This is a genomic window from Streptomyces sp. NPDC018019 (assembly GCF_044327805.1).
Lineage (GTDB): Bacteria > Actinomycetota > Actinomycetes > Streptomycetales > Streptomycetaceae > Streptomyces.
This window is the reverse complement of record NZ_JBIRGD010000016.1, coordinates 57,672-115,342: the sequence shown is the minus strand read 5'-3', so window position 1 is coordinate 115,342 and position 57,671 is coordinate 57,672. Positions and strand designations below refer to the sequence as shown.

The following is a 57,671-nucleotide window of genomic DNA, read 5'->3' as shown; positions in this document are numbered from 1 at the left end:
CCCGGAAAGCAGCTAATGCGGTCCGTCGTCGCGGTGCCGTTCGTCCTGCCGACGGTGGTCGTGGGCTCCGCTTTCCTGGCGCTGGTCGGGCGCGGCGGGGTGCTGGACGACCTGTGGGGCGTACGGCTGGACACGTCGGTGTGGGCGATCCTGCTGGCACACGTGTTCTTCAATTACGCCGTGGTCGTACGGACCGTCGCCGGCCTCTGGAGCCAGCTCGACCCGCGGCAGGAGGAAGCGGCCCGGGTGCTGGGGGCCTCCCGCTGGCACGCCTGGCGGCGGGTGACCCTGCCCGCCCTGGCGCCGGCCGTCGCGGCCGCCGCACTGATGGTCTTCCTCTTCACCTTCACCTCCTTCGGGGTGGTGCAGATCCTGGGCGGGCCGAAGTTCTCCACACTCGAAGTGGAGATCTACCGACAGACCGCCGACTTCCTGGACCTCCCTACGGCCGCCGTCCTCACCCTCCTGCAATTCGCCGCCGTACTGGCCCTGCTGGCCTTGCACGCGTGGACCGTACGGCGGCGGGAGTCCACCCTCACGCTGGTGGACCCGGCGCAGACGGCGCGGCGCCCCAGAGGCGCCGGGCAGTGGGCGCTGCTGTGGGGGACGCTCGTCGTGATCACGCTGCTGTTGGTGGTGCCCCTGGCCGTGCTGATCGAGCGGTCCTTCGCCGGGCCGGACGGTTACGGACTCACGTTCTACCGCGCACTGCAGTCCGCCGCGTCCATGGACAGCACCTTCGCCGTCGCTCCGCTGAACGCCCTGTGGAACTCGCTCGCCTACGGGGCCGCCGCCACGCTGATCGCCCTGGTGGTGGGCGGGCTGGCAGCTGCCGCGCTGACGAGGCGGGGCGGCAGGCTGGTACGCGGTTTCGACGCGCTGCTGATGCTGCCTCTCGGAGTTTCGGCCGTGACCGTGGGCTTCGGTTTTCTGATCACTCTTGATGAGCCGCCGCTCGACCTGCGGTCCTCGTGGTGGCTGGTCCCGCTGGCACAGGCGCTGGTCGGGGTGCCCTTCGTCGTACGGACCATGCTCCCCGTGCTGCGTGCGGTGGACGAGCGGCTGCGGGAGGCGGCGGCGGTGCTGGGGGCCTCGCCGTGGCGGGTGTGGCGCGAGGTCGACCTGCCGCTGGTACGGCGGGCGCTGCTGATCGCCGCGGGATTCGCCTTCGCCGTGTCGCTGGGCGAGTTCGGCGCGACGGTCTTCATCGCCCGGCCGGACCACCCGACCCTCCCGGTGGCCGTGGCGCGCCTGCTGGGACGCGCCGGGGAACTCAACTACGGGCAGGCGATGGCCCTGTCGACCATCTTGATGGTGGTGTGCGCGGGCGCGTTGCTGACACTGGAGCGCATCCGTACCGATCAGGCCGGAGAGTTTTGAAGATGGCGGAACACGTTGGCACGGCGGCGGATGACGCTCTGCTGCGGCTGGAGGACGTCACCGTCCGCTTCCGCGGCGGTCGGCCGCCGGCGCTGGACGCGGTGGACCTGAGCGTCGCCGCGCAGGAAATCGTCTGTGTGCTGGGGCCCAGCGGAAGCGGGAAATCCACCCTGCTGCGGGTCGTGGCGGGACTGCAGCCCGCCGACGCGGGGCGCGTGTTCCTGGAAGGGCGCGACCAGGCGGACGTTCCCACACATCGGCGTGGCGTCGGGCTGATGTTCCAGGACCACCAGCTCTTCCCACAGCGGGACGTCGGCGGCAACGTGGCCTTCGGCTTGCGCATGCGCGGGGTGTCCCGCACCGAGCAGGAACGCATGGTGACCGAGCTGCTGGACCTCGTCGGTCTGCCGGGTGCCGAGCGGCGCGCCGTGGCGGCCCTGTCCGGCGGCGAACAGCAGCGGGTCGCGCTGGCCCGCGCCCTCGCGCCCCGCCCCCGGCTGCTGATGCTGGACGAGCCGCTCGGCCAGCTCGACCGCGGCCTGCGTGAGCGCCTCGTCGTGGAACTGAGGCGTGTCTTCGGCGAGTTGGGTACGACCGTGCTGGCCGTGACGCACGACCAGGGCGAGGCGTTCGCGCTGGCCGACCGGGTGGTGGTCATGCAGGAAGGGCGGATCGCGCAGAGCGGCACGCCGCTGGAAGTCTGGCAGCGCCCCGCCACCGAGTTCGTCGCCCGCTTCCTCGGCTTCGACAACGTGGTGGCGGCAACCGTACGGGGCGAGTCGGCCGACACACCATGGGGCAAGGTACCGGTGCCGGACGGAACGCCGGAGGGGGCGTGCCGCCTGCTCGTACGCCCGGCCGGTGTGCGGATCACGACCGCCAGGGAGGGGCTGCCCTGCACGGTCGCGGCGCGCACTTTCCGTGGCAGCCACGTCACGCTTCTTCTCCAGCCGACCGACGGCCCGCAGCTGGAAGCAGCGTGCGCGCTGCGTGACGCGCCGGAGGACGGAGAGCCGGTGGGCATCACCTTCTCTGCCGAGGATGTTGTGGTCCTGGAGCGCTGACGGGTGGTCTCCGGAGGGGGAACGCCTTCCGGAGCGCGGGGGCCGGTCCGCAGATTGCCGACACCCCGAGTGCGGCAACCTCTATCGCCGTGGCTGCCGAACCGTCGCGCGTCTCGTACGTCCGCGTAGTGCGGCTGCCCGCGTGCGCCCACACCACTGCCCAGGGGATGGCGGGCGCGGTCGTCTTCGCGGGAGCGCATCCGCACGAGGCCATGCCGCCCTTCCGCGCGGCGGCCGACACGTTCGCGATGCCTTGCCGGAGCCGTCGCAACGGGCTGGAGATCGAGGGACTCGGGAAGGCTCGCGGGCCATGGGGAAAGGAGGGGCGAGCCTGGGTCCGGGCGGAGGAGTGGGGCGGGGGCCGTTCCTACGAGGAACTGACGCGGCTGCTCGCCGTGGGGGGAGTCGGCCCGGCGTCGGGCCTGCCGTCACCGTGCGTCGGCTGTCCGCCCAGTGCCTTCGTGGCTTCCTCGGGTGCTGTCGCTGCTCCGGCACCGGGGGATCCGGTTGCGGTTCCGTCCTCCGGCTCGCCGAACCAGGCGACCGCGACGGCACCGGCCACTGCCACCAGGAACCCGAGCACGGCGACCCAGGCGAAACCCGGGCGGGAGGAGTCGCCGAGCCACAGCACCCCGAGGATGCCCGGCACCACCGTTTCACCCACCACCAGCGCCGCCGTGGCGCCGTTGACCGAACCGATCTGGAGGGCCACCGTGTGCAGGTACATACCGCCGATGCCGGCGACGAGAATGGCGTAGAGCGCCGGGTCGGCCAGGAGCGTGGGCAGGTCGAACGGGTCGATGCCGTTCAGCACGCGCACGCCGACGCCGAGCGCGCCGAAGCCCAGCCCCGACAGCAGACCCGCGAGGATCGCGGCGCGGCTGCCGAGCAGCCGGACGATCACGGTGCCCCCGCCGATCACCAGGACGGAGGCGGCCAGCAGCCACCAGTGCGTGGTCGTCGAGGCGTCACCGCCGCCCTCCGGGCCGGCGGCCGTGGCCAGCAGCACCAGCGCCGAGCACACCACGGCGATGGAGATCCACTCGGGCCGGTTGAGCCGGATGCCGAGCAGCTTGATGCTGAGCACGGCGGTGATCACGAGGTTGGCGCTGATCACGGTCTGCGAAAGGAACAGCGGCAGCAGCCGGGCGGCCAGCGCGCCGAGCCCGAACCCTATGAAGTCCAGCACCGTACCGACCATGAATTCCCAGGTCACGGCCGCCTTGGCGGTGGACGAGAGGCTGGGGCCGCCGTGCTGGGTGACGCCGTTCGTGGACGCGGCGGCCGCCTCCCTGCGCGCGGACTTGCGCGATCCCACCGCTTGCAGGACCGACCCCGTGCCGTAGCAGGCCGAGGCCGCTACCGCCGTCAGAAGACCGATGAGCACCAAGAACTCCGTTCGCGCGCTGCCTGGATTTACCAGACCATTACCTGGCTAGCCAGACGTGGATTCAGGGGCGGGAGTTGCCTCCGACGCGCAAACAGGTGCGGCGACGGCTGGAGGAGCCCGCCCGTCGGGCTGAAAGGCCGGGGTGGACAGGGGCCTCCCGGCGGGCCCGGTCCAGCGGGTGGGCGGGCCGTGCGGGTGACCGGTGGCCGGCCTGGTGGCTCAGGACGTCGGTTCCGGTGCTGGAGGGGAGGCGGAGGCGTCCGTGAGGCGGGCCAGCGCTTCGGGCGCCTCTTCCACCGAGTCGACCAGTGCGACCTTCGCGGCCATGGGACGCTCCGCGGCAAGGGCTTGCAGCAGGGGCCAGGCAGGCAGCCTCTCGGTCCAGTGCGTGCGGTCGACGAGCACCATGGGAGTCGGTTCGCCCCGCGATCCGTAGTAGTTCGGGGTGGCGTTGTCGAAGATCTCCTGCACGGTCCCCGCCGCGCCGGGCAGGAAGACGACTCCGGCGTTGGAGCGCGCCAGGAGACCGTCCTCGCGGACCGCGTTGACGAAGTACTTGGCGATATGGGCCGCGAAGGCGTTCGGCGGCTCGTGGCCGTAGAACCACGTGGGGATGCCGACCGAGTCCCCACCGCCCGGCCGGCGCTCGCGCACCTCGAAGGCGGCTCGCGCCCAGTCCGTCACTGAAGGGGTGAAGTGCGGCACCTTGGCGAGGAGGGCCAGGCTTTCGTCGAGCACGATGTCGTCGAACGGAGCGAGGTAGGCACCCAGGTTCGCGGCTTCCATCGCCCCGGGCCCGCCGCCCGTGGCGACCGTCAGACCCGCACGGGCGAGCCGCCGCCCGAGCCGGGCCGCACCCTCGTACGCGGCGGATCCGCGCTCCAACGCGTGCCCGCCCATGACGCCGACGACGCGGGCACCGGCGAGGTGCTCGTCCAGCGCGTCGGAGACGGCGTCGTCGTGGATGCTGCGCAGCATCGAGGCGAAGACGTCGCCGTCCGACATGGTCGACTGGTACCAGGCGTAGGCCAGGGCGTCGGGGGTGGCCGCGTAGCCGGCTTCGGTCGCGAGGGATGCGAAGAGTTCGTCGGGCGAATAGAGGCTGCCGCGGTACGGGTCGAAGGGCAGGTCCCGTATCGGCGGGAAGACCAGCGCGCCACCTGCCCGGACGCTCGCGGCGGCCGCCGGTTCCATGCGGCAGCCGAGGAAGACGGCGTCCGAGGTCGGCGTGTTGAGCAGCGCGGAGGTGCGGCCGGTCAGGTCGACGGACTGGACGCGGTATCCGGAAAGACTGCCCGTCTCCAGTACGTGGTCGAATTCGGCGAGCGTCTCGATCTCGCGGTCGCGGCCGTCGCGGTGCGAGGGCTCGATGGGGCGATGGGGCGCGGGGGACTCGGAGTTCGGCTGCACGACCGTCATGGTAGGCGGGCGGTGCCGCAGGGCCGGGGCGAGGGCCGGTTCGGCTTCGTAGAGGCGGCGGTTGGGGCCAGGTCCCGTACCGGTGGGGAGGGCCAGGCGGATGGAGTGACGGCGCAGGGTCAGTGGAGGAGGGGGAGGGCGGCCAGTTCGGCGATGGCCCAGGTCAAGGGGCCCAGGACGAGGAGGAGGGCCAGGACGCGCAGGGCGGAAGCACTGAGGAGAAGGGAGCGTGGAGTACCGAGACGGCGCAGGGCGGCAGTGGTGTGAGCGCGGGCCCAGCGGGCTTCGAGGGCCGCCGTGAGGGCGCTGGCCGTGACACAGGCCAGGACGAGGGCCGCGCCCAGGCCGGTGAGCGGGCCGAAGGGGCGGGTGGGGGCTGCTTCGTACACCTTCACCGCGGCGTACGTGCCGGAGGCGACGGCGCAGAGGACGCCCAGGGGGCGGCCGACGCGCCGGGACTCCTCCTGGAGGACGCGGCCGGCGAGCAGGCGGACGGCGCCCGGACGGCCGGCGGCCAGGAGGCGGCCGGACAGCTGGGCCAGGCCGGGCCCGGCCAGGACGAGGCCGAGCGTGGACAGCGCCCAGCCCGCCAGGACGCCCGGCGGGCTCCCGATGAGGCGTCCGGGCAGCGGGAGCAGCGTGTCGGTGTCGGCGGGGCCGCGGCTGACGTACGTCTCCAGGGCGAGGCCGGCTGCCGTCAGCGCGATTCCCCAGGGGAGAGCGGTCGGCATGGCGGAGGCGGTGCTGTTGGTGTCCATGGCGGTGAGGGGCTCGCCCGTACCGGCGCCGGCGGCTGTTCCGGTGCCGCGTCCGCCGGCGCGGGCGTTCATGCGGGGGCGCAGGACGACCGCGGTGGCCGTGGCCGCCAGCACCGGCACGACGGCGAGGAGCAACAGCGCGCCGACGAGCGGAAAGGCGTGGCCCGCGCCGAGGAGACGGGTGGCGGACCCGGTGGCGGTCGCGCCGCCGAGGTCGCCGCGGAGCGCGAGGAAGGCGAGCAGCGCGAAGAAGCTGCCCAGGACGCAGGACACCGCGGTGGAGGTGGCGGCGATCAGCGTCAGCCGTACGGGGCCCAACCCGGCGGCGGCCATGCCCCGTTGAGGGCGGGAGGCGGGGTCCGTGCGGGCCGCGGACACGGCGAGCTGGACGGTGGCCGCGATCGGAACGGCACACCAGAGGAGACGTACGAACGAGTCCATGGCCGTCGCCGGATGGGCCGCGGCGTGCCCCAGCGCGGCCAGCAGGAGGAAACCGGTGCCGCCGGACGCGGCGGCGACGAGCAGACGGCGCAGCAGAACGAGGGGGTGGGCACCGCGGGCTAGACGGAGAGCGAGCACTCTGCCCTGCTTTCCTTGTCGGGGGCGGGGGCCTTGGTGCCGACGCGTCGGCCGTCGAGGAGTGCCACGGTACGGTCCGCGAGGGTGTCGGCCTCCGGTTCGTGGGTGGCGAGGACGACCGTGATCTCGTGCGAGCGGGCGGCCGTGGTGATGGTGCGCAGGACCTGGGCGGCGTCGGCGCGGTGCAGGGGAGCCGTGGGCTCGTCGGCGAACAGGACCTGCGGTGCGCAGGCCAGGGCGCGGGCGATGGCGATGCGCTGGCGTTGTGACTGGTCGAGGCGGCCGGGGCGTTGGCGGGCGCACATGCCCACGTCCAGGCGGTCCAGCCACTCGCCGGCGGTCTGCTTGGCGGTGCGGTGGCCGACCCCGCGCAGGAGCAGGGGGAGCGCGGCGTTCTCCCAGGCGGTGAGTTCGGGGACGAGGTGCGGTTCGGTGTCCACCCAGCCGAAGCGGTCCAGGCGCAGCCGTTCCCGGCCGGACGGGGAGAGTGTGTGCACAGGTGAACTGTTGAACCAGATCTCGCCGCTGTCCGGCGCAAGTTGGCCGGAAAGGCACCGCAGGAGGGTCGTCTTGCCGCAGCCGCGGGGCCCGGTGACGGCGAGGATCTCGCCCTCGCGGACACCGATGGAGACCCCTGCCAGCGCAGGGGAGCCGGCGTATGTGTGGTGCAGGCCGCGCGCCCAGAGAACGTCGTTGTCAGGTGGGGCCACCATCTGCGCACCTCATGCTCGTCGCGTCCGATCGTTCCCCCAACCGGGTGAACGACCATGGAGGGTATCGGTCACTGGCACGGTAAGGAGTGGCGACCCTCGGTATTCGGCGCTCGGCGCGTACCACGGCCCAGGTTCACTCAAATGGAGGCTTATATGAAGAATGTAGGCGGGGCGGGTGGAGGGGGCGGGGCCGGTGGAGCGGCAGAGGGACGGTCGTTGCTTCCGGGTGTCCCCCTACCCAAATCGGTTGTCCGCCCACCGGGCATCGCCGCACCAGCCGTCGTCCGTACGCCTGTTCTTCACCCCACCGGCCGCCCGGGGCCCCGGCCACCAACCAACCCCGCCCCAGCGCCATCCCCCGGCCCCGCGCCCGCCCACCAGGCGCACGCGTCCATGCGTTCACGGTTCCGCGCACGTCGCGGTCGGGCGTGTGAGCCCGTGGTGCCGCTCGCGTGACCGACAGGCGTACGGGCCTGCTCGGCTCGCGCCGGTGTCGCGAGCCGAGCAGGCCCCGGACGCCACGCCGCACGCCCTCACCCCTTGAGGCGCCTCACAGCTTCTCCCAAGCCTCCGTGAGCGTCCCCCGCAGGATCTGCTCGATCTCGTCGAAGACCGGCTGGTCGGCGATGAGGGGCGGGGCGAGCTGGATGACCGGGTCGCCGCGGTCGTCGGCGCGGCAGTACAGGCCGTTCTCGAAGAGGGCCTTGGAGAGGAAGCCGTACAGGACGCGCTCGGTCTCCTCGTCGTTGAAGGACTCCTTGGTGGTCTTGTCCTTGACGAGTTCGATGCCGTAGAAGAAGCCGTTGCCGCGGACGTCGCCGACGATCGGCAGGTCGTGGAGCTTCTTCAGGGTCGAGAAGAAGGCGCCTTCCTTGTCCAGCACGTGCTGGTTGAGGTTCTCGCGCTCGAAGATGTCGAGGTTGGCGCAGGCGACGGCGGCGGAGACCGGGTGGCCGCCGAAGGTGTAGCCGTGCAGGAAGGTGTTGTCGCCCTTGTAGAACGGCTCGGCCAGCCGGTCGGAGATGACACACGCGCCGATGGGGGAGTAACCCGAGGTCATGCCCTTGGCGCAGGTGATCATGTCGGGTACGTAGTCGAACTTGTCGCAGGCGAACATCGTGCCGAGGCGGCCGAAGGCGCAGATGACCTCGTCGGAGACGAGCAGCACGTCGTGGCGGTCGCAGATCTCGCGGACCCGCTGGAAGTAGCCGGGCGGGGGCGGGAAGCAGCCGCCCGCGTTCTGCACCGGCTCCAGGAAGACGGCGGCGACGGTGTCCGGGCCCTCGAAGAGGATCTGCTGCTCGATCTGGTCGGCGGCCCAGCGGCCGAACGCCTCCGGGTCGTCACCGAAGAGCGGCGCCCGGTAGATGTTCGTGTTCGGCACCTTGTGGGCGCCGGGGACCAGCGGCTCGAACGGGGCCTTCAGACCGGGCAGGCCCGTGATGGACAGGGCGCCCTGTGGGGTGCCGTGGTAGGCCACGGCGCGCGAGATCACCTTGTGCTTGGTGGGCTTGCCGGTGAGCTTGAAGTACTGCTTGGCCAGCTTCCACGCGGTCTCGACGGCCTCGCCGCCGCCGGTGGTGAAGAAGACCTTGTTCAGGTCGCCGGGCGCGTGGTGCGCCAGCCGCTCGGCCAGTTCCACGGCCTTGGGGTGGGCGTACGACCAGATCGGGAAGAAGGCCAGGTCCTGGGCCTGCTTGAGCGCGGTTTCGGCGAGTTCGGTGCGGCCGTGCCCGGCCTGGACCACGAACAGGCCGGCCAGGCCGTCTATGTAGCGCTTGCCCTTGTCGTCGTAGATGTTCGTGCCCTCGCCGCGCACGATCGTCGGTACGGGGGCGTTCTCGTACGACGACATGCGGGTGAAATGCATCCACAGGTGGTCGTAGGCCGTCTTCGAGAGGTCAGCGGTCATGGCTATCTGGTTCCCCAGGTGTAGGTCTGCTTGCGGAGCTTGAGATAGACGAAGCTCTCGGTGGTCCGGACGCCGGGCAGCGTGCGGATGCGTTTGTTGATCATTTCCAGGAGGTGGTCGTCGTCCTCGCAGACGATCTCGATGAGGAGATCGAAGGAGCCCGCGGTCATGACGACGTACTCGACCTCTTCCATGGCCGTCAGGGCGTCGGCCACCGGGTCGAGGTCGCCCTCGACGTTGATCCCGACCATCGCCTGCCGCCGGAAGCCGACCGTGAGGGGGTCGGTGACCGCGACGATCTGCATCACGCCTTGGTCGAGCAGTTTCTGTACGCGTTGCCGCACCGCCGCCTCGGACAGGCCCACGGCCTTGCCGATCGCGGCGTACGGACGGCGGCCGTCCTCCTGGAGCTGCTCGATGATCGCCAGGGAGACGGAGTCGATCGACTGGGTGCCGTTTCTGTCACGAGTGGCCACGGCCCTCACTGTGCACGAGCCTCGTCAGTCCCGCAACCCCGATTCGATGAAATCAGTCGTACCGAGATGGCGACACCACTGATTTCGTTGTTCATCCGTTGTGGGTATGTCGAAAACGTTGCCTTCCTGGCTAGGGTGGGCATCTCAACCACTGGACACCTGACAGGAGGGGTCGCTCGTGACCACCGAACTGCGTCGGCTGCGCAACTACATCGACGGGGAGTTCCGGGACGCCGCCGACGGGCGGACCACGGAGGTGGTCAACCCGGCCACGGGTGAGGCGTACGCCACCGCTCCGCTGTCCGCCGCCGCGGACGTGGACGCGGCGATGGCCGCCGCCGAGGCCGCGTTCCCCGCCTGGCGCGACCTGGTGCCGGCCGAGCGCCAGAAGGTACTGCTCAAGATCGCCGACCGCTTCGAGGAGCGGGCCGAGGAGCTGATCGCCGCCGAGTCGGAGAACTGCGGCAAGCCGATCGCGCTCGTGCGCTCGGAGGAGATCCCGCCGATGGTGGACCAGATCCGCTTCTTCGCGGGGGCCGCCCGGATGCTGGAGGGCCGCGCGGCGGGCGAGTACATGGACGGCTTCACGTCGATCATCCGACGTGAGCCGGTCGGCGTCTGCGCGCAGGTCGCGCCGTGGAACTACCCGATGATGATGGCGGTGTGGAAGTTCGCCCCGGCGCTGGCCGCGGGCAACACCGTCGTCCTCAAGCCCTCCGACACCACCCCCGCCTCGACCGTCCTGATCGCCGAGATCATCGGCGGGGTGCTGGACGAGCTGGGCCACCGCCGCGGCGTCTTCAACGTCATCTGCGGCGACCGCGACACCGGCCGTCTGATGGTCGAGCACAAGACGCCCGCGATGGCCTCGATCACCGGCTCGGTGCGGGCCGGCATGCAGGTCGCCGAGTCCGCCTCCAAGGACCTCAAGCGGGTCCACCTGGAGCTGGGCGGCAAGGCCCCGGTCGTGGTCTTCGAGGACACCGACATCGCCAAGGCCGTCGAGGACATCTCGGTGGCGGGGTACTTCAACGCCGGCCAGGACTGTACGGCCGCGACCCGGGTGCTCGTCCACGAGTCCATCCACGACGAGTTCGTGACCGCGCTCGCCAAGGCCGCCGCCGACACCAAGACCGGTCCGGTCGACGACGAGGACGTGCTCTACGGGCCGCTGAACAACGCCAACCAGCTGGCGCAGGTCAAGCGCTTCATCGACGGCCTGCCCGCGCACGCCAAGATCGAGGCGGGCGGCCACCAGGTCGGCGAGAAGGGCTACTTCTACGCGCCGACCGTCGTCTCCGGCCTCAAGCAGGACGACGAGATCATCCAGCAGGAGGTCTTCGGGCCGGTCATCACCGTCCAGTCCTTCCGGGACGAGGACCAGGCTGTCGAGTGGTCCAACGGCGTGGAGTACGCGCTGGCGTCCTCGGTGTGGACCAAGGACCACGCGCGCGCCATGCGGATGTCCAAGAAGCTGGACTTCGGGTGCGTGTGGATCAACACCCACATCCCGCTGGTCGCCGAGATGCCGCACGGCGGCTTCAAGAAGTCCGGCTACGGCAAGGACCTGTCGGGCTACGGCTTCGAGGACTACACCCGCATCAAGCACGTGATGACGTCGCTGGACGGCTGAGCCCGTTCCGTCGCGGGGCGGGGGCCTGAACCGCCCCGTCCCGCCACGGGGCGGGCCACCGAACGCCCGACCCGCCGCTCGGCACACCGTCGTGGGCGGCGGCCCGGCAGCCGACGTTCTGTCGCTTGCCGCCGCCGCCCACGGCACGTGAGAGTGCTCGCCATGGCTGAACTATCGCGGCGTTCGCTGCTACGGAGCACGGTCGGTACGGGAGCCGCCGGGGCGCTGGCCCTGCTGGCGGCCGGATGCGGGGTACCCGCCGCGTACGTCGGCCCCGCCGACCGCGCCGCCCCCGACCGCTCGGCCCGGGACAAGCGCCTGACCTTCGCCAACTGGCCGCTGTACATCGACGTGGACGAGCGGGACAAGCAGCGGCGGCCGACGCTGGAGGCGTTCGAGAAGCGCACCGGCATCTCCGTGACGTACACCGAGGAGATCAACGACAACGACGAGTTCTTCGGAAAGATCAGCCCCGCGCTGATGAACCACCAGCCCACCGGCCGCGACCTGATCGTCATCAGCGACTGGATGTGCGGCCGGTTCGTACGGCTCGGCTGGGTGCAGGAGATGGACCGGGCGCGGCAGCCGAACGTCGCGCGCCACCTCGACCCGCTGCTGCGCAGCCCGCACTTCGACCCGGGCCGCAAGCACTCCGTGCCGTGGCAGTCGGGCATCACCGGCATCGCCTACAACCGCCGGAAGCTCGGCCGGGAGATCCAGCACACCGCGGACCTGTGGAAGGACGACCTGCGCGGGCGGGTGACGCTGCTGTCCGGGATGGACGAGTCCTTCGCGATGCTCATGCAGGGCGACGGCGTGGACATCACGCGCTGGAAAGCGGACGACTTCCATCGGATGACGGACCGGATCCGTCGCCTGGTGGCCAAGAAGCACATCCGGCGCTTCACCGGAAACGACTACATCAAGGACCTCGCCTCGGGTGACGTGCTCGCGGCACAGGCGTATTCGGGTGATGTCATCCAGCTCAAGGAGGACAACCCGGACATCGAGTTCGTGGTGCCGCAGGAAGGCGCCGAACTGTGGGCGGAGAGCCTGATGATCCCCGACCGCGCGGAGCACAAACGCAACGCGGAACGGCTCATCGACTTCTACTACCGGCCGGAGATCGCCGCCGAGCTGGCCGTATGGGTCAACTACGTCTGCCCGGTGCCGGCCGCGCGCGACGTGCTGGCCTCCTCCAAGGACGAGGAACGCGCCGCGCTGGCCGAGGACCCGCTGGTTTTCCCGGACGATTCGATGCGCGAACGGCTGGCCATCGCCCGGGACATCTCCGCCGAGGAACGCCCGGCGTTCGCCAAGGAGTGGAACGGCATCGTGGGGTTGTGAGGGGGCGGCGGGCGGCACATGACCGCCGGGCGGGCGCCGTCAGTGGCGCGTACCGGGCACCGCGGCCCGCTCCAGGGACGTACGCAGCTGCTCGTACGTCGGGGCGAGTCGTCGCAGGCCCGCTTCCAGGGCCCGGTCGTCCCCGTTGACCAGCGGGTATTGCAGACCACCGAGGATGCGGGACTGCTCGGCCAGGAGGACGGCCGGCCCGGCCAAACCGAGCGGGGCCAGGCACGCTGCCGCGTCGTTGAGGCGGCGGGCGCCGACCCGGACGGCGAAGACACCGAGCAGGTCGCGGGTTTCCGGGGCCAGACCGTCGGCCACCTGGTCCGCCAGCGCTTCGACCGCGGCGGCGCCGTGCAGAGTGCCGGGCGGCACCGGCAGGTCGTCTCGCCCGGCCAGCCACCGTACGGCGCCGGGCAGCGACCGCCGCAGGGCCTCGGCCGGGTCGGCCGGCCACTCCTGGACGAAGGCGGAGCGCATCACGTAGGGGACGTCGGTGTAGGTCACCGACTCCGCGCGCCAGGCGGCGGCGAACTCCGGGGCGGGCAGCGTGGCGTACGGGTGGCCGTGCGGGTCGTGGAGGAGGACGGTGCCGTTCTCGACCGCGAGGACCACCACATAGTGGTCGGCGCCGATCGCGGTGCCGGAGCCGGGCTGGTGGAGCAGCAGGCCCATCTCGACCGGACCGGCCAGGACCGGGCCTTCCGCGCAGGCGGCACCGAGCCGGGCCAGTGCCTCGTCCTGGGTGCCGCCCGCGCTGCGGTCGCAGCGCAGGCCGAGGGCCGCCATGGCGGCGTCCAGACCGGTTTCCGGGTCCCAGCCGTACGGGTCGAACAGGGGCAGGGTGCCGCCGATGAGCTGGACGCCGAAGGGCGAGCCGGTGAGGGTTTCGATCACCGCGGCCGGCGGGGCGGCGCCGGGGCCGAGCACCATGGCCAGGGAATGGCTGTAGCAGTACGGACCCGATCCGGAGTACGTGAGCATGGGTGTCCTCGGTTCTGGAGGGCGGCGGGCGGGACGGCGTCCGCCGGGCGATGTCCACCAGTGCACGGCCTGACACAGTGGCAAGGTCAAGTGGCGACGGTAAGTGACCGCGTTCGACCGGACTTTGCGGCCGTGCCAGACTCACCGCTCATGTCGCAGACCACGCACGACCTGAGTCCCGCCGTCACGTTCGGGCTGCTCGCCGCCTGGGCGTTGCACGATGCGGAGGAGGTGGCCTGCGGGCCGCGCTGGATCCAGAGCCGCCTGCCGGAGCTGCGGAAACGGTTCCCCGGTGCGCCGGAACGGCTCTGGCGGGCGCTGGAGGGCGTCGACCAGCGGGAGTTCACGGTCGCGGTGGGCGCCATGGCGGTGATCGTGGCCGCCGCCTCGGCACACGGATACCGCACCGGTGGCCGCTCGGCCTTCTTCCAGGGCGCGGTGGACGGGTTCGGGCTGCACGGTCTGGTGCACCTCGCGCAGGCCGCCGCCGTACGCGGCTACACCCCCGGCTCGGCCACTTCGCCGTTCATCGTCGTCCCGTACGCGCTGTGGGCGCGCGGCCGGCTGCGGCGCGCCGGGCGGCTCCGGCCCACGGACGCGCGGAGCGTGGCAGGCGGGCTGGCGGTCGCCGGGGCGGCCACCGTGCTGTCGCACGCCGTGGCGCGGCGGCTGGTGCGGCGCTGAGGAGGGCGGGAACCTCCTGGTCAGGAACCTCCCGGCCAGGGACCTTCTGGTCAGAGCGCCGCGCGGACGGCTGCCACACGATTGGTGGTGATGGCGTCCACGCCTGCCCGCTTGAGACGGCGTGCGGTGCGGGGCAGGTCGGTGGTCCAGGCGGCGAACGCGTAGCCGTCGGCGTGGGCGCGTGCGACGAGGTCCTCGGTGACCAGACCGAAGTGGTAGTTGAGCCAGCGGGGGCGGACGCGGGCCAGCAGCTCGGGGCGGGGCGGGGCCGTGCGGCACCAGGAGAGGGCGAGTTCGGCGGCCGGGTCGGCAGCGCGGACGGCGAGCATGGACAGGCCGCCGCCGCAGTAGTACGCACGGTCGGCGGCGCCGGACTCGCGGACCTCGGCGACGGCGGCCGGAGCGGCCGCGGGGTCGGGAAGGTCGATCAGGGCACGCGCGTGCGGGTAGCGGCCCGTGAGCGCGAGGGCTTCGCGCAGCGTGGGCACACCGCCCGCGGTGACCTCGTCCGCCTGGGCGTACGTGAGCGAGGAGAGCCGCCGGCCGTGGCCCCACAGGCGCTCCAGCGTCGGGTCGTGCAGCAGGACCGGAACGCGGTCGGCGGTCAGCCGGACATCGATCTCGACCGCGTCGGCGCCCGCTTCCAGCGCGGCGCGCAGCGAGGCGAGGGTGTTCTCGCGCGCCTCGTACGGGGCGCCGCGGTGGCCGATGACCGCGACCCGCCCGCGCGCGGGCGCCGGCCTCGGACGACCGGCCGACGACGCCCGCGCCGAAGCGGGAGCGGACGCCGGGACCGGAGCGGGCCGCGGGGCGCTCACCGCGGCCACGTCGCCGTGTAGTCGTCGATCTCGGCGGTCAGCGCGGCCTTCGCGGTGGCGTCCATGAAGGACGCCTCGACGGCGTTCTTGGCCAGGGCGGCGACCCCGGCCGCGTCGAGGTCCAGCAGGCGCGCGGCGACGCCGTACTCCAGGCACAGGTCCGTACCGAACATCGGCGGGTCGTCGCTGTTGATCGTCACCAGGACGCCCGCGTCGGCCATCGCCTTCAGCGGGTGCTCGTCGAGGGTGCGCACGGCGCGGGTGGCGATGTTCGAGGTCGGACAGACCTCCAGCGGGATGCGGTGCTCGGCGAGGTGGGCCAGCAGCTTCGGGTCCTGGGCGGAGCTGGTGCCGTGGCCGATCCGCTCGGCACGCAGGTCGGTGAGCGCGTCCCAGACGGTCTGCGGGCCGGTGGTCTCCCCGGCGTGCGGGACCGAGTGCAGGCCGGCGGCGATGGCGCGGTCGAAGTACGGCTTGAACTGCGGGCGCGGCACACCGATCTCCGGGCCGCCGAGCCCGAACGAGACCAGGCCCTCCGGCCGCAGGTCGCAGGCGATGCGCGTGGTCTCCTCGGCCGCGTCCAGCCCGGCCTCGCCCGGGATGTCGAAGCACCAGCGCAGCACCACGCCCAGCTCGGCCTCCGCGGCCCGGCGGGCGTCCTCGATGGCCTCGACGAAGGCGGTGTCCGGGATGCCGCGGCGGGTGGAGCTGTACGGGGTGACGGTCAGCTCGGCGTAGCGGATGTTCTGCCGCGCCATGTCCCGGGCGACCTCGTAGGTCAGCAGCCGGACGTCCTCGGCGTCGCGGATCAGGTCCACGACGGAGAGGTAGACCTGGATGAAGTGGGCGAAGTCGCGGAAGGTGAAGTAGTCGGTGAGCGCCTCGGGGTCGGTGGGGACCGCGGAGTCCGGGTGGCGGGCGGCCAGCTCGGAGACGATGCGCGGGGACGCCGATCCGACGTGGTGGACGTGCAGCTCGGCCTTGGGCAGTCCGGCGATGAAGGCGTCGAGATCGGACAACGGTTCCTCCTGGTCGAGGGGCGAGCTGGGCGTGCCGCGGACGGGAATCATCGTATGCGGGGCCGGTTTTCCCGATCGGCGCAGGTCTTAGCATGGGCCTACAGCGAACGTGGGGGAGTGTGGGGGTGTCGATGTCCGACAGTCAGCAGCCCGGACCGCGCGACCCGTGGGCGCCGCCGGAGGACCGCGAGCCGCCGTCCGCGCCGCAGACGGCCGCGCAGACAGGCGTGCCGACGGCGGACCTGCCGAAGACGGATGCGCCGATGGCGGGCGTGCCGACGGCGGGCGCGCCGGTGCCGGCCGTCGCGGCGGCCGGGCCCGCGACGGACGTCCCGGGCGGCCGGTACGACGTTCCCCCGCCGCCGCCCGCGCCGGGCACGGCAGGGGCGTACGCGCCGCCCGGTTCCGGTGTCCCGCCGATATCCGGCGCCGGGGCGGACGGACAGCGGCCCGGGGTCCCGTACGGCGGCGGCGCGGATGCCCCTCCGTACGGTGACGGCCTCGCTTACGGCACCACGGGCCGTCCCCACGGCGCCGGTGAGGGGCCGTACGGCACCGCCGGGCACGGCTGGGGCGGCGCTCCGTACGCGGGCGGCCACCCGGGACCGCCCGGCTACCAGCCGTACTGGCTGCCCGCCGGGCCGGACAACGGGCTCGGCACGGCCGCACTCGTCCTCGGCATCGTGGGTGCCCTCCTCGGCGTCACGGTGGTCTTCGGCATCCTCCTCGGTGTGCTCGCGATCATCTTCGGTGCCGTCGGCCGGGCCAAGGCGTCCCGGGGCGAGGCGGACAACGGCGGGAGCGCACTGGGCGGGATGATCCTCGGCGCCGTCGCGCTGCTGCTGAGCGTGCTCATGGTCGTGTTTCTCGTGACCACCGCCGAGCCCCGGCACGACCAGGACGTCTGGGACCCGGGCCACTCCGACGGCCCCGGCCCCGGCTCCGACGGTCCGGGCTCCGACGGCGGCCCCGGATACGGGGACCCCGACGGCCCCGGCGACTCGAACGGCTCCGGTGGCTCCGACGACGACACCGGCCCCGACACGTACGAAGCCGCACCCGCACCCGGCCCGCACGCCTACCAGGCCCCGGCCACCCCGGCCACCACCGGCCCGGCCGCCCTTCCCGACCTCACCGCTCTCCCCGGTCCGACCGCCCTTCCGGGCCGGCCGGCCGCGCAGCCGCTCGTCCCGGCCTAAGGCCCTCCTAGTCCTCCGCGCCCTCCGCGGGCACCGCCCCCGCCGCCAGCCGCTGCCGGGCCTCCATCAGGGCGAAGCCGAGCAGGTTCAGTCCGCGCCAGCGCGCCGGGTCCTGTGCGCGCTCGTCGTCGGCGGCCAGGCCGATCCCCCATATGCGGTCCAGCGGGCTGGCCTCGACCAGGACGCGGGAGCCCGTCCCCAGGAGGTACGCGCGCAGGGCGTCGTCCTGGCCGAACTTGTGCACATTGCCCTCGACCACGTAGGCGAAGCGGTGCCGCTCCCACCGGGCGCCGTCGAAGCCGCGCACCGAGCGGCCCGCGTCCTTGGCCTGCTTCGGGTGGGTGGCGGCCACCGCCCGCCGCTCCGCCTCCGGGTCCTCGAACAGCCGGGCCTTGCAGGCCATCATCCAGTGCTCGGCGGTGGCGTACCGCACGCCGTCGACCGTGAACGGCGACGGCCACCACTGGCTGAAGCAGCTCGCTCCCAACTGCCCGTCGCGGCGGGGCGAGTGGCCCCAGAAATACACGTACTTGTACCGCTCGCCCGCGGCCGTCCCCGCGGTCAGCTCCTCGACCGACCGCGGCCCGTCCGCCGCGCCGCTCCGTGACTCGTTCATCCCCGTGCCCCCCGTGCTGTCGTGCATCATGCCGGGATTCTGTCAGCCGGCACTGACAACGTGTCGGGGCGCCGGACCACGGAAATCGCAGAATCCGTCGCGTAACCAAAAGGCAACAACGGAATCCCTTGTTGGGGCCTTGCTCCTCTGTCAAGATCAGCCATCGATTCCGGAAAGAGCTACGCCAGGGTGTGCGCCGAGCGGCCCCGGCGCCCGGCGGAGGAGAGCACCATGATCCAGCGATTCGACGTGCGAGAACGATTCGCCGAGGGCGCGCAGTACCTCGCCGGCGGGCTTCGGGACGGCAGCTCCGGCCGCACCCAGTACGTGGTCGATCCGGCCACCGGAGAGCAGGTGTACGGCTACCGGCTGGCCTCGACGGCGGACGTGGACGCGGCGGTGGACGCCGCGCAACGGGCCTTTCCCGCGTGGTCCGGCGCGACCCCCGGCGAGCGCTCCGACGCCCTGCACCGCTTCGCCGCCGTCCTCGGCGAGCGGGCCGGTGAGCTGGCGTACGCCGAATCCCTCCAGTGCGGCAAGCCGGCCAAGCTCAGCGCGGAGTTCGACGTACCGGGCTCGGTCGACAACGCGGCCTTCTTCGCGGGCGCCGCGCGGCACCTGGAAGGCAGGTCGGCGGGGGAGTACAGCCCCGACCACACCTCCGTGATCCGTCGCGAGCCGATCGGTGTCGTCGGCTCCATCGCGCCCTGGAACTATCCCCTCCAGATGGCCGCCTGGAAGGTGCTGCCGGCCATCGCGGCGGGCAACACGATCGTCCTCAAGCCCGCCGAGATCACCCCGCTGACCTCGGTGATGTTCGCCCAGGCGGCGACCGAGGCGGGCATCCCCGACGGCGTGCTCAACATCGTCTCCGGCGCGGGCCGGGAGGCCGGCGAGCACCTGGTCGCCCACCCGGGGGTCGCCATGACCTCCTTCACCGGTTCGACGGCGGTCGGCAAGCGGGTCGCCGAGATCGCCACCGGCACCGTCAAGCGGCTGCACCTCGAACTCGGCGGCAAGGCCCCCTTCGTGGTCTTCGACGACGCCGACCTGGAGGCCGCGGTGCACGGCGCGGTGGCCGGCGCGCTGATCAACACCGGGCAGGACTGCACCGCCGCCACCCGCGCCTATGTGCAGCGCCCGCTCTACGACGCCTTCGTCGGCGGTGTCGCCGACCTGATGGCGGCCGTACGGCTCGGCGACCCGTTCGACCCGGCCACCGATCTCGGTCCGCTGATCTCGCACACCCAGCGCGACCGGGTCGCCGGGTTCGTCGAGCGGGCCCGGTCCTACGCCACCGTCGTCACCGGCGGCGCGGCCCCGCAGGGCGACCTGGCCAAGGGCGCGTACTACCTGCCGACGCTGATCACGGACGCCGCACAGGACAGCGAGGTGGTCCAGAGCGAGATCTTCGGGCCGGTGCTGGCCGTGCTGCCCTTCGACAGCGACGACGAGGGGATCGCGCTGGCCAACGACACCCCGTACGGCCTCGCGGCCTCCGCGTGGAGCCGGGACGTCTACCGCACCGGCCGCGCCACCCGCGAGATCAAGGCGGGCTGCGTCTGGGTCAACGACCACATTCCGATCCTCAGCGAGATGCCGCACGGCGGCTCCAAGGCCAGCGGCTTCGGCAAGGACATGTCCGCCTACTCCTTCGAGGAGTACACGCAGGTCAAGCACGTCATGTACGACAACACCGGGATTGCCAGGAAGGACTGGCACCGGACCGTCTTCGGGGACCGCACCTGAGAGCGCGCGGCACCCGCCGCACCGGCCGACCGATGGGCTCACCTGAAAGGGCACCGCGCATGGAGGACCCCCAGCACCCCGGGAGCCTGTCCGCGCCCGAGCTGGCCGCCGTACGGCGCAGCCTCACCGACGGCCGGATGGCCATGACACGACGGTCGCTGCTGCGCGCGGGCGTGCCGGTGCTCGGCGGCCTCGGCGCGCTGTCGGCCTGCGGCATCCCGCCCGCGGGCCGTACGGACGCCGGCCGGTCCACGGACCACTCCGCGGAGGAGAAGCGTGTCGTCTTCTCCAACTGGACGGAGTACCTGGACGTCGGCGACGACGGCGAGCGCCGGCCCACACTGGACGCCTTCACCCGGCGTACCGGCATCGCGGTGAAGTACACCGAGGACATCAACGACAACGACGAGTTCTTCGGCAAGATCCAGGCGCAGCTGGCAGCCGGGCAGGACACCGGCCGGGACCTGATCGTGCTCACCGACTGGATGTGCGCGCGGATGATCGGGCTCGGCTGGGTCCAGAAGCTGGACGCCGCGCATCTGCCGCACGCGCGCTCCCGCCTCTCCGCCCAGTTCCGCGATCCGGACTGGGACCCGGGACGCGCCCATTCCTACCCGTGGACGGGCATTCCGGCGGTCATCGCGTACAACACGAAGGCCACCGGCGGGCGCACGGTCGATTCCGTCAGCCAGCTTCTGGACGATCCGCGTCTCAAGGGGAGGGTCGGTTTCCTCTCCGAGATGCGCGACAGCGTCGGGCTGACGCTCCTGGACATGGGCAAGCGCCCGGAGGACTGTACGGCGGACGATTTCGACGCCGCCGTCGCCCGGCTCCAGAAGGGCGTGGACGACAAGCAGATCCGCCGCTTCACCGGCAACGACTACATCAACGACCTCAGCAAGGGCGACCTCGCGGCGTGCGTGGCCTGGGCGGGGGACGTCGTCCAGCTCCAGCAGGACAACCCGGACATCAGGTACGCCGTGCCGCGCGCCGGCTACATGACGTCCACGGACAATCTGCTGGTGCCGAACCGGGCCCGCCACAAGAAGAACGCCGAGCGCCTGATCGACTACTGCTATGAGCCGAAGGTGGCGGCGCGGATCGCCGCGTACATCAACTATGTGTGCCCGGTCGACGGCGTACGCGAGGAACTGGCGAAGATCGACCGGGATCTGGCGGACAACCCGCTGATCCTCCCGGACCGGGAGATGGCCGCCCGGTCGCATTCCTTCCGCGCCCTCGGCGCCGAGGAGAGCAAGGACTTCGCCCGGAAGTTCGCCGACCTCACGGGCGCCTGAGACCGGCCCGGCGACCGGCCCGCCCCCCGCCGGCAGCACCGGCAAGCGCCCGCCCTCCGACCCACGGGACCACCCATGACACAGACCTCCGGTGGCGACGTCCGCCTCTCCGGGATCAGCAAGACCTACGGCTCCTTCACCGCCGTCCACCCGCTCGACCTGACGGTCCCGGCGGGCTCCTTCTTCGCGCTGCTGGGCGCCTCCGGCTGCGGCAAGACCACCACCCTGCGTATGATCGCGGGCCTGGAGGACCCGACCACCGGCACCGTCGAGCTGGACGGCGCGGACGTCACCGCGCTGCCCCCGTACAAGCGCCCGGTCAACACCGTCTTCCAGAACTACGCGCTCTTCCCGCATCTGGACATCTACGAGAACGTCGCGTTCGGCCTGCGCCGCCGTGGCATCAAGTCCGTGAAGAAACAGGTCGAGGAGATGCTCGACCTGGTCGAACTCGGTCCGATGGCGCGCCGCAAGCCACAGCAGCTCTCCGGCGGCCAGCAGCAGCGCGTCGCGGTCGCCCGCGCGCTGATCAACCACCCGCGGGTACTCCTCCTGGACGAGCCGCTGGGCGCCCTCGACCTCAAGCTGCGCCGTCAGATGCAGCTCGAACTCAAGCGCATCCAGACCGAGGTCGGCATCACGTTCGTGCACGTCACCCACGACCAGGAGGAGGCCCTGACGATGGCCGACACGGTCGCGGTGATGAACGGCGGCCGGGTCGAGCAGCTCGGCGCCCCCGCCGACCTGTACGAGAACCCGGCCACCACCTTCGTCGCCAACTTCCTGGGCACCTCCAACCTCATCGCCGCCGAGGTGGTGACGGCCGGCGACGACCTGCTGCTCAGCGCGGGGGAGACCAAGCTGCGGCTGCCCGCCGGGCGATGTCGCGCCACCGCCCGCGCCGGTGGGCAGGTGCTGGCCGGCGTCCGGCCCGAGAAGATCAGCCTCACGCACGCCGACGACGCGGGCGGCATCGCCGAGGGCCGCAACCGGCTGCCCGGCCGGATCCGGGACGCCGGTTTCCTCGGCGTCAGCACGCAGTACGTCGTGGAGTCCCCGGGCGCCGGCCGCCTCGCCGTCTACGAGCAGAACGTCGAGCGCGACCCCCGCCTGGTGCCCGGCGCCGAGGTGGTTCTCCACTGGAGCCCCGCGCACACCTTCGGCCTGGACGCCTCCCAGGACATCGGGGCCGGCGCGGACACCGGCGAGGAGGCGGCATGACGACGACCACCGAGGCGCCGCCACCCGCCGCCCCCGAGGACGCGCCACAGGCCCGCGGGCGCACGACGCGCAAGCGGCTCGTCCCGTACTGGCTGCTCCTCCCCGGCATCCTGTGGCTGGTCGTCTTCTTCGCCGCGCCGCTGGTCTACCAGGCGTCCACGTCCGTGCAGACCGGCTCCCTCGAAGAGGGCTTCAAGGTCACCTGGCACTTCGCCACCTACTGGGACGCGCTCGGCGAGTACTGGCCGCAGTTCCTGCGCTCCGTGGGCTACGCGGCCACCGCGACCGTGCTCTGCCTGGTCCTGGGCTACCCGCTCGCGTACCTCATCGCCTTCAAGGCGGGCCGCTGGCGCAACCTCGTGATGATCCTGGTCATCGCCCCGTTCTTCACCAGCTTCCTGATCCGCACGCTGGCCTGGAAGACGATCCTGGCGGACGGCGGTCCGGTGGTCGGCGTGCTGAACTCGCTGCACGTGCTGGACGTGACGAGCTGGCTGGGGCTCACCGAGGGACAGCGGGTGCTGGCCACGCCGCTGGCGGTGGTCTGCGGTCTGACGTACAACTTCCTGCCGTTCATGGTGCTGCCGCTGTACACCTCGCTGGAGCGCATCGACCCGCGGCTGCACGAGGCCGCCGGCGACCTGTACGCCCGGCCCGCGACCACCTTCCGCCGGGTGACCTTCCCGCTGTCCATGCCAGGCGTGGTGGCCGGCACGCTGCTGACCTTCATCCCGGCCGCCGGCGACTACATCAACGCCGAACTGCTCGGCTCCACCGACCAGAAGATGATCGGCAACGTCATCCAGTCGCAGTTCCTGCGCGTCCTGGACTACCCGACGGCGGCCGCGCTCTCCTTCATCCTCATGGCGGCGATCCTCGCCATGGTCACGCTCTACATCCGCAAGTCCGGGACGGAGGACCTGGTGTGAGGGCCGTACTCCGGTGGCTGCGCCGCCACCTCGTCGTGCTCGCGGGCCTCGGCACGCTCGGATACCTGCTGCTGCCCAACCTGATCGTGCTGGTCTTCTCGTTCAACAAGCCCAACGGCCGCTTCAACTACGAGTGGCAGCGCTTCTCGGCGGACGCCTGGGCCGATCCGTGCGGCGTCGCCGACCTGTGCGGCTCACTGGGCCTGAGCCTGCGGATCGCGGTCGCGGCGACGGTCGGTGCGACCGTTCTGGGCACCATGATCGCCTTCGCGCTGGCCCGCTACCGCTTCCGCGCCCGCCCCGCCGTCAACACCCTGATCTTCCTGCCGATGGCGATGCCCGAAGTGGTGATGGCCGCCTCGCTGGCCACCCTGTTCCTCAACATGGGTATCCGGTTCGGCTTCTGGACGATCCTGATCGCGCACGTCATGTTCTGCCTGAGCTTCGTCGTCACGGCGGTCAAGGCCCGGGTGATGAGCATGGACCCGCGCCTGGAACAGGCGGCCCAGGACCTCTACGCGTCACCCGCGCAGACCTTCCTGCGCGTGACCCTGCCGATCGCCGCGCCCGGCATCGCCGCCGGCGCGCTGCTCTCCTTCGCGCTGTCCTTCGACGACTTCATCATCACCAACTTCAACGCCGGCTCGACTGTGACGTTCCCCATGTTCGTCTGGGGATCGGCGCAGCGTGGCACACCCGTTCAGATCAATGTCATCGGAACGGCGATGTTCCTGATCGCCGTGCTCTGCGTCCTGGGGGCCCAGCTGCTCTCCGGACGCCGGAAGAGGAGCTGAGAACCATGGCACGAGCTGCCATGACCAACCCCGTCCACGCCCTCGCGGACGCCGCACCGACCTCCTTCTGGCTGGACGACGAGGACCGCCCGGCCGCCCTCCCCGCCCTCGTCGCCGACGAACACACCGACCTGCTCGTCGTCGGCGGCGGTTACTCGGGCCTGTGGACCGCCCTGCTGGCCAAGGAGCGCGACCCCGCGCGCGACGTCGTCCTCGTCGAGGGCCAGGAGGTCGGCTGGGCCGCGTCCGGCCGCAACGGCGGCTTCTGCGCCGCCTCCCTGACCCACGGCCTCGGCAACGGCCTGGACCGCTGGCCGGGCGAGCTCAAGCGGCTCGAAGAACTCGGCGCCCGCAACCTCGACGCCATCGAGGACGCCGTCGCCCGCTACGGCATCGACTGCGCCTTCGAGCGCACCGGCGAGATCAGCATCGCCACCGAACCCCACCAGGTCGCCGAGCTGAAGGAGGGCGCCGAACAGGCCGCGCGGCTGGGCCTGCCCGGCTTCGAGTTCCTCGACCGCGAGGCGCTGCGGGCGCAGATCGACTCGCCGGCCTTCCTCGCCGGCCTCTGGGACCGCAGGGGCGTCGCCATGCTCCACCCCGCCCGCCTCGCCTGGGGACTGAAGAAGGCGTGCCTGGACCTCGGCGTACGGATCTACGAGCACACCCCGGCCACCGCGCTGGCCGCCGACGGCCTGGGCATGGCGGCCCGCACGCCCTACGGCCGGGTCTTCGCCCGCCGGGTCGCGCTGGGCACCAACGTCTTCCCGTCCCTGGTGCGCCGTGTGCGCCCGTACGTCGTCCCGGTCTACGACCACGCGCTGATGACCGAGCCGCTGAGCGACGGACAGCTCGCCGCCATCGGCTGGCGGGGCCGCCAGGGCCTGTCCGACAGCAACCACCACTTCCACTACTTCCGGCTGACCGCCGACCACCGCATCCTGTGGGGCGGTTACGACGCCGTCTACCGCTTCGGCGCGTCGGTCCGCGCCGAGTACGACCACCGCCCGGCCACCTACGAGAAGCTGGCCCGGCACTTCTTCCAGTACTTCCCGCAGCTGGCGGGCCTGCGCTTCACCCATGCCTGGGGCGGCGCCATCGACACCTGCTCGCGCTTCTCGGCCTTCTTCGGCACCGCGCACGCCGGGCGGGTCGCCTACGCGGCCGGCTACACGGGCCTGGGCGTGGGCGCCACCCGCTTCGGCGCGGAGGTGATGCTCGACCTGCTGGCGGGCGAGCGCACCGAGCGCACGGAGCTGGAGATGGTCCGCACGAAGCCGCTGCCGTTCCCGCCGGAGCCGCTGCGCTGGGCCGGCATCGGCCTCACCCAGTGGGCCATGACCCGGGCCGACACCCACGGCGGCCGGCGCAACCTGTGGCTGCGGGCGATGGACAAGGCCGGGCTCGGTTTCGACAGCTGACCGGGCCGGCCGCGCCGCGGGCGCGCCTGCTCCTCCCGGCGCGCCCGCTTCCTCGTGAGCGCGCCCGCTCCCCGTTGGGGCGCGCCCGCCTCCCGAAGCCCTCCCGTACGCCACCCCACGCCCCCCACTGCTTCCGCCCACCGCGAAAAACCCCGTCAAACCCGTGTAAGGATGCCGCCTCCGCTGTCTCTCACCGGGCGGACAGCGGTCCGAGCGGACCGCGGAAACGAGGGGACATGGACGCCGCGGGGGCCAAGAACGCAGTGGAATGGCTGGTGACGGCGGCAGCCGAACCCGACACCTGCCGATGGGAGTGGGAACGCAACCCCCTCGGGGTCGCGCTCCTCCCGGCCGGCCGGCTCTGGGACGTGCTGATCGTGCCCGGCGCGCTGGGACGCCCGACCCTGGACGTCCTGACCCGCGTCACGGAACAGCCGGGGCCGGTGCTCGGAGACTTCGGGGACGCCCGTACGGGCTTCTTCGTGCCACCCGGCACGGCCGCGCGCTGGCTGGGAACGGGGGTGCGCGGCGCGGGCCGCGGCAGCTGGATCGTGGTGCCGTACCCGGGCCGGGCGACGGGCGGTGTGCGCTGGCTGGTCGCCCCCGACGGTACGGGGCGGCTCACCGAACCGGCGGTGCTCGAACTGGCGATGCACGAGGCGGCCGCACGGCTCGCCGGCGGCCGGTGAGCCGTGCGGCGGCGCCGTGAGACCGGACACAGACGCACGTTCCGCGGCGCGGCGTTGAGTCCTCCGGGCCCCTTCATCCGTGGTCCCGGGTGGGACGCCCGCAGAGGCTCCCCGACGGGCCGGGCGTGTGGGGCGCCCGCCGTCGCCTTCAGGTGCCGCATCTCAGGGGGAAACATGCGCACATCGGAGCACGTTCTCGGACGGCTGGGCGTCGAACCGGCGACGGAATCGGTATACCGCGCCCTGCTGGCGCGACCGCACGCCACCGTGGCGGAATTGGCGTCCTGCACGGGAATGCCCGAGCAGGAGACCGAGCGGGCCCTCGACCGGCTGGCCGACCTCGCGCTGGCGCGCCCTTCCACGGAGCGTCCCGGGCGGCTGTACGCGGTGAGCCCGCGCCTGGGCATGGACATTCTGCTGGCCCGGCAGCAGGCCGAACTCGCCGCGCAGCAGCAGCGCGTGGAGGAAAGCCGGGCAGCCGCCGCCCGGCTGGTCTCCGAATTCGCCACGCACCAGCATCCCACCGCCGAACACGGAATGTTCCGGATGGTGGGTGCCGACCGGATCAGCGACCATCTGACGGAACTCGGCACCCGCGCCGAGGAGGAATTGCAGATATTCGCCGCCGGGCAGCCCTGCCCGGCCCCCGAATTGCCGGCGTCCCGGCGGATGCAGGAAGACGTCCTCGCACGTGGAATCCGGGTGCGCACCGTCTGCCTCGACAGCGCCCGGCACGACCCGGCGGCCGTGGCGCACGCCGAACGGCTGGCATCGGCCGGCGCCGAGGTCCGTACCGCCGCCGTGCTGCCCACCCGCATGGCCGTCGCCGACCGGCGGTCCGCGCTCGTCTTCACGGCCGGCGAGGGCACCGCGGAGGCCGCCGTCGCCGTCCGGGTGCCCGACGTCGTCACCGCGCTGAGCACGCTGTTCGACGCGGTGTGGGCAGCGGCGGAACGGCTGGGCCCATCGCCGGTCCGGCGGGCGGCGCACGGCTTCACCCGCCAGCACCTCGCCGCGCTGCAACTGCTCGCCGAGGGCCACACGGACGCCACGGTCGCCCGGCGGCTGGGCGTCTCGGCCCGTACCGCACGCCGGATCGCGACCGACGCGATGACGGGGATGAAGGCGCGCAGCCGGTTCCAGGCGGGTGTGCTCGCGGCCCAGCTGGGATATCTGCCGGCGTCGTCCGCCTGACGTACGGCGCACCGCACGCAGGGGAGACGACCGGCCGGTGAGGGGCGCCGGGGGCCGGGCGGTGGACCGAAAGGGACACGGCCGGTTCGGTCCACCGGCCGCCTCTTTTCCCGTACGGCGGCCGGTCCGACACTCCCTTTCATGAAGGCTCTGGTGCTGTCCGGCGGAACGGGAACCCGTCTCCGCCCTTTCACTTACTCGATGCCCAAGCAATTGATCCCGATCGCGGGCAAACCGGTACTGCGGCATGTGCTGGAAAACATCCGGGACATCGGCGTCACCGATATCGGCATCGTCGTCGGCGCCCCGGACCGGCACATCGCGGCGGCCCTCGGCGACGGTGCGGACCTCGGCGTACGGCTCACCTACCTGCGCCAGGAACAGCCGCTGGGCCTGGCGCACTGCGTGGCCCTGGGCCGGGAATTCCTCGGCGCGGATGATTTCGTGCTGTACCTCGGCGACACCATGCTGCCCGAGGGCATCGGCGCACTCGCCGCGGAATTCGCCGCCCGCCGTCCGGCCGCGCAGCTGGTGGTCCAGAAGGTGCCCGACCCGCGCCGCTTCGGCGTCGCCGAACTGGACGCGGACCGCGCGGTGGTGCGGGTGACGGAGAAGCCGGACCGGCCGCGCAGCGACCTGGCGCTGGTCGGCGTCTACTTCTTCACCGCCGCCGTCCACCGGGCGGTGGCCGCGACCGGACCGGGACGGCGCGGCGAACGGGAGATCACCGATGCCGTGCAGTGGCTGATCACCGCGGGCGCCGAGGTCCGGGCGGGGGAGTACGGCGGCTACTGGCGCGACACCGGCCGCGTCGAGGACGTCCTCGCGTGCAACCGCAAGCTGCTGGAGGGCCTACGGCCATCGGTGTCGGGCACCGTGGACGCCGCGAGCCGGCTGACCGGGCCCGTCGTGATCGAGGCCGGGGCACGGGTGACCGGCTCGCGGATCGCGGGCCCGGCGCTCGTCGGCGCGGGCACCGTCGTCGAGGACAGCCGCGTCGGCCCGTACACCTCCCTCGGCCACGGCTGCGAGCTGCGCCGGGCGGGGCTGGAGGACTCCATCGCCCTCGACGGCGTCACCATCCACGGGGTCGGCGGCCTGTCCGGCTCGCTGATCGGCCGTGCCGCCCGCATCGGCCCCGGTGCCGGCCGGCACCGGCTGGTGGTGGGCGACGACACCCGCATCGAGGTGGCGGCGTGAGACTCCTGGTCACCGGCGGCGCCGGCTTCATCGGATCGCACTACGTCCGTACGCTCCTGGGCGGCGGCTTCGGGGAGCAGGGTGACGCGGGCACCCGCGTGACCGTGCTGGACCTGCTCACCTACGCCGGGAACCGCGCCGGCCTGCCCGCCCGCCACCCACGCCTGGACTTCGTCCGCGGCGACGTCTGCGACCTGCCGCTGCTGCTCGCGCTGCTGCCCGGCCACGACGCCGTACTGCACTTCGCGGCCGAGTCGCACGTGGACCGCTCGCTCGACCCGGACACCGCGCCCGACTTCGTCCGCACCAACGTCCTCGGCACCCAGACGCTCCTCGACGCCTGCCTGCGCACCGGCGTCCCCCGGGTGGTGCACATCTCCACGGACGAGGTGTACGGCTCCATCGAGCACGGCGCGTGGACCGAGGACCAGCCGGTGGCGCCCCGCTCGCCGTACGCGGCGTCCAAGGCGGCGGCCGACCTCTTCGCGCTGGCCTGCCACCGCTCCCACGGCCTGCACGTGTCGGTCACCCGCGGCTGCAACACCTACGGGCCCTACCAGCACCCCGAGAAGCTCATCCCGTGCTTCGTGACCCGCCTCCTGGAGGGCCGCGACCTGCCCCTGTACGGGGACGGCGGCAACGTCCGCGAATGGCTGCACGTCGACGACCACTGCCGGGCCGTCCACCGGGTCCTCCACCACGGCCGGGCCGGCGAGATCTACCACGTCGGCGGCGGCACCCCGCGCACCAACCGCGCGCTGACCGCGCACCTGCTCCGGCTGTGCGGAGCCGACTGGTCCCGCGTCCGCCGGGTGCGCGACCGCAAGGGCCACGACCGGCGCTACGCCCTCGACGCGACCAAGATCCGCGCGGAGCTGGGCCACCGTCCGCGCACCGACTTCGACCGCGGCCTGGCCGGCACCGTCGCCTGGTACCGCGAGCACCCCGACTGGTGGAAAGAGGCGGCACACCGATGACCACTCATGTGTGGGACTACCTGGCGGAGTACGCGGACGAACGGGCCGATGTGCTCGACGCCGTCGACACGGTCTTCCGCTCCGGACAGCTCGTGCTCGGCGCGAGCGTGCGCGGTTTCGAGGCCGAGTACGCGGCCTGGCACGGGGCCGGGCACTGCGTGGGCGTCGGCAACGGCACCGACGCCGTCATCCTCGCCCTCCAGGCCCTCGGCATCCGCCCCGGCGACGAGGTGGTGACCGTCTCCAACACCGCCGCGCCGACCGTGCTGGCCATCGACGCGGCCGGTGCCGTCCCGGTCTTCGCGGACGTGCGCCCCGATACGTACCTGATGGACACCGAGCAGGTCGCGGCGGCCGTGACCGACCGCACCCGCGCTCTGCTGCCCGTGCACCTCTACGGACAGTGCGTGGACATGGCGCCGCTCCGCGCCGTCGCTGAGGCGCACGGACTGGCCGTACTGGAGGACTGCGCGCAGGCCCACGGCGCGCGGCACCACGGCCGCCTCGCGGGAACCCTCGGCGACGCCGCGGCGTTCTCCTTCTACCCGACCAAGGTCCTCGGCACGTACGGCGACGGCGGCGCGGTCCTCACCCCGGAGGCCGAAGTCGACGCCGCGCTGCGGCGGTTGCGGTACTACGGCATGCAGGAGCGCTACTACGTCGTCCGCACGCCGGGCCACAACAGCCGTCTGGACGAGCTGCACGCCGAGATCCTGCGCCGCAAGCTGCGCCGCCTGGAGCGCTACATCGCCGCCCGCCGCGCGGTGGCCCGGCGCTACGACGAAGCGCTGGCCGGCAGCGGCCTGGTGCTGCCCGCCACCGCCCCCGGCAACGACCACGTGTACTACCTCTACGTCGTCCGCCACCCCGAAAGGGACCGCATCCTGCGTGCCCTCAGGGAGCGCCACGACATCGCGCTGAACATCAGTTACCCGTGGCCGGTGCACACCATGAGCGGATTCGCGCACCTCGGCTACCGCCGGGGAGTGCTGCCCGTCACCGAGGCGCTGGCCGGAGAGATCTTCTCGCTGCCGATGTACCCGTCACTGCCGCGCGGCGTCCAGGACAGGGTGATCGAGGCGCTGCTCGACATCCTGCGGGAGCTGTGATGCGCGCCTCCGCGCCCGCCGCCCCCGCCCTCGTCGCCCCCGCTCCCGCCGCCGACCGGCCGGCGGCCCGTACCGCCGCCGCCCTGCCCGGCGGCCTCGGCCGCTGGTTCGCCGAGGCCGGCGAGCGCGCCTACACCCGCACCCGGCGCATACCGCTCGACGCGCTGGACGGCTGGCACACCGACCCGCGCACCGGCGATCTCGTCCACGACCGGGGCGCGTTCTTCACCGTCGGGGGCCTGGCCGTCTCGGCGCCCGACGGCCCGGTCCGGCACTGGGCGCAGCCCATCCTCGACCAGCCCGAGACCGGCATCCTGGGCCTGCTGGTCAAGGACTTCGGCGGCCGGCCGCACGTCCTCGTACAGGCCAAACCCGAACCGGGCAACGCGGGCGGCCTCCAGCTCGCGCCGACCGTGCAGGCCACCCGCTCCAACTTCACCCGGGCGCACGGTGGCCGGACGGTGCCCTACCTGCGGTACTTCCACCAGCCACCGTCCCGCCGGCTGGTCGCGGACGTACGCCAGTCGGAGCAGGGCGCCTGGTTCTACCGCAAGCGCAACCGCAACATGATCGTGCGTACGACGGAGGACGTCGAGGTGCTGCCGGGGCACCGCTGGATGACGCTGCCCCGGGTGCACGCGCTGCTCGCGGCCGGTGACGTGGTGAACATGGACGCCAGGAGCGTGCTGGCCTGCCTGCCCCCGCCGCCGGGGCCCGCGGGCCGCGCGGCGCACTCCGGGCGGGAGATCCTGTGCTGGCTCACCGACGTCCGCAGCCGCACCGGGCTGCGGACCCGGCCCGTACCGCTGCGCGGCCTGCCGGGCTGGCACCGCACCGAGTACGCCATCGGCCACGCCGCCGGCCGTTTCTTCGACATCGTCGCGGTCGAGGTGCGGGCCCGCGGCCGGGAGGTGCGGCGCTGGACCCAGCCCATGCTGCGCCCGCGCGGGACCGGCGTCATCGCCTTCCTCCTCACCCGCATCGACGGCGTGCCGCACGTCCTGGTCCACGCCGCCGCGGAGCCGGGCGGCGTGGACGGGGCCGAACTGAGCGCGACGGTGTGCTGCACGCCGGAGAACTACGACGTGCTGCCGCCCGGGGCCCGGCCGCGCTTCCTCGACGAGGTCCTGAACGCCCCGCCGGAACGCGTGCTCTTCGACGCCCTCCTGTCGGAAGAGGGCGGCCGGTTCCACCACGCGCTCAACCGCTACCTGATCGTGTCGGTGGACGGGCCAGGACCGTACGAGGACGCGGGGGACCACCGGTGGGTGACGGAGCGCCAGCTGTCCGCCCTGCTGCGGCACAGCCACTACGTGACCGTCCAGGCCCGCACCCTGCTCACCTGCCTGCGCAGCCTGACCGGCCCGTACGGAGGCCAGAAGTGACCACGCCGACGTGCCGGATCTGCGAAACGCCGCTGCACACCTTCCTCGACCTCGGGCACCACCCGCTGTCCTCGGCCTTCGTGGCCCCCGGAGACGCGGTGGACGGGGCGCGCGACGCGTTCCGCTACCGCCTCGCCGTCGGGCACTGCGCGCGCTGCGCCCTCGTCCAGCTCACCGACGACATTCCGCACGAGCGCCGTCCGTACCAGGGCTACCCGTACCACTCGTCGGGCTCGGCGGTGATGCGCGAGCACTTCCGGGCGACCGGGACGCAGCTGCTGCGTACCGAGATGCGCGGGAAGCGCGACGCCTTCGCCGTCGAGATCGGCTGCACGGACGGTGTCGTGCTCCGGACCCTGGCGGACGCCGGTGTGCGCACGCTCGCCTTCGAGCCGTCCGGGTACTCCGGGCACGGCGGCGTACGGGTGCACCGCACCTTCCTGACCGCCGGTTCGGCCCGGGATGTCGTCGCCGTCGAGGGCCGCGCCCGGGTCGTGTACGCGGCCAACACCGTCTGCGACATCGCAGACCTGCCGGGCTTCTTCGCAGGGCTGGACGAACTCCTCGCCGCCGACGGCGTGTTCGTCTTCGAGGACCCGTACTTCGGCGAGATCCTCGGGCGCACCGCCTTCGACCAGTTCTACGACGAGCACCGCTACTACTTCACCGCGACGTCCGTGCGGGCCCTGGCCGAACGGTTCGGCTTCCGGCTCGTCGGCATCGAACGGCTCCCGGTCCACGGCGGCCAGCTCCGCTACACCCTCGCCCGCCCCGGCCGCCGCACCCCCGCCCCGGCCGTCGCGGAACTTCTGGCGGAGGAGGAGGCGCGGGGGCTGACGGTCCCGGCCGCACTGGCCGCCTTCGCGGACCGGGTGGACCGCGTACGCAGGGATCTGGTGGCCCTCCTCCAGGGGCTGCGCGCAGCGGGCCGCACCGTCGCCGGCTACGCGGCCACGGCCAAGAGCTGCACGGTGACCACCTACTGCGGCCTCGGCCCGCACCTGGTCCCGTACGTCTGCGACTCCACCCCGGCCAAACAGGGCAGGCTGACCCCCGGTGCCCGCATCCCGGTCCGCCCGCCCGGCGCCTTCGCCGCGCCCTACCCGGACTACGCGCTGCTGTTCGCGTGGAACCACGCGGCGGAAATCATGGCCGCGGAGCGGGCGTTCAGGGCCGTGGGCGGGCGCTGGATCCTGTACGTCCCCGAGGTGCACGTGGTGTGAGGCCGGGCTCCGGTGGCGGCCGGCCACCGGAACCCGGCCGTCACGGGGTCAGCCCTGCGCCTTGTGGATCTTCCAGTCGGCCACGTCGGAGCTGCGGTTGACGTACGCGTTGGTGCACAGGTCGTACTTGCCGCCGGAGGCCGTGCTGTGGCCGTTGGTCTCCAGGAAGCCGCCGTTGTCCCCGTAGGTGTTCCACAGGTGGACCACGTCGCCCACCCGGACGTTCCGGTCGGCCGGCGAGGAGCTGCGGGCGAAGATCCGCCAGCGGCCCGTTCCCGCGGCCCGGTCCCGGGACTGGGAGGTGGACACGTCGTACAGGGCGCCCGAGTTCTTCTGGGCGGCGGAGGCGTGGCCGTTGCTGTCCAGGTAGCCGCCGTCGCCGCCGTAGAGGTTGCGCAGATAGACCAGGTCCCCGCTGACGACCGGCTGGCCGGACGGCTTGCCGGTGGCCGAGTGGATCTCCCAGGTGCCGGTGCCCTTGCCGCGGGCGGGGGTGTCGGCGGTCGAGACCTGGTACTTGCCGCCCGCGGCGCTGCTGTGCCCGTTGGTGTCGAGGTAGCCGCCCTGCCAGCCGTTGTACCCGTTCTGCAGGTGGATCTGGTCGCCGTACCTGAGCTCGTTCGCCATGGAGTTCCCCTCGGTGGACGATGCCGTGTGCGGAACCTGGCCGGGCCGTGGAACCGGCGCCCGGCGCGCACGGTCATCCTGCCGCCGAGGGGCCCGTTGCTCACTGCGTTGCGCGGACTTGTCCGGAACTCGCCCGGCGCGCTTCCCGTTCCGGCTTCGCCAGCTTCTCCAGCCGCGGCACGATGGCGGCGGGGGAGGGCAGGGCCGCCGTCTCGGCGCGGACCTCGGCCGCCGCGGCCGGCAGGTCCTCGTCCGTGAGCAGGCGGCGCAGCAGGGCGGCGTCCACCGCGTCCGGGGTGGCGACCATGCCGACGCCCCGCGTGCGCAGGATCCGCGCCACCTCGAAGTCGTCCGCGCCGCCCGGCAGCACCAGGTGGCGGACGCCCGTGCCGAGACCGGCCAGCGTGGTGCCGTTGCCGCCGTGGTGGACCATCGCGGTGCAGGTCTCCAGCAGCGCGGTCAGCGGCAGCCAGCCCTCGGCCCGTACGTTGCCGGGCAGATCGCCCAGTGCGGCGGGGTCGGCGTCGCCGAGCGCCAGGACGAACTCGGCGTCCACCGCGCCGGCCGCCCGGACCACTGTGCGCAGCTCGCCGACGCCGCTCAGCTGCGGGCGCAGGGTGCCGAGGGTGACCGCGACCCGGGGCCGTGCCGGGCGCTCCAGCAGCCAGGGCGGCAGCACCGCGCCGGTGGTGTAGGGGAGCGCCCGCATGGGCCAGCCGCCCAGGTCGTACGCGGCGATACTGGGCGGCCGGGTGTCGATCGTCGCCGCCCGCGGGGGCGGACCGTCCAGGCCGTACCGCCGGTACGCGTCCGCCAGCCACGGCCCGAAGCGGTCGCTGATCTGCCGGAAGTGGTGGCAGCTGATGGCGTGTTCGACCGCGGGCACCCCGAGCACGGCCGCCACCAGCGGCCCGGCGCCTTGGAGTTCGGTGTGCAGGACGAGGTCCGGCCGCCAGGCCCGGGCGACCTCGACGGTCCGCTCCACGGTGGCCCCGGAGGTCTTGGCGAAGACCTCGGCCGCCAGCGTGACGGCCTCGGGCGAGTCCGTACGGAACCGCTCGAAGGGCATCCGCCGCTCGGCCAGCAGCCGGCCGAAGATCTCCTCGGTGTCGGCGGCGGGCGAGGAGTCGAAGGCGTGCAGCCCGGCGCGCGCGACGTGTGTGCAGGAGGCGCCGGGGGTGGCGAACAGGACGTCGTGCCCCGCGGCGCGCAGCGCGTGCGCGAGCGTGATCGGCGGGAAGACGTGCCCCGCTCCGTGGGACGTGGTCACCAGGACGCGCATGGTGCGGTGCTCCCTCCTGCGGGCCGGGCGGGCGGCCTGGTCACGCCGACGCCTCGACGGCTTTGCGCAGCGCGGCGGCCACCGTGCGGACATCGGCGTCGGTGAGCCCCGGGTGCAGCGGCAGGCACAGCGTCTGAGCGGCGGCCCGTTCCGCGCCGGGCAGGTCCGGGCCGCCGGTCCCGTAGAGGGGGATCTTGTGCAGCGGCGCGTAGCGGAAGGTCGTGTAGATGCCCTCGCGGAACAGCGCGGAGGCCACCTGGTCGCGCAGGCCGGCGGCCATCTGCACCCAGTAGAAGAAGTACGAGGACCGGTGTCCGGCGGGCAGCGGGGGCGGTACCCGTACCGCGTCGAACCCGGCCAGCTCCCGGTCGTACAGCTCGACGATCTCCTTGCGGCGGGCGAGGAACGCGGGCAGCCGGCGCAGCTGCACGGTCCCGATGGCCGCGGTGAGGTCGTTGCCGATCTCCCGGCGGCCGGGCTCCGGGACGTCCGGATCCCACCAGCGGTGGGAGACCTTCGCGTGCCCCAGTCCGGTCGGCTGCACCAGCCCGTGGTAGGCCAGCCGGCGGGCCCGGGCGGCGAGTCCGGCGTCGCGTACGTACAGCATCCCGCCGTCGCCGGTGGTCAGCACCTTGGCCGCGTCGAAGCTCCACATGGCCAGGTCGCCGAAGGTGCCGACGGCCCGGCCGTCCACCCGCGAGGCCACCGAGCAGGCGCAGTCCTCGACCAGGGTGCGGCCCGCGGCGCGGCAGTGTGCGGCGATGCGCGCGATGTCGCCGGGGTGGCCGCCGTAGTGCAGCACGATGACCGCTCTGGTGCGGGGTGTGACGGCGGCCTCGATGTGCTCGGCGGTCGGGTTGAGGGTGCGGGCGTCCACGTCGCAGAAGACCGGGCGGCCACCGGCCCGTAGGACCGCGTTGGCGGCGCCCACGAAGCTGGGCGAGGGCAGCACCACCTCGTCGCCCGGTTCGAGGCCCAGCAGCTCGGCGGCGAGGAACAGGCCCGCCGTGCCCGAGTTGACGAACAGCAGGTGTTCGGGGCGGGCGCCGATGTGGTCGGCGAAGGCCGCCTCGAAGGCCGTGCTGCGCGGTCCGTGGCCGAGCCAGCGGTCGGCGAACACCGCCGCGACGGCGGCCAGTTCGTCGTCGCCGGCCTGCGGCTGGAAGAGGTCGATCATGCCGGGTCCTCGCGATCTCGAAGGGGCGGTGTGCCTCGACGGCGAGTCTCGTGCGGGCCGCGGGGGCGGAGAAGCGCAGGGCGCGGGCCCGAACGGGCCACGGCCGGTTCGGGCCACCGCGGACGCCTTCCCCGCGCGCGGCGGTGGCGGGAGGGTCGCATCTGTCAGCGAGATGTCACCAGGAGATGGAAAGCTCTTGAACTCTCAAGTACTGTTCGCTGTCCGTGCCGGCCGACCGGCCCGGCACGCCACTCTTTCCGGAGAGGAACCATGACGTCCCAAGCCGTCCACGCGTCCGGCCCGACCGCCGCCGACGCCTCCGACGACACCCGGTCCTGGACCCGGGCCGAACCCGGCCCCTTCGGTGTCCTGCTCACCGCCACCGAACCCGGCACCCCGGTCACCGCCGTCCCCGTGCCGTGGCTGCGCGACCTCGCCCGCCGTCACCACCTCGTGGCGTTACGGGGGTTCACCGCCCCCGCCGACGCCACGGCGCTGGACGCCTACGCACGCGCATGGGGCGAGGTGATGGAGTGGCCGTTCGGCACGGTCTTCGACGTACGCGCCCACCAGGACCCCGAGGACCACGTCTTCGACACCGGCTTCATGCCGCTGCACTGGGACGGAATGTACGTCGAACACGTACCCGAGTTCCAGATCTTCCACTGCGTCGCGGCGCCCGGCGCGGCCGAAGGCGGCGGCACGCTCTTCTGTGACACCACCCGTGTCCTCGCCGACACCGACGCCGAGACCCTCGAACGCTGGCGCGGTCTGACCCTGCGCTACCGCAACGCCAAGGTCTCCCACTACGGCGGGATCGTCGTCTCGCCCCTGATCGAGCCGCACCCGGACGCCGGGTTCCCGGTCCTGCGGTTCCTCGAACCGGTACCGGACGGTGAGCACATCATCAACGAGCCCGACGTGAGCATCGACGGCCTGGAGGGCGAGGCGGCCGCCGCCGAACTGGCCGCCATCCGCGACGCCGCGTACGACCCCCGGCACGTGTACGTCCACGCCTGGCAGCAGGACGACCTCGTCATCGCCGACAACTACACCCTGCTGCACACCCGCGTGCCCTACCGCCGCGGACTGCCCCGCCACCTGCGCCGCGTCCACGTGCTGGGCGACCCCCCGCTGCGCAGCCACGTGCACGACCACCAGAGCGCCACCGGGACCGACACCCAGCGGGGGACCGTATGACCGTCATGTACGAGCAGCACGCCGGGCACGCGGAGTCGGGGGAGGACGAGGACGACGCCGCGTACCAGGCACGCACGGAGCGGTACTGCGCCCGCATCCTGGAACTGCTGCTCCCGCACCGCCGGCCCGTCGGCGCCCCGGACGAGGCGCTGAGCGGGGACGGCGGCCCGCACGACGGCCACCGGCCCGAGGAGTGCTTCGCCGAACAGCTCACCCAGCTGCGCGGCTTCGTCTCCCGCCGCGAGCCGGTGCTGCTGACCCTGCCGGCGTTCCCCTGCAAGTCGCCCAACCCCGCCAAGGTCGCCGGCCACCTGCCCGACCTCGGCGAACTGCTCTCGCTGCGCTTCCTGGACGACCTGTGCGCCGCGATCGGGGCCGTCTACCCGCCCGGCGCCCGGCTGCTGATCTGCTCGGACGGCCATGTCTTCGGCGACCTGATACGCGTCCCGGACGCGCACATCGACGCGTACGGCAGGGCGCTGCGCGACATGATCGACGCCAACGGCCTGCGGCACATCGACACCTTCGGCCTGGATCACGTCTACGAGGACCGCACCTACGACGAGAAGCGCGCCCTGCTGGAGCGGGACTTCGCACAGAGCGTGGAGGAGCTGCGGGCCGAGGTGCGGGCGGGCGGTCCCGCGCTCGGCCACTACCGCGGCACCATCCGCTTCCTGGTCGAGGACACCGCGGACTGGACCGGTTCCAAGGCCCAGTTGCAGCGCGAGTGCCGGACCCGCGCGTACGGCGTCCTGCGGCGCAGCCGGGCGTGGGGCGAGCTGATCGGCCACCACTACCCGCGGACCGTACGGCTGTCCATCCACCCGCAGCCCTGCGGTTCGGCGAAGTTCGGGATCTCGCTGCTGGAGGCGGCGGACAACTGGCTCACACCCTGGCACGCCGTCGTCGTGCAGACCGGCACGGACCGCTTCCGGCTGATGAAGCGGCACGAGGCGGAGCGGGTGGGCATTCCGGCCGGCCCGAGCTGGCGGCCGAGCCACTACATCGCGTCGGAACTGTTCGGCGTGGCCGGCTGACCGGCCGGCCGGTGCGGGCGGCCGGCCCGCCGGCCGCCCGCACCGGCCGTGAGCAGCACCCCGGCCAGGCACCAACTGGCCAGCACGTCCAGCGGCCAGTGATAGCCGCGCCGTACCAGGCCGATGCCGACCGCCACGTTCAGCAGCCCGACCAGGGCCGCGACGCCGGACGTCATCGGCCTGCGCGCGCGTTCCCGGGACACGGGCCGCGACGCCGCGAGCAGCAGGACCACCGCCCCGTACGCGACCGCCGCCGTCGCCGCGTGCCCCGACGGGAAGAAACCGCTGTGCGCGCCGCCCGCCATTTCGGGCGGACCCGGCCGGGCCAGCCACGTCTTCAGGGGAACCACCAGCGCGGGCGTCAGGGCCATGACCAGTACGGCGGTCAGCGGCGGCAGCCACCAGCGTGGTGCGGCGGCCCGTCTGCCGTACCAGGCCGCGCACAGCGCCGCGAGCGCGAGGACCGGCAGCGCGACGACCGCGTTGCCGAGGTCGGCGAAGAACTCCGCGAGGGGGGTGGGCACGGAACTGCGGGCCACCGACCGGCCGAGGCGTTCGTCCAGCGCGCGCAGCGGGCCGTCGGAGGCCACCTGCCAGGTGAGGACCGTGAGGAGCGCGGCGCACAGCACGCCCACCACCAGAAGGCCGTGCCGGTGGAAGAAGGCCGGCCGCCTCGGAACAGGGGGGGTGGTTCCGAGACGGCCGCGCTGACCGGAGCGCCGCGCGCCCCGGGGGGTCTGGGGCGGGCAGCCGTCCGATCGGTGAGGATGCCCGGGGCGCGGGGCCCCGGATGTGTGCGCGAAGGCACGGCCTGGACGGAGCCGGGGAAGCGCCGGCCGGGCGTCGCCCGCAGTCTCCTGTGGGCGGGGTGTTTCTCTCATCTGCAGAAACCGTACGGCAGGGCGGCGGGACCGGACAGCCGGATCACCCGCCCGCCATCGGCCCCGCACACATTCTTCACGTCCTGCCTCGGTTACTCCAGGTCACACCGCGGCGAGCGCACTCTCGATGATGTTCAGGCCCTCGTTCAGCAGGTCCTCGCCGATGACCAGCGGCGGCAGGAAGCGCAGCACGTTGCCGTACGTACCGGTGGTCAGCACCAGCAGGCCCTCCTGGTGGCAGGCCGCCGCGAGCGCCGCGGTCGCCTTCGGGTTCGGCTCCTTGGAGCCGGACTCCACGATCTCGATGGCGATCATCGCGCCCCGGCCGCGGACCTCGCCGATGATGTCGTGCTTGTCCGCCATCGCCTGCAGACGCGGCTTCATGATCTCGCCGATCCGCCGGGCCTTCGCGTTCAGGTCCAGCTCGCGCATGGTCTCGATGGCGCCGAGCGCCGCCGCGCAGGCGACCGGGTTGCCGCCGTAGGTGCCGCCCAGGCCGCCCGCGTGCGCCGCGTCCATGATCTCGGCGCGGCCGGTGACGGCCGCCAGCGGCAGACCGCCCGCGATGCCCTTCGCGGTCGTGATCAGGTCCGGGACGATGTTCTCGTCCTCGCACGCGAACCACTGGCCGGTGCGGCAGAAGCCGGACTGGATCTCGTCCGCGACGAAGACGATGCCGTTCTCCTTCGCGAACTCGGCCATGGCGGGCAGGAAGCCCTTGGCCGGCTCGATGAAGCCGCCCTCGCCGAGCACCGGCTCGATGATGACCGCGGCCACGTTCTCCGCGCCGATCTGCTTGGTGATCTGCGAGATGGCCTGGTCCGCGGCCTCCTTGGCACAGTTCTCCGGGCCGGTCAGCCAGCGGTACGGGTAGGCCAGCGGCACCCGGTAGACCTCCGGCGCGAACGGGCCGAAGCCGTGCTTGTACGGCATGTTCTTCGCGGTCAGCGCCATCGTCAGGTTCGTCCGGCCGTGGTAGCCGTGGTCGAAGACGACGACCGCCTGGCGCTTGGTGTAGGCGCGGGCGATCTTGACGGCGTTCTCCACGGCCTCCGCGCCGGAGTTGAACAGCGCCGACTTCTTGGCGTGGTCGCCCGGGGTCAGCTCGGCCAGCTGCTCACAGACCTCCACGTACGGCTCGTACGGCGTGACCATCACACAGGTGTGGGTGAAGTCCGCGAGCTGCGCGGTGGCCCGGCGCACCACGGCCTCGGCGCTGTTGCCGACCGAGGTGACGGCGATGCCCGAACCGAAGTCGATGAAGGAGTTGCCGTCGACGTCCTCCAGGATGCCGCCGCCCGCGCGCTTGGCGAAGACGGGCAGCACCGCCCCGACGCCGCCGGCCACCGTGGCCTGCTTGCGCGCCCACAGCTCCTGGGACTTGGGGCCGGGGATCGCGGTGACGACGCGACGCTCCTGGGGGAGGGCGGGGCCTCCGGACAGTTCGGTCATGGCAGTCTCCTGGGGGTGGAACGGGACGTTCTGAAGGGGTTGTGCTCGCAGGCTAGGGGGCCGAGCCGGGCGTCGGCATGTTCCGTTCGGGAGAAGTGCGCGTGTTGCGTTGTCCGCACCGGACATAGCGGCGCGGTACGGCCAGTAGATTGAGCGGCGGCGTACGCAGGGAACAGCAGGGTGCGCGGCCGGGGATGCCCGCCGCGTGCCCGCACGTCTCGAGGGGGACGAGGGGCACCGGATGGACACCGAGGGCACGCAGCACGACGCACCGCACACCCGCACCGACCACCACGTACCCCGCCCCGCGGCACCACCGGTCCCGTCCGTCCCGCCACCGGTCCCGGGAACCCCGCCGACAGTGCCGGGAGCACCGCCGGTGCCGTCCGCGCCGCCCGCCTTCGAGGACGGCGCGTTCCTGCGCTGGCTGCGCGCCCCCCGCCGCGCCGCCGCGCCCGGTATCTGGACGTACGGGCACGTCCCCCGGCCCGCCGAGAACCCCGACCGGGTGCCTACCCGGCAGCTCGTCACCGGCGCGCTGATCTCGTTCCTGTGCGGCTGGCTGCTGTGGTCCCTGCTGTGGAACGGCTACCTCGGCCCGTTCTGGCTCTATCCGCTGCTGCTTCTGACGCCCGACTCCTGGCGCTCGGCCGGCGGCGACAAGATGATCTACGTCTGGCTCACGTACTTCTACTACGCCCTGGTCCTGGCCCTCCTCGTCCTGGTCTTCGGACGCCTCGGGCGCTGGCGGGAGCTGGGGCGGCGCTGCCTGGCGCCGGTGCTGCGCCGCGCCCGGGAGCAGCGGCCCGACACCGTGCCGGAGCCGCAGGCGGACCGCGCCCGGTGGCCCGCGCTGCGTGCGGGCGGCGCGCCGGACGCCGCGGACAAACTCGCCGCCGAGGCCCTGTCCGGCCGTATGAACGACGTCGACGTGGCCCGCATCGAACGCGCCTGGCACTCGGTGCGCTCCGGCCGGAACTCCGTCGCCGCCTTCACCGACACCGTCCTGCGGCACGGCGCCGCCGCCTGCGCCCACCCCTCCGGCCTGCGCGACCTGCCCACCCGCTCCGCCCGGCACGACCTGCTCGCCCACCAGGTGCGCATCGGCACCGCCACCGACCACCCGCGCAACCCCCACGCACACCGCGGCACCGGCTGCGCCCTCGACCCGGCGCTGCTGGGCACCTCACTGCTGGCCGTCGGCCCGCCCGGCTGCGGCAAGACCACCCGCGTGGTGCGGCCCGTCGTGGAGGCCATGTGCCTCCAGGCGCTGGCCGGGCGCGGCGCGGTGGTCGCCGTGGGCGCGGCCGGCTCCGCCCTCGGCCCGGACGACGCGTTCGACGTGGTCGTACGGATCGGCGCCCCCGAACCGGACTGCGACCTGGACCTGTACGGCGGCACCGACGACCCCGACGAAGCGGCCGGCGTCCTCGCCGAGGCGCTCGTCGGCGACCTGGCCGCCACCCTGCCCGGCGGCGACAGCCGGCGCGCCGCGACCGCGCTCGGCCAGCTGCTCGGCCCGTTCCGCACCGCACACGGCCGCTTCCCGTCCGTCCCCGAACTGCGCGAACTCCTCGACGGCACGGCGACGGCGCTGGCCGCGCTGCGGGACGCGCTGGAGACCGCCGGGGCGCGCTCGCTGCTGCGCGAACTCGACGCCCGCGCACGGCAGTCCGGCCGCCCCGGGGACATCGGCGAACTCCTCGCCGACCGCATCGCCCTGCTCGACCGCCCCGCCTTCGCGCCGTACTTCGACCCCGAGGGCGGCGACCGCCGGCTGTCCCTGCGCGCGCTCGACCACCCGCTGCGGGTCCGTATCGACCTGCCCGAACGCGGCCACGCCGAGGCGTCGCGCATCCTGGCCCGGCTGGTGCTGGCCCAGTTCACCGAGTGCGCCACGGCCCGCACCGACCGCTCGCTCTTCGCCTGCCTGATCCTCGACGACGCGTCGCACACCGTCACCGCGGAGTCGCTGCGCGGCCTGCAACGGCTGCGCGCCGCCAACGCGGGCGTCCTGCTGACCCTGCGCTCCCTCGACGACGTGCCCGAGTCCCTGCGCAGCGCGCTGCTGGGCGCGGTGGGCTGCCGGATGGCGTTCGCGGGCGTGACGACCTGGGACGGCGCGCGGTTCGCCGAGGTGTGGGGCAAGGAGTGGGTGGAGACGCGCGACGTGACGGACCGGCAGATCATCGCGGAGGGCGCCGCGATGAAGGCGTTCCACGTCTTCCGCCACCTGGTCACCGGCAAGGCCGCCACCGCCAAGGCCGTCACCGTCCGCACCGTCGAACGCGAACGCTGGTCCGCCTCCGACCTGGCCAACTCCGTCCCGCCGGGCCATGCGGTGCTGTCGGTGACGTCGGTACGGGGGGAGCACGCGCCGCCGGTGCTGGTGGATCTGCGGGGGTGAGGCGGGCCCGGCCGGGGTCCGGCCCCGGCCGGCGGCCCGGCTCAGTCCTCCCGCACCACCCCCGTAGCCGTGATCTCCACCAGCTGCCCCGGGTAGCCGAGGACCGTGACGCCCACGAGCGTGGAGGTGTGCGGGCCTGTGGAGAGGGCCGAGGCGCGGACCTCCTCCCAGGCGGGGAAGAGCTCTTCGGTGGTGGTGGCGGCCACGTACACCGTGCTGGCGATCACCCGGTCCAGGCCGCTGCCGGCCGCCTCCAGCTGGGCGGCGAGGTTGGCGAGCACCTGACGGGTCTGGGCGGCGACGTCGCCCGGGCCGACGAGATCGCCGTCCGCGTCCAGCGGGACCGCGCCCGCGGTGAAGACCAGGCGGTCGCCCGCCTCGACGACGGCGGCGTGTGAGTAGCGCGGGGGCGGGAACAGGCCGGGAACGGTCGTGAAGCGGGCCATCGGGACTCCTCCGGGGCGCGGCGTCTGTGGTGGTGCCGTATCGGGCGGTGCGGTATCGGGCGGTGCCGATCAGTTCACGGCGGGGCCGGGCGCGTCCACCGGTTTTCCCGGCCGGAGCCGGCCCGGCCGCCGCCCGTACCGGGCCGCCCCACCCCGTACGGCCGCATCCCCCGCCGAACCCGCCCCCGCACCCCTCCGCTGAGGCAGAATCGGCAGCGACCGTTCATACGGGACGGCGAAGAAGATCACCGACCGTCACCGCCACGCCCGCCCCGCCGACGCCCCACCGAAGGTCCCATGCCGCACACGCTCGCCTCCCTGGCCCACCACTCCGCGCTCAAGCTGACGGTGCTCGCGGGCGCGGACCGGCTGGACACGCCCGTGCGCTGGGCGCACGCCAGCGAGCTGATCGACCCGGTGCCGTACATGGAAGGCGGCGAGCTGCTGCTCATCACCGCCCTCAAGCTGGACGCCGAGGACCCGCAGGAGACCCGCAGGTATGTGCGCCGGGTCGCGGGCGCCGGGGTCGTCGGGCTCGGCTTCGCGGTCGGCGTCAACTACGAGGACGTGCCGGCCGCGCTGGTCACCGCCGCGGCCGAGGAGGGCCTGCCGCTGCTCGGCGTGCCCCGCAGCACGCCGTTCATCGCCATCAGCAAGGCCGTGTCCGCCGCGGTCGCCGCCGACCAGTACCGCGCGGTGACCGAGGGCTTCGAGGCACAGCGCGAGCTGACCCGGGCGGCGCTCGGCGCCGAGGGCCCGGCCGAGCTGCTGGCCCGGCTCGCCGCGCACCTCAAGGGCTGGGCCGCGCTGTACGACGCGTCCGGCGCGGTGGTCGCCGCGGCCCCGGACTGGGCCGCCCGCCGGGCCGCCCGGCTCGGCGCCGACGTGGGGCGGCTGCGCGAGCGCCCGGCCCCCGCCAGCTCGGTGGTCAGCGAGGCGGCGGGCGACGACCGGGTCGAGCTGCAGTCCCTGGGCACCGGCCGCCGCGCCCGCGGTGTGCTCGCGGTCGGCACGGGCGCCCCGCTGGGCACCGCCGAGCGGTTCGCCGTGCACTCCGCCGTCGCCCTGCTGACCCTGACCACCGAGCGCTCCCGCGCCCTCCAGGAGGCCGAGCAGCGGCTCGGCGCCGCGGTGCTGCGGATGCTGCTGGCCGGCGAACCGGACCACGCGCGGGCGGTCGCGGGCCGGCTGTACGGCGGGCTCCTGGACGCCCCCTTCCGGGTGGTGGTCGCCGAACCGGTCGCCGCGGGCGGCACGGAGCCCGCGCCGCCCGCCCTGGACGCGCTCGCCGACGCCATGGAGTCGGCGGCGGCCCGTACCGGCGAGGCGGTGCTGGCCGTGCCGGAAGGCGGCCGGCTGGTCGTGCTGGCCGCGGACGGCGGGGCCGCCGCGGAGGCGTGCGCCGAGTACGCGGCGGCGGCCGAGGCCCGGTTCGGCGGGCAGCCGATGCCGAGCGGGCGCACGGCGCGCGCGGAGGCGGGGCGCTCCGGCGAGGGCCTGGCCGTCGGCCTGTCCGCGCCCGCCGGGCCGCGGGACACCGCGCACGCCTACCGCCAGGCGGAACAGGCCCTGTCCGTTGCCCGCCGCCGCGGCCGGGTGCTGGTCGAGCACGAGGACGTGGCGGCGGGGTCGGTCCTGCCGCTGCTCGCCGACGACGCCGTACGGGCCTTCGCCGACGGCCTGCTGCGCGCGCTGCGCGAGCACGACGCCACCGGCCGCGGCGACCTCGTGGCCTCCCTGCGGGCCTGGCTGTCCCGGCACGGCCAGTGGGACGCGGCCGCCGCCGACCTGGGCGTCCACCGGCACACGCTGCGCTACCGGATGCGGCGGGTGGAGGAGATCCTCGGGCGCTCGCTGGACGACCCGGACGTGCGCATGGAGCTGTGGCTCGCGCTCAAGACGACGGCTTCGGTGACGGAGGCGCCGGGGGGCGCGGCCGGGGGGTAGCCGTTGCGGGGCGTGCCGTGCGCCGGGGCCGGGGTCCGCGGGCCGTTTGGCGGCTGGGGCCGGTGGCCGCGGGTCCGCGGTCGTACGCCGCCGGGCGCCGGGCCGGGCGCGCACCGGCTCGGGTACCCGTACTCGCTGGTACGCCGACCCGTACGCCAATGCGGCGGGCCGCACCGTACGACTACTCCGCGCCGGACAAACGCCCCGGCCGCACCCCGCCCCTACGGTGGACCCAGGCCCACGCGGGCCGTCCGTACCACCCCCACTTCGGAAGGGCCGGGACCCACTGTGACTTCTCCCACCGCCTTTTGGCTCGCCGGTCGCCAGGCCACCGGCGAGGACGCCTTCGACGTCACCTCCCCCTGGGACGGCCGTCTCGTCGGCACGGTGAGCGTTCCCACCGAGGCGCAGGTCGAGGAGGCCGTCGCGGCCTCCGTCGCCGTGCAGGCCGAGTTCGCGGCCACCCCCGCCCACGTGCGCGCCGCCGCCCTGGACCAGGTGCAGCGGCGCCTGGTGGAGCGCACGGAGGAGATCGCCCGGCTGATCTCCGCCGAGAACGGCAAGCCCATGAAGTGGGCCCGCGGCGAACTGGGCCGGGCCGTCTCCGTCTTCCGCTTCGCGGCCGAGGAGGCCCGCCGCTTCAACGGCGGCGAGGCGCAGCGCCTGGACACCGACGCGGGCGGCGCCGGCCGCCTCGCCCTGACCCGCCGCTTCCCGCGCGGCACGGTGCTGGGCATCGCGCCCTTCAACTTCCCGCTCAACCTCTGCGCCCACAAGATCGCCCCGGCGATCGCCGCGGGCGTGCCGATCATCCTCAAGCCGGCCCCGGCCACCCCGCTGTCCGGGCTGGTCCTCGGCGAGCTGCTGGCCGAGACCGACCTGCCGGCCGGCTCCTGGTCGATCCTGCCGGTGACCAACGACCGGATGCCGGCGCTGGTCCAGGACGAGCGGCTGCCGGTGATCTCCTTCACCGGCTCCGAGCAGGTCGGCTACGCGATCATGGACTCGGTGCCGCGCAAGCACTGCACCCTCGAACTGGGCGGCAACGGCGCGGCCGTGGTGCTCGCGGACTACGCCTCCGAGGCCGACCTGGACTGGGCGGCGCAGCGCATCGCCACCTTCTCCAACTACCAGGGCGGCCAGTCCTGCATCTCGGTGCAGCGGGTGATCGCCGACGCGTCCGTCTACGACCGCCTGGTGCCCAGGATCGTGGCCGCCGTCAACGCGCAGGTCACCGGCGACCCGTCGGACGACGCGACCGAGGTCGGCCCGCTGGTCAGCGAGGACGCCGCCAAGCGTGTCGAGGCGTGGGTCGACGAGGCCGTCGGGGCGGGCGCCAGGCTGCTCGCGGGCGGCAAGCGGGACGGCGCCTCCTACGCGCCGACCGTCCTGGAGGACGTGCCGGCCGGCGCCACGCTGGCCTGCGAGGAGGTCTTCGGGCCGGTCCTCAGCCTGACGAAGGTGGACGGCGAGGCGGCGGCGTTTGCGGCCGTCAACGACTCCAAGTACGGCCTCCAGGCGGGCGTGTTCACGCACGACGTGCAGGCCGCCTTCCGGGCGCACCGGGAGCTGGAGGTCGGCGGCGTGATCATCGGTGACGTGCCGTCCTACCGCGCGGACCAGATGCCGTACGGCGGTGCCAAGCAGTCCGGCGTGGGCCGCGAGGGCGTGCGCTTCGCGATGGAGGACTACACGTACGAGCGGGTGCTCGTACTGACCGGCCTGGACCTCTAGGACCGGCCTTTGCGCGCCGTCCCCCTCCCGGGGGCGGCGCTCGGACGGAACGAGCAACGCGCTCCGGCACGCTGTCCCGGAGCGCGTTGCCTCCCCCGTTCCCCCGTGCGGCGGTGCCGTTCTCCCCCGTGCCCCCGCACTTCTGTGGTGGTGTGCTCCGACCGTACGCGCCCGCCGTGCGCCGGGGCGTCCCGTCGCGGGTGGAAATGCGGGCGTGACTTCCGCGGTAGCCCCGGCCCGGACGTACAACTTCCGCGGTATGCGGACGGCCCGCTCCGGTTCGATGCCCCCTCGCGCGGCCCGGGTTACGCTGCGGCCGTGCGCAGGGGCGGAGTGGCCGGGGCGGTGCGACGGCGGGTGCGGAGGCCGCCGCCACTCACCCTCGACACGGCCGTCGCCGCCGCCTTCGCGACCGTTTCGCTGCTGCTCGGCCATGACAACGCACCGGCCGGCTGGGACCGTCTGGACGGCCCCGGTTCCGTACTGACCTGCCTGATCAACCTGCTGCTGGTGGCCCGCAGGCGGGCCCCCGTCGCGGTGTTCCTGGGCGTCTTCCTGCTGTGGTTCGCCTACATCGCGCTGGACTACTGGCCCGTCGTCAACAGCCTCGCCGGCCTGATGGCCCTCTACACCGTCGCCTCCCACCGGCCGCCGCGCGTCGCCGCCGGCTGCTCCGTGCTGCTGGCCGCGCTGTGGAACTTCGCCGGGACGACGGGCAACGAGAGCGCCTGGCCGACCACGCTCGGGCAGAGCGTGCTGTACACGGTGATCCTCTGCTGGTTCGGCAACGTCGCCCGAACCTCCGCCGAACGCAACGTCCGGCTCACCGAGATGGCCCGGCAACTGCGCCTGGAGAAGGAGGAGAACGCCCGGCGCGCGGTCGCCGACGAACGGGTGCGCATCGCCCGCGAACTGCACGACGTGGTCGCCCACCACATGTCCGTGATCTCCGTACAGGCCGGGCTGGCCGGGTACGTCTTCACCTCCGACCCGGACACCGCCCGCCGCGCGCTCGGCACCATCGCCGGCACGAGCGGCGAGGCGCTGGAGGAGATGCGGCGGCTGCTGGCCGTGCTGCGCGTGGACCCGCGGGAGATGGCGGGCGGGCCGGCCGCCGTGGACCGCGGGGAGACGGGCGAGGGCAAGGACGCCACCGCCTACGAACCGGCGCCGGGCCTCGACCGGATCGGCGGGGCCGTCGAGCGGGTACGGGCCGCCGGGCTGCCGGTCGAACTGCACACGACGGGGGAGCGGCGGCCGTACGCGCCGGGGCTGGAACAGTGCGCCTACCGCGTCGTACAGGAAGCGCTGACCAACGCCCTCAAGCACGCGCGGGGCGCCCGCGTCGAGGTGCGGATCGACCACGGTACCGAGCGCCTCACGGTCGAGGTGCGCGACGACGGCCCGCCCGCCGCACCCGCCCCGTCCCCGGAAGCCACCCTTCCACCAGCGGCTTCCGGCCAACTCTCCACCGGACACGGGTTGATAGGGATGCGCGAGCGGGCCAGGATTTACGGCGGCAGTCTGCGGGCCGGTCCGCTGCCGGGCGGCGGCTTCCAGGTGCGGCTCACCCTGCCCGTCCACTCCGCGGCGGGGCCGCCCCCGCCTCGGAAAGGGACGACAGAGCATGATCAGGGTGCTGGTGGCCGATGACCAGGTCCTCATCCGGGCCGGCGTCGCCGCCCTGCTGCGGGCCGCGCCCGACGTCGAGGTGGTGGGCGAGGCGTCGGACGGCGAGGAGGCGGTCCGGCTGGCCGCCGAACACCGCCCCGACGTGATCCTCATGGACATCCGGATGCCCGGGGTCAGCGGCATCACGGCCACCGAACGCATTCTGCGCACCGCGGCCGAGGCCGGCGGACCGGCCCCGCGCGTCGTGGTGCTGACCACCTTCGACCTGGACGAGTACGTGTACGCGGCGCTGCGCGCCGGAGCCAGCGGCTTCCTCCTGAAGGACACCCCGCCGCAGCGGCTGCTCTCGGCCATCGCCACCGTCGCGGGCGGCGACATGCTCTTCGCGCCGAGCGTCACCCGCAGGCTGGTCGAGGCGTACGCGCGGCAGCGGGACGAGACCGGGCCGGAACCGGCGGACGGGCCGGAACCCCTCCAGGCGCTCACCGCCCGGGAGCTGGAGGTGCTGCGGCACACCGCCAGGGGACTGTCCAACCCCGAGATCGCGGCCCGGCTGGTGATCAGCGAGGCCACGGTGAAGACGCACCTGAACCGGACGATGGCCAAGCTGGGCCTGTGCAGCCGGGCCCAGGCCGTGGTGCTGGCGTACGAGACGGGGCTGGTCACGCCGGGTGCCCGCTGAGGCGCGGCGGGGCCGGAGGGGCGCCGTCCGCTCCGTCCGGTGCCGCGAAGTCTGGTGCAAGTCGAACGGAACGGGTACAGACTCACAAGTAGCACTGGCCGGTAGCCGGACGGCGGCGGGATCGCCGTACGCCCACCGGCCCGGCGCCGACCGGTACGGAACACCGCATTACGGGACCGCCGACCGTCCGGTCCCACCGACCGCCCGGCCCCACCGGCCGACGCCCCACTCCGTGACCCGACTCCGCGGCGAGGTGAGCCCCTCATGACCGCTCCATCCACCCGCAACGTGTCCGAGCGCGAGGCCCGGCAGGTCGCCGAGGCCGCCCGGGAACAGGACTGGCGCAAGCCCAGCTTCGCCAAGGAACTGTTCCTGGGCCGCTTCCGGCTCGACCTCATCCATCCGCACCCCACCCCCGCCACCGAGGACGCCCAGCGCGGGGAGGAGTTCCTCGCCAAGCTCCGCGACTTCTGCGAGACGAAGATCGACGGTGCCCGCATCGAACGCGAGGCGCGGATCCCCGACGAGACCATCGACGGTCTCAAGGAGATCGGCGCGCTCGGTATGAAGATCGACACCAAGTACGGCGGCCTCGGCCTCACCCAGGTCTACTACAACAAGGCGCTCGCCCTCGTGGGCTCCGCCAACCCGGCCATCGGCGCGCTGCTCTCCGCCCATCAGTCGATCGGCGTACCGCAGCCGCTGAAACTGTTCGGCACCCAGGAGCAGAAGGACACCTTCCTGCCGCGCTGCGCCCGGACGGACATCTCGGCGTTCCTGCTCACCGAGCCGGACGTGGGCTCCGACCCGGCCCGGCTGGCGACCATGGCCGTACCCGACGGGGACCACTACGTACTCGACGGCGTGAAGCTGTGGACCACCAACGGGGTCGTCGCCGACCTCCTCGTGGTCATGGCGCGGGTGCCGAAGAGCGAGGGCCACAAGGGCGGCATCACCGCGTTCGTCGTCGAGGCCGCCGCCGAAGGCGTCACCGTCGAGAACCGCAACGCCTTCATGGGCCTGCGCGGCATCGAGAACGGCGTCACCCGCTTCCACCGCGTACGGGTGCCCGCCGCCAACCGCATCGGGCCCGAGGGCGCCGGTCTGAAGATCGCGCTGACCACGCTCAACACCGGCCGGCTCTCACTGCCCGCGATGTGCGTCGGGGCCGGGAAGTGGTGCTTGAAGATCGCCCGCGAGTGGTCCGCCGCCCGTGAGCAGTGGGGCAAGCCGATCGCGAAGCACGAGGCGGTCGGCTCCAAGATCTCCTTCATCGCGGCCACCACCTTCGCGCTGGAGGCCGTGGTCGACCTCGCCTCCCAGATGGCCGACGAGGACCGCAACGACATCCGCATCGAGGCCGCGCTGGCCAAGCTCTACGGCTCCGAAATGGGCTGTCTGATGGCCGACGAACTGGTGCAGATCCGCGGCGGCCGGGGCTTCGAGACCGCCGCCTCGCTCGCCGCCCGCGGCGAGCGCGCCGTGCCCGCCGAGCAGATCCTGCGCGACCTGCGGATCAACCGGATCTTCGAGGGCTCCACGGAGATCATGCACCTGCTCATCGCCCGCGAGGCGGTGGACGCGCACCTGTCCGTGGCCGGCGACCTCATCGATCCCGACAAGTCGCTCACCGACAAGGGCCGGGCCGCCGCCAAGGCCGGCACGTTCTATGCCCGCTGGCTGCCGAAGCTGGTCGCCGGGCCCGGCCAACTACCGCGTACGTACGCGGAGTTCGGAGAACTCGCCGGGCATCTGCGCTACGTGGAGCGGGCCGCCCGCAAGCTCGCCCGGTCCACCTTCTACGCCATGTCCCGCTGGCAGGGCCGGATGGAGACCAAGCAGGGCTTCCTCGGCCGGATCGTCGACATCGGCGCCGAACTCTTCGCCATGAGCGCCGCCGTCGTCCGGGCGGAGCACCTGCGCGCCACCGGCGACCACGGCCGGGAGGCGCGGCAGCTCGCCGAAGCGTTCTGCCGGCAGTCCCGCATCCGCGTCGACGAACTCTTCGGCCGGCTGTGGACCAACACCGACGACCTGGACCGGAAGGTCGTCGCGGGCGTGCTGACCGGCACGTACACCTGGCTGGAGGACGGCGTCGTGGACCCGAGCGGCGACGGTCCGTGGATCGCCGACGCGACGCCCGGCCCCTCGGCGCGGGAGAACGTCCACCGGCCGATCCGCTGAGCCGCGCGCGGCGCGCTTCGCCCGGTGGGCCTAGAGGAACTGCCAGGTGAAGCGCGCCGCCGCGAAGTTCCGCGCGGCCAGGTCAGCCCGGGTGATCAGCCAGTACAGCGTGCCCTGGTGGACCCAGTTCATCCAGGCCCGCTCGTCGCTGTCGATCTGGGCGAGCAGCACCCAGTCGTCCGGGTCCTCGTCCTCGCGGACGACGTCGTACTCCGGTCCGCCGTCCTGTACGGGGATGGGATGGCCGCCGATGCGGTGGCGCACCCGGGGTTCGAGGTCGCCCAGGGCGTCCTCGAACGTCTCCACCCACTCGGGCGGGTCGTCCCGGTCCGCCGGGGCCAGGAGGTCCTCGATCCGCAGTTCCTCCCGGTCGGGCCAGGTCAGCTCCGGCTCCGCCGACAGCCGTATCCGGTGGTACGGCTCGATGCCCTCGGGAGCGCCGCGCTCGGCCACGGGAGTGCCCTCGGGGACGTACAGCACGCGGGCGCCCTGCTGCCCGTCCGGGCCGAGGCCGGGGACGCCGTCGCCGGTCTGCCCCGGACCGTAGGACACGAAGAACAGCAGCGTCCCGTCCTCGGGCAGGGGTATGTCCAGCTCCGCGCCGGCCAGCGCGGCCAGCGACACCGAGGCGACGAAACTCAGCGGCCCGTTGCCCTCCCACACCGGCCACGGCACGTCCGGCGGCAGCTCCGGGAGACCGCCCAGGTGGCCGGCCACCGGGCCGGACATCGGGGCGCGGCGGTTGTCGGGGCGGGTCAGGCGGACCGCCGGCCGCAGCAGCGCCGTCCAGCGGTCCGCCACCTCGGCGGGCAGGTGCGCGGCGGCCAGCCGCGCGGGCGGGGACATCGTTCGCGTCATGTCCGTACGGTCCCACGGACCACTGACAACGCCCCGCGGCCCACGGCCGCGCCCGGACCGGCAACGTCCCCTGCGGCTCACGACCACGCCCGGACCGGCAACAATGGTGCCCATGACGGACACCCTCGCTGACCCGCATCTGCGCTTCGTCCCCGCCCCGCTCACCGGCGACGGCGGCGGGCCGCGCGACATCGTGATCCTCGGCTCGACCGGCTCGATCGGCACCCAGGCCATCGACCTGGTGCTGCGCAACCCCGACCGCTTCCGGGTCACCGCGCTGTCCGCGGCCGGCGGCCGGGTGGCGTTGCTGGCCGAGCAGGCGCACCTGCTGCGGGTCCGTACGGTGGCGGTGGCCCGCGAGGACGTGGTGCCGGCGCTGCGCGAGGCGCTTACCGCCCGGTACGGGGCGGGGCGGCCGCTGCCGGAGATCCTCGCCGGGCCCGACGCGGCCACCGAGGTCGCCGCCTCCCCCTGCCACACCGTTCTCAACGGCATCACCGGCTCCATCGGCCTCGCGCCCACCCTCGCCGCCCTGAAGGCGGGCCGCGCGCTGGCGCTCGCCAACAAGGAGTCGCTGATCGTCGGCGGCCCGCTGGTGAAGGCCCAGGCCCGCCCCGGCCAGATCGTCCCGGTCGACTCCGAGCACTCCGCCCTCTTCCAGGGCCTGCTGGGCGGCCCCCGCAAGGAGGTGCGCAAGCTCGTCGTCACCGCCTCCGGCGGGCCGTTCCGCGGCCGTACGAAGCGCGAGCTGGCGTCCGTCACGCCGGAGCAGGCGCTCGCCCACCCCACCTGGGCGATGGGCCCGGTCATCACGGTCAACTCCGCGACCCTGGTCAACAAGGGCCTGGAGGTCATCGAGGCGCACCTGCTGTACGACGTGCCCTTCGACCGCATCGAGGTCGTCGTCCATCCGCAGTCCTACATCCACTCGATGGTGGAGTTCACCGACGGTTCCACGCTGGCCCAGGCCAGCCCGCCCGACATGCGGATGCCGATCGCCCTGGGCATCGGCTGGCCCGACCGGGTACCGGACGCCGCCCCCGGCATCGACTGGACCCGCGCCCACCAGTGGGAATTCTCGCCGCTGGACACCGAGGCGTTCCCGTCCGTGCCGCTGGCCTGCCACGTCGGCGAACTGGGCGGCACCGCGCCCGCCGTCTTCAACGCCGCCAACGAGGAATGCGTCGACGCGTTCTTGAAGGGCGGGCTGCCGTTCACCGGGATTGTCGATACCGTCGCCGAAGTGGTCGCGGAGCACGGCACGCCCGACAGGGGAACCTCCCTGACGGTCGCGGACGTCTTGCAGGCGGAAACCTGGGCGCGCGCCCGCGCCCGTGAGCTGGCCGCCCGAGCGGCCCGTACGACATCGGAGGCTCGCGCATGACGACCTGGATGACCGTTCTGGGCATAGTCGTCTTCGTCGTCGGCCTGCTCTTCTCGATCGCCTGGCACGAGCTGGGGCACCTGTCCACGGCCAAGATGTTCGGCATCCGGGTGCCGCAGTACATGGTCGGCTTCGGGCCGACGCTGTTCTCCCGGCGCAAGGGCGACACCGAGTACGGCATCAAGGCCATACCGCTCGGCGGCTACATCCGCATGATCGGGATGTTCCCGCCGGGGGAGGACGGCGCCATACACGCCCGGTCCACCTCCCCCTGGCGCGGCATGATCGAGGACGCCCGTTCGGCGGCCTTCGAGGAACTGCAGCCCGGTGACGAGAAGCGCCTGTTCTACACGCGCAAGCCCTGGAAACGCGTCATCGTGATGTTCGCCGGGCCGTTCATGAACCTGATCCTGGCGGTCGTGATCTTCATGGGCGTGCTGATGGGCTTCGGCATCAGCACCCAGACCACCCAGGTCGGCTCGGTCTCGGACTGTGTCATCGCGGCCTCCGCCAAGAGCGGCAAGTGCACCGCGGACGCCAAGGACTCCCCGGCCAAGGCCGCGGGCCTGCGGGCCGGCGACAAGATCGTCGAGTTCGACGGCAAACCCGTACCCGACTGGGGCACCCTCCAGCAGCGCATCCGGGACACCACGGGACCCGCGACGATCACCATCGAGCGGGACGGCCGGCGGCAGCAGCTGCACGCCGACCTGATCGAGAACAAGGTCGCCAAGACCGACGGGCACGGCGCGTACGTGCCCGGCGAGTACGTGACCGCCGGCTTCCTCGGCTTCACCCCGGCCACCGGCATCGTCCGGCAGTCCTTCGGCCAGTCCGTGGACCGCATGGGCAGCATGGTCGAACAGGGCGTCCAGTCGCTGGTCAACCTGCCCGCCAAGGTCCCCGACCTGTGGAACGCCGCCTTCAACGGCGGCGAACGCAAGCAGGACTCCCCGATGGGCGTGGTCGGCGCGGCCCGGGTCGGCGGCGAGGTCTTCTCGCTGAACATCCCGCCGGAGCAGCGGGTGGCGACCATGCTCTTCCTGGTCGCCGGCTTCAACCTGTCCCTCTTCCTGTTCAACATGCTCCCGCTGCTGCCGCTGGACGGCGGTCACATCGCGGGGGCCCTGTGGGAATCGGTCCGCCGCGCCTTCGCCCGCGTCTTCCGCCGCCCCGACCCCGGCCCCTTCGACGTGGCCAAGCTGATGCCGGTCGCCTACGTCGTCGCCGGGATCTTCATCTGCTTCACTCTGCTGGTCCTGGTGGCGGACGTGGTGAATCCGGTGAAGCTGACGTAGGCACGGGGGCCGCGGACCGGCCCCCGGCCGCCGCACGGCGCACACGGGTGCTCCTCCGCCCCCGATGGGGGACCGGAGGGGATCGATGTGCCCACGGCGACCCTCGTGCCGTAATCTCGAAGGCCGGAGCCCGCCGATCTCGGGACCTAGATCCACACCTTGGGGTTGCTCGCCAGATGACTGCCATTTCACTGGGAATGCCGGACGTACCGACCAAGCTGGCCGACCGCCGGGTCAGCCGCCAGATCCAGGTCGGTCCGGTCGCCGTGGGCGGAGACGCACCGGTCTCGGTGCAGTCGATGACGACCACGCGCACGTCCGACATCGGCGCCACGCTCCAGCAGATCGCCGAGCTGACCGCCTCCGGCTGCCAGATCGTCCGGGTCGCCTGCCCGACCCAGGACGACGCCGACGCGCTGCCGGTCATCGCGAAGAAGTCGCAGATCCCGGTCATCGCCGACATCCACTTCCAGCCGAAGTACGTGTTCGCCGCGATCGACGCCGGCTGCGCCGCGGTCCGGGTGAACCCGGGCAACATCAAGCAGTTCGACGACAAGGTCAAGGAGATCGCCAAGGCGGCCTCCGACGCGGGCACCCCCATCCGCATCGGCGTGAACGCGGGCTCCCTCGACCGCCGGCTGCTCCAGAAGTACGGCAAGGCCACGCCGGAGGCGCTGGTGGAGTCGGCGCTGTGGGAGTGCTCGCTGTTCGAGGAGCACGGCTTCCGGGACATCAAGATCTCGGTCAAGCACAACGACCCGGTGGTGATGGTCAACGCGTACCGGCAGCTGGCGGCGCAGTGCGACTACCCGCTGCACCTGGGTGTGACCGAGGCGGGCCCGGCGTTCCAGGGCACGATCAAGTCGGCGGTGGCCTTCGGTGCGCTGCTGTCCGAGGGCATCGGTGACACGATCCGCGTCTCGCTGTCGGCTCCGCCGGCCGAGGAGGTCAAGGTCGGCCTCCAGATCCTGGAGTCGCTGAACCTGCGCCCGCGCCGTCTGGAGATCGTCTCGTGCCCGTCGTGCGGGCGTGCGCAGGTGGATGTGTACAAGCTGGCCGATGAGGTGACCGCGGGCCTGGAGGGCATGGAGGTGCCGCTGCGGGTCGCGGTGATGGGCTGTGTGGTCAACGGTCCCGGTGAGGCGCGTGAGGCGGACCTGGGCGTGGCGTCCGGCAACGGCAAGGGCCAGATCTTCGTGAAGGGCGAGGTCATCAAGACCGTCCCGGAGTCGAAGATCGTCGAGACGCTCATCGAAGAGGCCATGAAGATCGCCGAGCAGATGCAGAAGGACGGCGTGATGTCCGGCGAGCCCCAGATCTCCGTCGCCGGCTGACGCCCGCACCGCCCCGGGCGCCGCGTGCGCCCCACGAGCCCCGCCGCCGGACCACACCGGTGGCGGGGCTCGTGCGTACATCGCGCCGGAAGCGGTACCCGCACAGCAGATCCGCAGCTCAGCTGCCGGGGAGGTAAAGTTCCAGGACCTGCTGTCGCCTGGCCTCCCAGGCCCGTAAAGGTGAGGCTTTCCGACACGTGCTGACGACCACGACCACCAAGGTTCTGGAACCCGGCGAACTCGACGACGCACTGGCGGTGCTGGACCGCGACCCGGTCGCCAATGCCTTCGTCACCGCGCGCGTGCAGGTCGCCGGGCTCGACCCGTGGCGGCTCGGCGGCGAGATGTGGGGCTGGTACGTGGGCGGCCGTCTGGAGTCGCTGTGCTACGCGGGCGCCAACCTCGTCCCCGTCTGCGCCACCCCCGAAGCGGTGCGCGGCTTCGCCGAGCGGGCCCGCCGCCAGGGACGGCGCTGCTCCTCCATCGTCGGCCCGGCCGGACCCACCGCCGCACTGTGGTCCCTCCTGGAACCCGCCTGGGGCCCGGCCCGCGAGGTGCGCGCCCACCAGCCGCTGATGGTCACCTCGTCCTTCGCCGCCGAGGTCGAGCCCGACCCGTACGTACGGCGCGTCGGCAAGCACGAGATGGACCTGATCATGCCCGCGTGCGTGGCGATGTTCACCGAGGAGGTCGGCATCTCGCCGCTGGCCGGCGACGGCGGACTGCTCTACCAGGCGCGCGTCGCCGAGCTGGTCGGGGCCGGGCGGTCGTTCGCCCGGATCGACGACGGCCAGGTCGTCTTCAAGGCCGAGATCGGCGCCGCCACCCCCCGGGCCTGCCAGATCCAGGGCGTCTGGGTCGCGCCCGAGTACCGCGGCAAGGGCCTCTCGGAGACCGGCATGGCCGCGGTGCTGCGCCACGCCCTC

At 73.0% G+C, this 57,671-nt stretch carries 48 protein-coding genes (2 of these 48 cut by a window edge); 31 read left to right on the top strand and 17 right to left on the bottom strand.

The annotated features are described in order from the left end of the window. Together ACH4FX_RS25560 and ACH4FX_RS25555 are read left to right on the top strand one after the other, a co-directional pair. Nucleotides 1–1,380 carry the 3' portion of an ABC transporter permease gene (locus ACH4FX_RS25560; protein WP_398482795.1) on the top strand. It extends 234 nt beyond the left edge of the window, so 1,380 of the gene's 1,614 nt are visible here — the last part of the coding sequence; its start codon lies off the left edge, out of view; it ends in the stop codon at nt 1,378–1,380. A 2-nt stretch (nt 1,381–1,382) separates the two neighbouring features. Beyond that, a complete protein-coding gene (locus ACH4FX_RS25555; RefSeq protein WP_398482646.1) occupies nt 1,383–2,444 on the top strand; it encodes an ABC transporter ATP-binding protein in 1,062 nt (353 codons plus the stop codon). Nucleotides 2,445–2,811: 367 nt separating this feature from the next. On the opposite strand, the gene ACH4FX_RS25550 is transcribed toward ACH4FX_RS25555, so the two are convergent. From ACH4FX_RS25550 to ACH4FX_RS25525, 6 genes are all read right to left on the bottom strand, one after another. Next, a complete protein-coding gene (locus ACH4FX_RS25550; RefSeq protein WP_398482644.1) occupies nt 2,812–3,831 on the bottom strand; it encodes a hypothetical protein in 1,020 nt (339 codons plus the stop codon). Nucleotides 3,832–4,053: 222 nt separating this feature from the next. Next, nucleotides 4,054–5,253, bottom strand: coding sequence for an LOG family protein (locus tag ACH4FX_RS25545; protein WP_398482643.1), 1,200 nt, complete (start codon nt 5,251–5,253; stop codon nt 4,054–4,056). Nucleotides 5,254–5,372: 119 nt separating this feature from the next. Further along, on the bottom strand, nt 5,373–6,590 hold the full coding sequence (locus ACH4FX_RS25540; protein WP_398482641.1) for a hypothetical protein: 1,218 nt from the start codon (nt 6,588–6,590) through the stop codon (nt 5,373–5,375). After that, the gene (locus ACH4FX_RS25535) at nt 6,572–7,303 is read right to left on the bottom strand and encodes an ABC transporter ATP-binding protein (protein WP_398482639.1); all 732 of its coding nucleotides are present in this window, start codon (nt 7,301–7,303) and stop codon (nt 6,572–6,574) included. The genes ACH4FX_RS25540 and ACH4FX_RS25535 overlap by 19 nt, the downstream gene beginning before the upstream one ends. A gap of 550 nt (nt 7,304–7,853) precedes the next feature. Then, nucleotides 7,854–9,215, bottom strand: coding sequence for an aspartate aminotransferase family protein (locus tag ACH4FX_RS25530; RefSeq protein WP_398482637.1), 1,362 nt, complete (start codon nt 9,213–9,215; stop codon nt 7,854–7,856). 2 nt (nt 9,216–9,217) lie between these two features. Further along, nucleotides 9,218–9,691 (bottom strand): Lrp/AsnC family transcriptional regulator, encoded by a 474-nt coding sequence (locus tag ACH4FX_RS25525; protein ID WP_003980199.1) that lies wholly within the window; start codon nt 9,689–9,691, stop codon nt 9,218–9,220. Between the two features lie 178 nt (nt 9,692–9,869). Between ACH4FX_RS25525 and ACH4FX_RS25520 the strand changes: the two genes are divergently transcribed. Then, on the top strand, nt 9,870–11,324 hold the full coding sequence (locus ACH4FX_RS25520; RefSeq protein WP_398482635.1) for a gamma-aminobutyraldehyde dehydrogenase: 1,455 nt from the start codon (nt 9,870–9,872) through the stop codon (nt 11,322–11,324). Nucleotides 11,325–11,486: 162 nt separating this feature from the next. Then, entirely contained in the window at nt 11,487–12,671 is a 1,185-nt protein-coding gene (locus ACH4FX_RS25515; RefSeq protein WP_398482633.1) for a spermidine/putrescine ABC transporter substrate-binding protein, read from the top strand. Between the two features lie 39 nt (nt 12,672–12,710). Here ACH4FX_RS25515 and ACH4FX_RS25510 read toward each other — a convergent pair whose 3' ends face one another. After that, complete coding sequence (locus ACH4FX_RS25510) at nt 12,711–13,658, bottom strand: hypothetical protein (RefSeq protein ID WP_398482631.1); 948 nt, start codon at nt 13,656–13,658, stop codon at nt 12,711–12,713. A 150-nt stretch (nt 13,659–13,808) separates the two neighbouring features. Here ACH4FX_RS25510 and ACH4FX_RS25505 point away from each other — a divergent pair, with 150 nt between their 5' ends. Then, a complete protein-coding gene (locus ACH4FX_RS25505) occupies nt 13,809–14,342 on the top strand; it encodes an HXXEE domain-containing protein (protein WP_398482629.1) in 534 nt (177 codons plus the stop codon). Between the two features lie 50 nt (nt 14,343–14,392). Here ACH4FX_RS25505 and ACH4FX_RS25500 read toward each other — a convergent pair whose 3' ends face one another. Continuing rightward, nucleotides 14,393–15,052: a glycerophosphodiester phosphodiesterase gene (locus tag ACH4FX_RS25500; RefSeq protein WP_398482793.1), complete on the bottom strand. Its 660-nt coding sequence runs from the start codon at nt 15,050–15,052 to the stop codon at nt 14,393–14,395. Nucleotides 15,053–15,156: 104 nt separating this feature from the next. After that, a complete protein-coding gene (locus tag ACH4FX_RS25495) occupies nt 15,157–16,230 on the bottom strand; it encodes an adenosine deaminase (RefSeq protein WP_398482628.1) in 1,074 nt (357 codons plus the stop codon). Nucleotides 16,231–16,310: 80 nt separating this feature from the next. On the opposite strand from ACH4FX_RS25495, the gene ACH4FX_RS25490 reads away from it, so the two are divergent. Continuing rightward, nucleotides 16,311–17,378, top strand: a complete 1,068-nt coding sequence (locus ACH4FX_RS25490) for a hypothetical protein (protein ID WP_398482626.1) — start codon at nt 16,311–16,313, stop codon at nt 17,376–17,378. A 7-nt stretch (nt 17,379–17,385) separates the two neighbouring features. Here the strand turns inward: ACH4FX_RS25490 and ACH4FX_RS25485 are convergent, their stop codons facing one another. Beyond that, nucleotides 17,386–18,024 (bottom strand): NADAR family protein, encoded by a 639-nt coding sequence (locus ACH4FX_RS25485; RefSeq protein ID WP_398482624.1) that lies wholly within the window; start codon nt 18,022–18,024, stop codon nt 17,386–17,388. 201 nt (nt 18,025–18,225) lie between these two features. On the opposite strand from ACH4FX_RS25485, the gene ACH4FX_RS25480 reads away from it, so the two are divergent. From ACH4FX_RS25480 to ACH4FX_RS25420, 13 genes are all read left to right on the top strand, one after another. Beyond that, on the top strand, nt 18,226–19,743 hold the full coding sequence (locus tag ACH4FX_RS25480) for a gamma-aminobutyraldehyde dehydrogenase (RefSeq protein ID WP_398482622.1): 1,518 nt from the start codon (nt 18,226–18,228) through the stop codon (nt 19,741–19,743). 59 nt (nt 19,744–19,802) lie between these two features. Further along, on the top strand, nt 19,803–21,041 hold the full coding sequence (locus ACH4FX_RS25475) for a PotD/PotF family extracellular solute-binding protein (protein ID WP_398482620.1): 1,239 nt from the start codon (nt 19,803–19,805) through the stop codon (nt 21,039–21,041). A 75-nt stretch (nt 21,042–21,116) separates the two neighbouring features. After that, the gene (locus tag ACH4FX_RS25470) at nt 21,117–22,262 is read left to right on the top strand and encodes an ABC transporter ATP-binding protein (protein WP_398482618.1); all 1,146 of its coding nucleotides are present in this window, start codon (nt 21,117–21,119) and stop codon (nt 22,260–22,262) included. Further along, nucleotides 22,259–23,191, top strand: a complete 933-nt coding sequence (locus tag ACH4FX_RS25465; RefSeq protein WP_398482616.1) for an ABC transporter permease — start codon at nt 22,259–22,261, stop codon at nt 23,189–23,191. The genes ACH4FX_RS25470 and ACH4FX_RS25465 overlap by 4 nt, the downstream gene beginning before the upstream one ends. Then, nucleotides 23,188–23,985 (top strand): ABC transporter permease, encoded by a 798-nt coding sequence (locus tag ACH4FX_RS25460; protein ID WP_398482614.1) that lies wholly within the window; start codon nt 23,188–23,190, stop codon nt 23,983–23,985. The genes ACH4FX_RS25465 and ACH4FX_RS25460 overlap by 4 nt, the downstream gene beginning before the upstream one ends. A 5-nt stretch (nt 23,986–23,990) precedes the next feature. Continuing rightward, entirely contained in the window at nt 23,991–25,406 is a 1,416-nt protein-coding gene (locus ACH4FX_RS25455; protein WP_398482612.1) for an NAD(P)/FAD-dependent oxidoreductase, read from the top strand. Nucleotides 25,407–25,642: 236 nt separating this feature from the next. After that, entirely contained in the window at nt 25,643–26,095 is a 453-nt protein-coding gene (locus tag ACH4FX_RS25450) for a hypothetical protein (RefSeq protein WP_398482610.1), read from the top strand. Between the two features lie 174 nt (nt 26,096–26,269). After that, a complete protein-coding gene (locus tag ACH4FX_RS25445; protein WP_398482608.1) occupies nt 26,270–27,289 on the top strand; it encodes a helix-turn-helix domain-containing protein in 1,020 nt (339 codons plus the stop codon). 141 nt (nt 27,290–27,430) lie between these two features. Next, nucleotides 27,431–28,489 (top strand): glucose-1-phosphate thymidylyltransferase, encoded by a 1,059-nt coding sequence (locus tag ACH4FX_RS25440; RefSeq protein WP_398482606.1) that lies wholly within the window; start codon nt 27,431–27,433, stop codon nt 28,487–28,489. After that, on the top strand, nt 28,486–29,466 hold the full coding sequence (rfbB, locus tag ACH4FX_RS25435) for a dTDP-glucose 4,6-dehydratase (RefSeq protein ID WP_398482604.1): 981 nt from the start codon (nt 28,486–28,488) through the stop codon (nt 29,464–29,466). The genes ACH4FX_RS25440 and rfbB overlap by 4 nt, the downstream gene beginning before the upstream one ends. Next, entirely contained in the window at nt 29,463–30,575 is a 1,113-nt protein-coding gene (locus ACH4FX_RS25430) for a DegT/DnrJ/EryC1/StrS family aminotransferase (RefSeq protein ID WP_398482602.1), read from the top strand. The genes rfbB and ACH4FX_RS25430 overlap by 4 nt, the downstream gene beginning before the upstream one ends. Then, on the top strand, nt 30,575–31,960 hold the full coding sequence (locus ACH4FX_RS25425; RefSeq protein WP_398482600.1) for an NDP-hexose 2,3-dehydratase family protein: 1,386 nt from the start codon (nt 30,575–30,577) through the stop codon (nt 31,958–31,960). The genes ACH4FX_RS25430 and ACH4FX_RS25425 overlap by 1 nt, the downstream gene beginning before the upstream one ends. Then, nucleotides 31,957–33,183: a class I SAM-dependent methyltransferase gene (locus ACH4FX_RS25420; RefSeq protein ID WP_398482598.1), complete on the top strand. Its 1,227-nt coding sequence runs from the start codon at nt 31,957–31,959 to the stop codon at nt 33,181–33,183. Before ACH4FX_RS25425 ends, ACH4FX_RS25420 begins: the two co-directional genes overlap by 4 nt. 48 nt (nt 33,184–33,231) lie before the next feature. Here the strand turns inward: ACH4FX_RS25420 and ACH4FX_RS25415 are convergent, their stop codons facing one another. The 3 genes from ACH4FX_RS25415 to ACH4FX_RS25405 all read right to left on the bottom strand — a co-directional run bounded on the left by ACH4FX_RS25415 (nt 33,232) and on the right by ACH4FX_RS25405 (nt 36,269). Next, entirely contained in the window at nt 33,232–33,810 is a 579-nt protein-coding gene (locus ACH4FX_RS25415) for a hypothetical protein (protein WP_398482596.1), read from the bottom strand. A 100-nt stretch (nt 33,811–33,910) separates the two neighbouring features. Continuing rightward, nucleotides 33,911–35,092 carry a nucleotide disphospho-sugar-binding domain-containing protein gene (locus tag ACH4FX_RS25410; protein WP_398482595.1) on the bottom strand — a complete coding sequence of 394 codons (1,182 nt, stop codon included), beginning with the start codon at nt 35,090–35,092 and terminating at the stop codon, nt 33,911–33,913. 40 nt (nt 35,093–35,132) lie between these two features. Beyond that, nucleotides 35,133–36,269: a DegT/DnrJ/EryC1/StrS family aminotransferase gene (locus tag ACH4FX_RS25405; RefSeq protein ID WP_398482593.1), complete on the bottom strand. Its 1,137-nt coding sequence runs from the start codon at nt 36,267–36,269 to the stop codon at nt 35,133–35,135. A 270-nt stretch (nt 36,270–36,539) separates the two neighbouring features. Between ACH4FX_RS25405 and ACH4FX_RS25400 the strand changes: the two genes are divergently transcribed. Then, nucleotides 36,540–37,469, top strand: a complete 930-nt coding sequence (locus ACH4FX_RS25400; protein WP_398482591.1) for a TauD/TfdA dioxygenase family protein — start codon at nt 36,540–36,542, stop codon at nt 37,467–37,469. Beyond that, nucleotides 37,466–38,506 (top strand): L-tyrosine/L-tryptophan isonitrile synthase family protein, encoded by a 1,041-nt coding sequence (locus ACH4FX_RS25395; protein ID WP_398482589.1) that lies wholly within the window; start codon nt 37,466–37,468, stop codon nt 38,504–38,506. Before ACH4FX_RS25400 ends, ACH4FX_RS25395 begins: the two co-directional genes overlap by 4 nt. Here the strand turns inward: ACH4FX_RS25395 and ACH4FX_RS25390 are convergent. Both ACH4FX_RS25390 and gabT read right to left on the bottom strand, forming a co-directional pair. Further along, a complete protein-coding gene (locus tag ACH4FX_RS25390) occupies nt 38,470–39,144 on the bottom strand; it encodes a phosphatase PAP2 family protein (protein ID WP_398482587.1) in 675 nt (224 codons plus the stop codon). The genes ACH4FX_RS25395 and ACH4FX_RS25390 overlap by 37 nt on opposite strands. A gap of 345 nt (nt 39,145–39,489) precedes the next feature. Continuing rightward, a complete protein-coding gene (gene gabT / locus ACH4FX_RS25385; RefSeq protein ID WP_398482585.1) occupies nt 39,490–40,839 on the bottom strand; it encodes a 4-aminobutyrate--2-oxoglutarate transaminase in 1,350 nt (449 codons plus the stop codon). Nucleotides 40,840–41,080: 241 nt separating this feature from the next. Here gabT and ACH4FX_RS25380 point away from each other — a divergent pair, with 241 nt between their 5' ends. Continuing rightward, nucleotides 41,081–43,246, top strand: a complete 2,166-nt coding sequence (locus ACH4FX_RS25380; protein ID WP_398482791.1) for an ATP-binding protein — start codon at nt 41,081–41,083, stop codon at nt 43,244–43,246. Between the two features lie 41 nt (nt 43,247–43,287). Here the strand turns inward: ACH4FX_RS25380 and ACH4FX_RS25375 are convergent, their stop codons facing one another. After that, nucleotides 43,288–43,692, bottom strand: a complete 405-nt coding sequence (locus ACH4FX_RS25375; RefSeq protein ID WP_398482583.1) for a RidA family protein — start codon at nt 43,690–43,692, stop codon at nt 43,288–43,290. Nucleotides 43,693–43,989: 297 nt separating this feature from the next. On the opposite strand from ACH4FX_RS25375, the gene ACH4FX_RS25370 reads away from it, so the two are divergent. The 5 genes from ACH4FX_RS25370 to ACH4FX_RS25350 all read left to right on the top strand — a co-directional run bounded on the left by ACH4FX_RS25370 (nt 43,990) and on the right by ACH4FX_RS25350 (nt 51,871). Beyond that, nucleotides 43,990–45,639, top strand: a complete 1,650-nt coding sequence (locus tag ACH4FX_RS25370) for a PucR family transcriptional regulator (RefSeq protein ID WP_398482581.1) — start codon at nt 43,990–43,992, stop codon at nt 45,637–45,639. Between the two features lie 288 nt (nt 45,640–45,927). After that, nucleotides 45,928–47,373 (top strand): aldehyde dehydrogenase family protein, encoded by a 1,446-nt coding sequence (locus ACH4FX_RS25365; protein WP_398482579.1) that lies wholly within the window; start codon nt 45,928–45,930, stop codon nt 47,371–47,373. A gap of 318 nt (nt 47,374–47,691) precedes the next feature. Next, nucleotides 47,692–49,026 carry a sensor histidine kinase gene (locus ACH4FX_RS25360; protein WP_398482577.1) on the top strand — a complete coding sequence of 445 codons (1,335 nt, stop codon included), beginning with the start codon at nt 47,692–47,694 and terminating at the stop codon, nt 49,024–49,026. After that, nucleotides 49,001–49,687 (top strand): response regulator, encoded by a 687-nt coding sequence (locus ACH4FX_RS25355; RefSeq protein ID WP_398482575.1) that lies wholly within the window; start codon nt 49,001–49,003, stop codon nt 49,685–49,687. The genes ACH4FX_RS25360 and ACH4FX_RS25355 overlap by 26 nt, the downstream gene beginning before the upstream one ends. 264 nt (nt 49,688–49,951) lie before the next feature. Next, on the top strand, nt 49,952–51,871 hold the full coding sequence (locus ACH4FX_RS25350) for an acyl-CoA dehydrogenase family protein (protein ID WP_398482573.1): 1,920 nt from the start codon (nt 49,952–49,954) through the stop codon (nt 51,869–51,871). 30 nt (nt 51,872–51,901) lie between these two features. On the opposite strand, the gene ACH4FX_RS25345 is transcribed toward ACH4FX_RS25350, so the two are convergent. Next, nucleotides 51,902–52,729, bottom strand: coding sequence for a YwqG family protein (locus tag ACH4FX_RS25345; protein ID WP_398482571.1), 828 nt, complete (start codon nt 52,727–52,729; stop codon nt 51,902–51,904). 112 nt (nt 52,730–52,841) lie between these two features. On the opposite strand from ACH4FX_RS25345, the gene dxr reads away from it, so the two are divergent. The 4 genes from dxr to ACH4FX_RS25325 form a co-directional block, all read left to right on the top strand. Further along, complete coding sequence (gene dxr / locus ACH4FX_RS25340) at nt 52,842–54,113, top strand: 1-deoxy-D-xylulose-5-phosphate reductoisomerase (protein ID WP_398482569.1); 1,272 nt, start codon at nt 52,842–52,844, stop codon at nt 54,111–54,113. Next, a complete protein-coding gene (locus ACH4FX_RS25335) occupies nt 54,110–55,411 on the top strand; it encodes a M50 family metallopeptidase (RefSeq protein WP_398482567.1) in 1,302 nt (433 codons plus the stop codon). The genes dxr and ACH4FX_RS25335 overlap by 4 nt, the downstream gene beginning before the upstream one ends. Before the next feature lie 176 nt (nt 55,412–55,587). After that, a complete protein-coding gene (ispG, locus tag ACH4FX_RS25330; protein WP_398482565.1) occupies nt 55,588–56,745 on the top strand; it encodes a flavodoxin-dependent (E)-4-hydroxy-3-methylbut-2-enyl-diphosphate synthase in 1,158 nt (385 codons plus the stop codon). Between the two features lie 197 nt (nt 56,746–56,942). Next, nucleotides 56,943–57,671, top strand: partial view of a GNAT family N-acetyltransferase gene (locus ACH4FX_RS25325; protein WP_398482563.1) — the 5' portion only. The gene runs 117 nt beyond the window's last position; only the first 729 of its 846 coding nucleotides appear in the window; the start codon lies at nt 56,943–56,945; the stop codon falls past the right edge of the window.

Coding starts and splice junctions, on each gene's coding strand:
- ACH4FX_RS25555 (WP_398482646.1), top strand. CDS start 1,383: ATGGCGGAACACGTTGGCACGGCGGCGGATGACGCTCTGCTGCGGCTG.
- ACH4FX_RS25545 (WP_398482643.1), bottom strand. CDS start 5,253: ATGACGGTCGTGCAGCCGAACTCCGAGTCCCCCGCGCCCCATCGCCCC.
- ACH4FX_RS25535 (WP_398482639.1), bottom strand. CDS start 7,303: ATGGTGGCCCCACCTGACAACGACGTTCTCTGGGCGCGCGGCCTGCAC.
- ACH4FX_RS25530 (WP_398482637.1), bottom strand. CDS start 9,215: ATGACCGCTGACCTCTCGAAGACGGCCTACGACCACCTGTGGATGCAT.
- ACH4FX_RS25515 (WP_398482633.1), top strand. CDS start 11,487: ATGGCTGAACTATCGCGGCGTTCGCTGCTACGGAGCACGGTCGGTACG.
- ACH4FX_RS25510 (WP_398482631.1), bottom strand. CDS start 13,658: ATGCTCACGTACTCCGGATCGGGTCCGTACTGCTACAGCCATTCCCTG.
- ACH4FX_RS25505 (WP_398482629.1), top strand. CDS start 13,809: ATGTCGCAGACCACGCACGACCTGAGTCCCGCCGTCACGTTCGGGCTG.
- ACH4FX_RS25495 (WP_398482628.1), bottom strand. CDS start 16,230: ATGATTCCCGTCCGCGGCACGCCCAGCTCGCCCCTCGACCAGGAGGAA.
- ACH4FX_RS25490 (WP_398482626.1), top strand. CDS start 16,311: ATGTCCGACAGTCAGCAGCCCGGACCGCGCGACCCGTGGGCGCCGCCG.
- ACH4FX_RS25485 (WP_398482624.1), bottom strand. CDS start 18,024: ATGATGCACGACAGCACGGGGGGCACGGGGATGAACGAGTCACGGAGC.
- ACH4FX_RS25480 (WP_398482622.1), top strand. CDS start 18,226: ATGATCCAGCGATTCGACGTGCGAGAACGATTCGCCGAGGGCGCGCAG.
- ACH4FX_RS25475 (WP_398482620.1), top strand. CDS start 19,803: ATGGAGGACCCCCAGCACCCCGGGAGCCTGTCCGCGCCCGAGCTGGCC.
- ACH4FX_RS25470 (WP_398482618.1), top strand. CDS start 21,117: ATGACACAGACCTCCGGTGGCGACGTCCGCCTCTCCGGGATCAGCAAG.
- ACH4FX_RS25465 (WP_398482616.1), top strand. CDS start 22,259: ATGACGACGACCACCGAGGCGCCGCCACCCGCCGCCCCCGAGGACGCG.
- ACH4FX_RS25455 (WP_398482612.1), top strand. CDS start 23,991: ATGGCACGAGCTGCCATGACCAACCCCGTCCACGCCCTCGCGGACGCC.
- ACH4FX_RS25450 (WP_398482610.1), top strand. CDS start 25,643: ATGGACGCCGCGGGGGCCAAGAACGCAGTGGAATGGCTGGTGACGGCG.
- ACH4FX_RS25445 (WP_398482608.1), top strand. CDS start 26,270: ATGCGCACATCGGAGCACGTTCTCGGACGGCTGGGCGTCGAACCGGCG.
- ACH4FX_RS25440 (WP_398482606.1), top strand. CDS start 27,431: ATGAAGGCTCTGGTGCTGTCCGGCGGAACGGGAACCCGTCTCCGCCCT.
- ACH4FX_RS25430 (WP_398482602.1), top strand. CDS start 29,463: ATGACCACTCATGTGTGGGACTACCTGGCGGAGTACGCGGACGAACGG.
- ACH4FX_RS25425 (WP_398482600.1), top strand. CDS start 30,575: ATGCGCGCCTCCGCGCCCGCCGCCCCCGCCCTCGTCGCCCCCGCTCCC.
- ACH4FX_RS25415 (WP_398482596.1), bottom strand. CDS start 33,810: ATGGCGAACGAGCTCAGGTACGGCGACCAGATCCACCTGCAGAACGGG.
- ACH4FX_RS25410 (WP_398482595.1), bottom strand. CDS start 35,092: ATGCGCGTCCTGGTGACCACGTCCCACGGAGCGGGGCACGTCTTCCCG.
- ACH4FX_RS25405 (WP_398482593.1), bottom strand. CDS start 36,269: ATGATCGACCTCTTCCAGCCGCAGGCCGGCGACGACGAACTGGCCGCC.
- ACH4FX_RS25400 (WP_398482591.1), top strand. CDS start 36,540: ATGACGTCCCAAGCCGTCCACGCGTCCGGCCCGACCGCCGCCGACGCC.
- ACH4FX_RS25395 (WP_398482589.1), top strand. CDS start 37,466: ATGACCGTCATGTACGAGCAGCACGCCGGGCACGCGGAGTCGGGGGAG.
- gabT (WP_398482585.1), bottom strand. CDS start 40,839: ATGACCGAACTGTCCGGAGGCCCCGCCCTCCCCCAGGAGCGTCGCGTC.
- ACH4FX_RS25380 (WP_398482791.1), top strand. CDS start 41,081: ATGGACACCGAGGGCACGCAGCACGACGCACCGCACACCCGCACCGAC.
- ACH4FX_RS25375 (WP_398482583.1), bottom strand. CDS start 43,692: ATGGCCCGCTTCACGACCGTTCCCGGCCTGTTCCCGCCCCCGCGCTAC.
- ACH4FX_RS25370 (WP_398482581.1), top strand. CDS start 43,990: ATGCCGCACACGCTCGCCTCCCTGGCCCACCACTCCGCGCTCAAGCTG.
- ACH4FX_RS25355 (WP_398482575.1), top strand. CDS start 49,001: ATGATCAGGGTGCTGGTGGCCGATGACCAGGTCCTCATCCGGGCCGGC.
- ACH4FX_RS25350 (WP_398482573.1), top strand. CDS start 49,952: ATGACCGCTCCATCCACCCGCAACGTGTCCGAGCGCGAGGCCCGGCAG.
- ACH4FX_RS25345 (WP_398482571.1), bottom strand. CDS start 52,729: ATGACGCGAACGATGTCCCCGCCCGCGCGGCTGGCCGCCGCGCACCTG.
- dxr (WP_398482569.1), top strand. CDS start 52,842: ATGACGGACACCCTCGCTGACCCGCATCTGCGCTTCGTCCCCGCCCCG.
- ACH4FX_RS25335 (WP_398482567.1), top strand. CDS start 54,110: ATGACGACCTGGATGACCGTTCTGGGCATAGTCGTCTTCGTCGTCGGC.
- ispG (WP_398482565.1), top strand. CDS start 55,588: ATGACTGCCATTTCACTGGGAATGCCGGACGTACCGACCAAGCTGGCC.